63 protein-coding genes and 3 pseudogenes (1 of these 66 cut by a window edge) are annotated in these 57,211 nt (G+C 40.6%); 22 read left to right on the top strand and 44 right to left on the bottom strand.

Features of this window, described 5'->3' with window-relative positions; all coding sequences use genetic code 11:
- The 5 genes from AB5Z52_RS01465 to AB5Z52_RS01445 form a co-directional block, all read right to left on the bottom strand.
- On the bottom strand, positions 1–108 hold the beginning of the coding sequence (locus AB5Z52_RS01465; protein WP_021149327.1) for a DUF1292 domain-containing protein. It extends 216 nt beyond the left edge of the window; only the first 108 of its 324 coding nucleotides appear in the window; it begins with the start codon at positions 106–108; the stop codon falls past the left edge of the window.
- Between the two features lie 22 nt (positions 109–130).
- Positions 131–562 carry a Holliday junction resolvase RuvX gene (ruvX, locus tag AB5Z52_RS01460; protein WP_005471772.1) on the bottom strand — a complete coding sequence of 144 codons (432 nt, stop codon included), beginning with the start codon at positions 560–562 and terminating at the stop codon, positions 131–133.
- Entirely contained in the window at positions 562–828 is a 267-nt protein-coding gene (locus tag AB5Z52_RS01455) for an IreB family regulatory phosphoprotein (protein ID WP_003127496.1), read from the bottom strand. Before AB5Z52_RS01455 ends, ruvX begins: the two co-directional genes overlap by 1 nt.
- Before the next feature lie 165 nt (positions 829–993).
- Positions 994–1,821: a TIGR03943 family protein gene (locus AB5Z52_RS01450; RefSeq protein ID WP_005471770.1), complete on the bottom strand. Its 828-nt coding sequence runs from the start codon at positions 1,819–1,821 to the stop codon at positions 994–996.
- A 3-nt stretch (positions 1,822–1,824) separates the two neighbouring features.
- A complete protein-coding gene (locus AB5Z52_RS01445) occupies positions 1,825–2,751 on the bottom strand; it encodes a permease (protein ID WP_086269476.1) in 927 nt (308 codons plus the stop codon).
- A gap of 195 nt (positions 2,752–2,946) precedes the next feature.
- Here AB5Z52_RS01445 and AB5Z52_RS01440 point away from each other — a divergent pair, with 195 nt between their 5' ends.
- A complete protein-coding gene (locus AB5Z52_RS01440; RefSeq protein WP_003127493.1) occupies positions 2,947–3,315 on the top strand; it encodes a thioredoxin family protein in 369 nt (122 codons plus the stop codon).
- Between the two features lie 65 nt (positions 3,316–3,380).
- Here the strand turns inward: AB5Z52_RS01440 and AB5Z52_RS01435 are convergent, their stop codons facing one another.
- Positions 3,381–4,058 (bottom strand): redox-sensing transcriptional repressor Rex, encoded by a 678-nt coding sequence (locus tag AB5Z52_RS01435; protein ID WP_003127492.1) that lies wholly within the window; start codon positions 4,056–4,058, stop codon positions 3,381–3,383.
- 215 nt (positions 4,059–4,273) lie between these two features.
- Here AB5Z52_RS01435 and AB5Z52_RS01430 point away from each other — a divergent pair, with 215 nt between their 5' ends.
- The 4 genes from AB5Z52_RS01430 (at position 4,274) to add (ending at position 9,615) form a co-directional block, all read left to right on the top strand.
- A complete protein-coding gene (locus tag AB5Z52_RS01430) occupies positions 4,274–6,232 on the top strand; it encodes an ABC-F family ATP-binding cassette domain-containing protein (RefSeq protein WP_005471765.1) in 1,959 nt (652 codons plus the stop codon).
- 67 nt (positions 6,233–6,299) lie between these two features.
- Entirely contained in the window at positions 6,300–7,016 is a 717-nt protein-coding gene (locus AB5Z52_RS01425; protein WP_368243465.1) for a C39 family peptidase, read from the top strand.
- Between the two features lie 207 nt (positions 7,017–7,223).
- Entirely contained in the window at positions 7,224–8,333 is a 1,110-nt protein-coding gene (ald, locus tag AB5Z52_RS01420; protein WP_113850129.1) for an alanine dehydrogenase, read from the top strand.
- Between the two features lie 265 nt (positions 8,334–8,598).
- A complete protein-coding gene (gene add, locus AB5Z52_RS01415; RefSeq protein ID WP_021149323.1) occupies positions 8,599–9,615 on the top strand; it encodes an adenosine deaminase in 1,017 nt (338 codons plus the stop codon).
- Between the two features lie 263 nt (positions 9,616–9,878).
- Here add and AB5Z52_RS01410 read toward each other — a convergent pair whose 3' ends face one another.
- The 9 genes and pseudogenes from AB5Z52_RS01410 to AB5Z52_RS01370 all read right to left on the bottom strand — a co-directional run bounded on the left by AB5Z52_RS01410 (position 9,879) and on the right by AB5Z52_RS01370 (position 16,570).
- Positions 9,879–10,709 carry a sugar phosphate isomerase/epimerase gene (locus tag AB5Z52_RS01410; protein WP_103300615.1) on the bottom strand — a complete coding sequence of 277 codons (831 nt, stop codon included), beginning with the start codon at positions 10,707–10,709 and terminating at the stop codon, positions 9,879–9,881.
- Positions 10,710–10,779: 70 nt separating this feature from the next.
- Complete coding sequence (locus AB5Z52_RS01405) at positions 10,780–11,589, bottom strand: restriction endonuclease (protein ID WP_368243463.1); 810 nt, start codon at positions 11,587–11,589, stop codon at positions 10,780–10,782.
- 334 nt (positions 11,590–11,923) lie between these two features.
- Complete coding sequence (locus AB5Z52_RS01400) at positions 11,924–12,217, bottom strand: hypothetical protein (RefSeq protein ID WP_005471757.1); 294 nt, start codon at positions 12,215–12,217, stop codon at positions 11,924–11,926.
- Between the two features lie 505 nt (positions 12,218–12,722).
- Positions 12,723–12,962, bottom strand: a complete 240-nt coding sequence (locus AB5Z52_RS01395; protein WP_008788617.1) for a helix-turn-helix domain-containing protein — start codon at positions 12,960–12,962, stop codon at positions 12,723–12,725.
- Between the two features lie 4 nt (positions 12,963–12,966).
- The gene (locus AB5Z52_RS01390; protein ID WP_022278534.1) at positions 12,967–13,386 is read right to left on the bottom strand and encodes a sigma factor-like helix-turn-helix DNA-binding protein; all 420 of its coding nucleotides are present in this window, start codon (positions 13,384–13,386) and stop codon (positions 12,967–12,969) included.
- A gap of 226 nt (positions 13,387–13,612) precedes the next feature.
- The gene (mef(H), locus tag AB5Z52_RS01385; protein ID WP_070509550.1) at positions 13,613–14,851 is read right to left on the bottom strand and encodes a macrolide efflux MFS transporter Mef(H); all 1,239 of its coding nucleotides are present in this window, start codon (positions 14,849–14,851) and stop codon (positions 13,613–13,615) included.
- Positions 14,852–14,957: 106 nt separating this feature from the next.
- Positions 14,958–15,593 (bottom strand): TetR/AcrR family transcriptional regulator, encoded by a 636-nt coding sequence (locus AB5Z52_RS01380; RefSeq protein WP_022278536.1) that lies wholly within the window; start codon positions 15,591–15,593, stop codon positions 14,958–14,960.
- A gap of 113 nt (positions 15,594–15,706) precedes the next feature.
- Positions 15,707–15,799: pseudogene (locus AB5Z52_RS01375) on the bottom strand (conjugal transfer protein); the annotation flags it as partial.
- Positions 15,800–15,934: 135 nt separating this feature from the next.
- Positions 15,935–16,570 (bottom strand): helix-turn-helix domain-containing protein, encoded by a 636-nt coding sequence (locus AB5Z52_RS01370; protein ID WP_008788621.1) that lies wholly within the window; start codon positions 16,568–16,570, stop codon positions 15,935–15,937.
- 511 nt (positions 16,571–17,081) lie between these two features.
- Here AB5Z52_RS01370 and AB5Z52_RS01365 point away from each other — a divergent pair.
- From AB5Z52_RS01365 to AB5Z52_RS01350, 4 genes and pseudogenes are all read left to right on the top strand, one after another.
- Positions 17,082–18,224, top strand: a complete 1,143-nt coding sequence (locus AB5Z52_RS01365) for an XRE family transcriptional regulator (protein ID WP_070509552.1) — start codon at positions 17,082–17,084, stop codon at positions 18,222–18,224.
- Entirely contained in the window at positions 18,217–18,423 is a 207-nt protein-coding gene (locus AB5Z52_RS01360; protein ID WP_070509556.1) for an excisionase, read from the top strand. The genes AB5Z52_RS01365 and AB5Z52_RS01360 overlap by 8 nt, the downstream gene beginning before the upstream one ends.
- Positions 18,424–18,501: 78 nt before the next feature.
- Entirely contained in the window at positions 18,502–19,695 is a 1,194-nt protein-coding gene (locus AB5Z52_RS01355) for a site-specific integrase (RefSeq protein WP_070509558.1), read from the top strand.
- A gap of 414 nt (positions 19,696–20,109) precedes the next feature.
- A pseudogene (locus AB5Z52_RS01350) lies at positions 20,110–20,400 on the top strand (hypothetical protein); the annotation flags it as partial.
- Between the two features lie 284 nt (positions 20,401–20,684).
- Here AB5Z52_RS01350 and AB5Z52_RS01345 read toward each other — a convergent pair.
- The 10 genes and pseudogenes from AB5Z52_RS01345 to AB5Z52_RS01300 form a co-directional block, all read right to left on the bottom strand.
- Positions 20,685–20,921 (bottom strand): thioredoxin family protein, encoded by a 237-nt coding sequence (locus AB5Z52_RS01345; RefSeq protein ID WP_021149317.1) that lies wholly within the window; start codon positions 20,919–20,921, stop codon positions 20,685–20,687.
- A gap of 23 nt (positions 20,922–20,944) precedes the next feature.
- Positions 20,945–21,930, bottom strand: a pseudogene (locus AB5Z52_RS01340) (permease).
- 24 nt (positions 21,931–21,954) lie between these two features.
- Positions 21,955–22,371 (bottom strand): arsenate reductase (thioredoxin), encoded by a 417-nt coding sequence (gene arsC, locus AB5Z52_RS01335; RefSeq protein ID WP_368243456.1) that lies wholly within the window; start codon positions 22,369–22,371, stop codon positions 21,955–21,957.
- Positions 22,368–23,444, bottom strand: coding sequence for an ACR3 family arsenite efflux transporter (gene arsB / locus AB5Z52_RS01330; RefSeq protein WP_029487212.1), 1,077 nt, complete (start codon positions 23,442–23,444; stop codon positions 22,368–22,370). Before arsB ends, arsC begins: the two co-directional genes overlap by 4 nt.
- A gap of 21 nt (positions 23,445–23,465) precedes the next feature.
- Entirely contained in the window at positions 23,466–23,759 is a 294-nt protein-coding gene (locus AB5Z52_RS01325) for a helix-turn-helix transcriptional regulator (RefSeq protein ID WP_005471753.1), read from the bottom strand.
- A 299-nt stretch (positions 23,760–24,058) separates the two neighbouring features.
- Positions 24,059–25,132, bottom strand: a complete 1,074-nt coding sequence (locus AB5Z52_RS01320; protein WP_005471751.1) for a PotD/PotF family extracellular solute-binding protein — start codon at positions 25,130–25,132, stop codon at positions 24,059–24,061.
- The gene (locus AB5Z52_RS01315; protein ID WP_003127479.1) at positions 25,129–25,965 is read right to left on the bottom strand and encodes an ABC transporter permease; all 837 of its coding nucleotides are present in this window, start codon (positions 25,963–25,965) and stop codon (positions 25,129–25,131) included. The genes AB5Z52_RS01320 and AB5Z52_RS01315 overlap by 4 nt, the downstream gene beginning before the upstream one ends.
- The gene (locus AB5Z52_RS01310) at positions 25,962–26,771 is read right to left on the bottom strand and encodes an ABC transporter permease (protein WP_029487213.1); all 810 of its coding nucleotides are present in this window, start codon (positions 26,769–26,771) and stop codon (positions 25,962–25,964) included. Before AB5Z52_RS01310 ends, AB5Z52_RS01315 begins: the two co-directional genes overlap by 4 nt.
- A gap of 10 nt (positions 26,772–26,781) precedes the next feature.
- Positions 26,782–27,870: an ABC transporter ATP-binding protein gene (locus AB5Z52_RS01305; protein ID WP_003127477.1), complete on the bottom strand. Its 1,089-nt coding sequence runs from the start codon at positions 27,868–27,870 to the stop codon at positions 26,782–26,784.
- 16 nt (positions 27,871–27,886) lie between these two features.
- Complete coding sequence (locus tag AB5Z52_RS01300) at positions 27,887–28,429, bottom strand: helix-turn-helix domain-containing protein (protein WP_003127476.1); 543 nt, start codon at positions 28,427–28,429, stop codon at positions 27,887–27,889.
- Positions 28,430–28,790: 361 nt separating this feature from the next.
- On the opposite strand from AB5Z52_RS01300, the gene AB5Z52_RS01295 reads away from it, so the two are divergent.
- From AB5Z52_RS01295 to AB5Z52_RS01280, 4 genes are read left to right on the top strand one after another with little or no spacing between them, the layout of a single operon-like run.
- Positions 28,791–29,780 carry an acryloyl-CoA reductase gene (locus AB5Z52_RS01295; protein ID WP_029487214.1) on the top strand — a complete coding sequence of 330 codons (990 nt, stop codon included), beginning with the start codon at positions 28,791–28,793 and terminating at the stop codon, positions 29,778–29,780.
- Positions 29,777–30,529: a phosphopantothenate--cysteine ligase gene (locus tag AB5Z52_RS01290; protein WP_029487215.1), complete on the top strand. Its 753-nt coding sequence runs from the start codon at positions 29,777–29,779 to the stop codon at positions 30,527–30,529. Before AB5Z52_RS01295 ends, AB5Z52_RS01290 begins: the two co-directional genes overlap by 4 nt.
- A gap of 12 nt (positions 30,530–30,541) precedes the next feature.
- On the top strand, positions 30,542–31,099 hold the full coding sequence (gene coaC / locus AB5Z52_RS01285) for a phosphopantothenoylcysteine decarboxylase (RefSeq protein ID WP_003127471.1): 558 nt from the start codon (positions 30,542–30,544) through the stop codon (positions 31,097–31,099).
- Between the two features lies 1 nt (position 31,100).
- Entirely contained in the window at positions 31,101–31,736 is a 636-nt protein-coding gene (locus tag AB5Z52_RS01280; protein WP_003127470.1) for an ECF transporter S component, read from the top strand.
- A gap of 92 nt (positions 31,737–31,828) precedes the next feature.
- Here AB5Z52_RS01280 and AB5Z52_RS01275 read toward each other — a convergent pair whose 3' ends face one another.
- From AB5Z52_RS01275 to AB5Z52_RS01265, 3 genes are all read right to left on the bottom strand, one after another.
- Positions 31,829–32,974 (bottom strand): hypothetical protein, encoded by a 1,146-nt coding sequence (locus tag AB5Z52_RS01275; protein ID WP_034706938.1) that lies wholly within the window; start codon positions 32,972–32,974, stop codon positions 31,829–31,831.
- Positions 32,975–33,225: 251 nt separating this feature from the next.
- Positions 33,226–34,131: a UDP-N-acetylmuramate dehydrogenase gene (gene murB, locus AB5Z52_RS01270; protein ID WP_003127468.1), complete on the bottom strand. Its 906-nt coding sequence runs from the start codon at positions 34,129–34,131 to the stop codon at positions 33,226–33,228.
- A 60-nt stretch (positions 34,132–34,191) separates the two neighbouring features.
- A complete protein-coding gene (locus AB5Z52_RS01265; protein ID WP_003127467.1) occupies positions 34,192–35,121 on the bottom strand; it encodes a Gfo/Idh/MocA family protein in 930 nt (309 codons plus the stop codon).
- A 90-nt stretch (positions 35,122–35,211) separates the two neighbouring features.
- On the opposite strand from AB5Z52_RS01265, the gene AB5Z52_RS01260 reads away from it, so the two are divergent.
- Positions 35,212–35,964 carry an exodeoxyribonuclease III gene (locus tag AB5Z52_RS01260; RefSeq protein ID WP_005471734.1) on the top strand — a complete coding sequence of 251 codons (753 nt, stop codon included), beginning with the start codon at positions 35,212–35,214 and terminating at the stop codon, positions 35,962–35,964.
- Between the two features lie 106 nt (positions 35,965–36,070).
- Positions 36,071–36,604, top strand: coding sequence for a 3'-5' exonuclease (locus AB5Z52_RS01255; RefSeq protein WP_005471732.1), 534 nt, complete (start codon positions 36,071–36,073; stop codon positions 36,602–36,604).
- A gap of 46 nt (positions 36,605–36,650) precedes the next feature.
- Here AB5Z52_RS01255 and AB5Z52_RS01250 read toward each other — a convergent pair whose 3' ends face one another.
- The 5 genes from AB5Z52_RS01250 to AB5Z52_RS01230 form a co-directional block, all read right to left on the bottom strand.
- Positions 36,651–37,172, bottom strand: coding sequence for a GNAT family N-acetyltransferase (locus tag AB5Z52_RS01250; protein ID WP_005471730.1), 522 nt, complete (start codon positions 37,170–37,172; stop codon positions 36,651–36,653).
- Between the two features lie 5 nt (positions 37,173–37,177).
- On the bottom strand, positions 37,178–37,705 hold the full coding sequence (locus AB5Z52_RS01245; protein ID WP_161667426.1) for a GNAT family N-acetyltransferase: 528 nt from the start codon (positions 37,703–37,705) through the stop codon (positions 37,178–37,180).
- Positions 37,698–38,171 (bottom strand): tRNA (adenosine(37)-N6)-threonylcarbamoyltransferase complex ATPase subunit type 1 TsaE, encoded by a 474-nt coding sequence (tsaE, locus tag AB5Z52_RS01240; protein WP_003127460.1) that lies wholly within the window; start codon positions 38,169–38,171, stop codon positions 37,698–37,700. Before tsaE ends, AB5Z52_RS01245 begins: the two co-directional genes overlap by 8 nt.
- Positions 38,172–38,626: 455 nt before the next feature.
- Positions 38,627–39,610 carry a phosphate acetyltransferase gene (gene pta / locus AB5Z52_RS01235; RefSeq protein WP_003127459.1) on the bottom strand — a complete coding sequence of 328 codons (984 nt, stop codon included), beginning with the start codon at positions 39,608–39,610 and terminating at the stop codon, positions 38,627–38,629.
- A 141-nt stretch (positions 39,611–39,751) separates the two neighbouring features.
- Positions 39,752–40,441 carry a uracil-DNA glycosylase gene (locus AB5Z52_RS01230; protein WP_003127458.1) on the bottom strand — a complete coding sequence of 230 codons (690 nt, stop codon included), beginning with the start codon at positions 40,439–40,441 and terminating at the stop codon, positions 39,752–39,754.
- A 128-nt stretch (positions 40,442–40,569) separates the two neighbouring features.
- Between AB5Z52_RS01230 and AB5Z52_RS01225 the strand changes: the two genes are divergently transcribed.
- Positions 40,570–41,439 (top strand): Cof-type HAD-IIB family hydrolase, encoded by an 870-nt coding sequence (locus AB5Z52_RS01225; protein ID WP_005471720.1) that lies wholly within the window; start codon positions 40,570–40,572, stop codon positions 41,437–41,439.
- Positions 41,440–41,477: 38 nt separating this feature from the next.
- Positions 41,478–41,999, top strand: a complete 522-nt coding sequence (locus tag AB5Z52_RS01220; RefSeq protein ID WP_287040849.1) for an LURP-one-related/scramblase family protein — start codon at positions 41,478–41,480, stop codon at positions 41,997–41,999.
- Between the two features lie 5 nt (positions 42,000–42,004).
- On the opposite strand, the gene AB5Z52_RS01215 is transcribed toward AB5Z52_RS01220, so the two are convergent.
- Both AB5Z52_RS01215 and AB5Z52_RS01210 read right to left on the bottom strand, forming a co-directional pair.
- Positions 42,005–42,571: an N-acetyltransferase gene (locus AB5Z52_RS01215; RefSeq protein ID WP_005471718.1), complete on the bottom strand. Its 567-nt coding sequence runs from the start codon at positions 42,569–42,571 to the stop codon at positions 42,005–42,007.
- Between the two features lie 93 nt (positions 42,572–42,664).
- On the bottom strand, positions 42,665–43,042 hold the full coding sequence (locus AB5Z52_RS01210; RefSeq protein WP_003127453.1) for a VOC family protein: 378 nt from the start codon (positions 43,040–43,042) through the stop codon (positions 42,665–42,667).
- A 112-nt stretch (positions 43,043–43,154) separates the two neighbouring features.
- Here AB5Z52_RS01210 and nrdI point away from each other — a divergent pair, with 112 nt between their 5' ends.
- Positions 43,155–43,592 (top strand): class Ib ribonucleoside-diphosphate reductase assembly flavoprotein NrdI, encoded by a 438-nt coding sequence (nrdI, locus tag AB5Z52_RS01205; RefSeq protein WP_005471716.1) that lies wholly within the window; start codon positions 43,155–43,157, stop codon positions 43,590–43,592.
- Between the two features lie 54 nt (positions 43,593–43,646).
- Positions 43,647–45,293: a DNA mismatch repair protein MutS gene (locus tag AB5Z52_RS01200; RefSeq protein WP_124018645.1), complete on the top strand. Its 1,647-nt coding sequence runs from the start codon at positions 43,647–43,649 to the stop codon at positions 45,291–45,293.
- Between the two features lie 192 nt (positions 45,294–45,485).
- Here AB5Z52_RS01200 and AB5Z52_RS01195 read toward each other — a convergent pair whose 3' ends face one another.
- The 5 genes from AB5Z52_RS01195 to AB5Z52_RS01175 form a co-directional block, all read right to left on the bottom strand.
- Entirely contained in the window at positions 45,486–47,306 is a 1,821-nt protein-coding gene (locus AB5Z52_RS01195) for an LTA synthase family protein (RefSeq protein ID WP_287040850.1), read from the bottom strand.
- A gap of 284 nt (positions 47,307–47,590) precedes the next feature.
- Positions 47,591–48,415, bottom strand: coding sequence for an ammonia-dependent NAD(+) synthetase (gene nadE / locus AB5Z52_RS01190; RefSeq protein ID WP_003127449.1), 825 nt, complete (start codon positions 48,413–48,415; stop codon positions 47,591–47,593).
- Positions 48,416–48,466: 51 nt separating this feature from the next.
- Positions 48,467–49,933: a nicotinate phosphoribosyltransferase gene (locus tag AB5Z52_RS01185; protein ID WP_003127448.1), complete on the bottom strand. Its 1,467-nt coding sequence runs from the start codon at positions 49,931–49,933 to the stop codon at positions 48,467–48,469.
- Between the two features lie 200 nt (positions 49,934–50,133).
- Positions 50,134–50,484: a DUF1827 family protein gene (locus tag AB5Z52_RS01180; protein ID WP_005471710.1), complete on the bottom strand. Its 351-nt coding sequence runs from the start codon at positions 50,482–50,484 to the stop codon at positions 50,134–50,136.
- A complete protein-coding gene (locus AB5Z52_RS01175) occupies positions 50,471–51,349 on the bottom strand; it encodes an HAD-IIB family hydrolase (RefSeq protein WP_368243443.1) in 879 nt (292 codons plus the stop codon). The genes AB5Z52_RS01180 and AB5Z52_RS01175 overlap by 14 nt, the downstream gene beginning before the upstream one ends.
- Before the next feature lie 112 nt (positions 51,350–51,461).
- Here AB5Z52_RS01175 and AB5Z52_RS01170 point away from each other — a divergent pair, with 112 nt between their 5' ends.
- On the top strand, positions 51,462–52,223 hold the full coding sequence (locus AB5Z52_RS01170; RefSeq protein WP_003127445.1) for a MerR family transcriptional regulator: 762 nt from the start codon (positions 51,462–51,464) through the stop codon (positions 52,221–52,223).
- Between the two features lie 27 nt (positions 52,224–52,250).
- Here AB5Z52_RS01170 and AB5Z52_RS01165 read toward each other — a convergent pair whose 3' ends face one another.
- The gene (locus tag AB5Z52_RS01165; protein WP_287040853.1) at positions 52,251–53,186 is read right to left on the bottom strand and encodes a LacI family DNA-binding transcriptional regulator; all 936 of its coding nucleotides are present in this window, start codon (positions 53,184–53,186) and stop codon (positions 52,251–52,253) included.
- Between the two features lie 10 nt (positions 53,187–53,196).
- Complete coding sequence (locus AB5Z52_RS01160) at positions 53,197–53,469, bottom strand: hypothetical protein (RefSeq protein WP_003127443.1); 273 nt, start codon at positions 53,467–53,469, stop codon at positions 53,197–53,199.
- 187 nt (positions 53,470–53,656) lie between these two features.
- Between AB5Z52_RS01160 and AB5Z52_RS01155 the strand changes: the two genes are divergently transcribed.
- On the top strand, positions 53,657–53,908 hold the full coding sequence (locus AB5Z52_RS01155; RefSeq protein ID WP_287040855.1) for a helix-turn-helix domain-containing protein: 252 nt from the start codon (positions 53,657–53,659) through the stop codon (positions 53,906–53,908).
- 394 nt (positions 53,909–54,302) lie between these two features.
- Here AB5Z52_RS01155 and groL read toward each other — a convergent pair whose 3' ends face one another.
- Positions 54,303–55,931 (bottom strand): chaperonin GroEL, encoded by a 1,629-nt coding sequence (gene groL / locus AB5Z52_RS01150; RefSeq protein WP_003127441.1) that lies wholly within the window; start codon positions 55,929–55,931, stop codon positions 54,303–54,305.
- 29 nt (positions 55,932–55,960) lie between these two features.
- On the bottom strand, positions 55,961–56,245 hold the full coding sequence (gene groES / locus AB5Z52_RS01145; protein WP_003127440.1) for a co-chaperone GroES: 285 nt from the start codon (positions 56,243–56,245) through the stop codon (positions 55,961–55,963).
- Positions 56,246–56,477: 232 nt separating this feature from the next.
- On the opposite strand from groES, the gene AB5Z52_RS01140 reads away from it, so the two are divergent.
- The gene (locus tag AB5Z52_RS01140; RefSeq protein ID WP_287040863.1) at positions 56,478–57,122 is read left to right on the top strand and encodes a CPBP family intramembrane glutamic endopeptidase; all 645 of its coding nucleotides are present in this window, start codon (positions 56,478–56,480) and stop codon (positions 57,120–57,122) included.
- Positions 57,123–57,211: the final 89 nt, after the last annotated feature.

Below are 57,211 nucleotides of genomic sequence, written 5' to 3'. Positions count from 1 at the left end.
AATTTCGTATAATGTTTCATTGCCTTGATCATCGACCAATGTAATGTGTTCGTGACCTTCATGGTCGTGGTTGTGATCATGATTGTGATCATGCGTATGTTCTGACATTTTTTTTCCTCTTTTCTGTAAACTAAAACAGTTGTTTTCCAGCACCATCTAAATAATTCTGCAAAATCATTACTGCTGCTAATTTGTCAATGACTTTCTTACGTTTGGCACGAGATGTGTTGGCTTGTTCAACTAGCATTCGTTCTGCTTGAACAGTCGTCAAGCGTTCGTCTTGGTAGTCAACAGGCAAATCAAAACGTTCTTCGATGGCCTTGCCGTAAGCTAGTGAAGCCTCTGCTCTTGGACCAATGGTGTTATTCATATTCTTGGGCAGTCCCACCACAAAACGAGTCACTTCATACTCTTTGACTAATTCTCCAAGACGATCATAGCCAAAGTCATTTTCATCTTCGTTGATTCGAATGATCTCGATCCCTTGCGCAGTCCATCCCATAGGATCACTAACAGCTACACCAACTGTTCGTGAACCGACATCTAAACCCATGACTCTCATTATAGGTTGATCCCGTGATTTCCTAAGTAATAACGAATCAAAACTTCCAAAATCTCATCGCGTTCATGACGACGAATCAAGTTCCGGGCATCCCGATAACGAGGAATGTAAGCCGGGTCGCCAGAAAGGAGATAACCGACGATTTGATTGATTGGATTATAACCTTTTTCTTCTAATGCACGATACACGATAGCCAGTGTTTCACTGATTTCTTTCTTGCGGCTATCATCAAAATCAAACCGTACTGTTTCATCTGTAAAACCCATTTCACGACACCTCTCTTTATATTGTTTTTTAGCACATTGTACGTTTCTATTGTACTCGACGTTTTGTAAAACTACAAACATCTGCACTAGTTTATCTTTATTATAACAAAGCTTTATGATATTTTTGTGAACTTTTTCAAAAAAACCGATATTTCTCTCATTTCGCTAGAATGATCGATAAACATATTGGTTAGCCGGTGCCTCGATGGTTTGTTCTTGGTCAACGACTACCATTGGCAAATCTCGTTTAAAGGGTTGATAGTATTGCGACTGGATGGTTCCTTCAATGTGCAGCCATTGGTCATTCTCGGTAACCGTTTGTTCAGGTAACTCAACACGTAATCCAAAAACACCTGAATCCGCTACACAGTGAATGATCCCAAAACGAAACAGAAAGATTTCATTACGATCATCTTGCGCTGCATGATAAACAAAACCGTCATAGCTGATTTTTTTCCCGATAAATTCACTTGGATACGTATAGATCAATTCCATGAGTTCCAAATAATTCTCGTCGGTGACAGCAATCGTTTGTTTATCGGCATACTTCGCTAACGAAGTCGTCATTTGCTCGTCATAATCATCTTTATTGTAATAAAGACTAGTATCTGGTTTAAGGTATTGGGTATTCATTTCGGGATCGCCGACAGACTCTTCACTCAGCGGGAAATTAAACCCTTTTGCTTCAACAATGGTCGTATCCAGACTGACTGTTGGGAAAAACAAACCAACAATGATTGGCAATGCTAATAAGAAATACGCAATGAGGCGCTGAGATTTTTTTTCGAGTCCATGGTGATGCTCATCTTCATGTTCATCAGGCGTTTGTTTGACCCAAAAATACAACTGGACTAATGCCAAAAATAAAGCGACAATCATCGAAAGAATCGCTAGATAACGATAGTGGACATTGATGAACTGATTCAGTTTTCCTGATACCTGCAAGTACATCATCAACTCAAAATATCCAGATAAAATCAAAAAACGGATCATTGTTTACACCACCCATGCATAAATTGAGACTACAACAGCAATTAATCCCACCATTGTTGCAATAAAACGACCGGTAAAATATCGTTTCATCATCAGAAGATTCTTGATGTCCACCATAGGACCAAAGACCAGAAAACCCACGACTGGACCGGCGCCGAACAGACTAAGCAGCGAAGAACCGATAAACGCATCTGCTTCAGAGCACAGCGACATCGTCAATGCCAAAACAAGCATGACCAATACCGCCAAGAATTTCGTAGAACCCAAAGTCAACATCATTCCCGTTGGCAAATACGTCTGCATCGCTGCTGCAATCAATCCGCCAATGATCAAATACCGACCAGTATCGAAGAATTCATCAATACTGTGTTGCAACAAATGCCGTATTTGATGGGACCATTTTCGTTTCTCAGAACCTGTATCATGAGCATGCCCATGGTGATGTCCTTGATGGGTATCCTCTGAAGCTGTGATCAATTGGGTTTTCAAAATCTCTCGCTTACTGAAATAAGCCAGCCAAACACCTACCGCCATTGCCACCAACAAGCTGCCAAGTACTCGCAAAAAGGCAAACTTCGCTGAATTGCCAAATGCGATGAATGTCGAAAAAATTACAATGGGATTCACAATAGGGGCTGTCAGCATAAAAGCAAAAGCCGTGTAGACTGGTACGTCTTTTTTGACGAATTGATTGACGATCGGAACGATTCCACATTCACAAGACGGGAAGAAAACGCCTAAACCACACCCCATTGCAATGGAGGCCAATTTATTCTTTGGCAGGATTTTTGTCACTCGTTCTGGCGTCAGAAAAACTTGCAGCGCCCCTGAAATCAAGCAGCCTAATAAGACAAAAGGCAAGGCTTCAATGACGATGGAGAGAAAGATCACGCTCATCTGCAAAACAGAATTAGGTAAGCTTTGTAACATATATTCAACCTTCTTTATAAAAAAATAATTGCGCTGGAACTACTATACGTTTTTTTGCCTCAATGCACAATGTTTTTTACAGTCTTTGCTGGCACCTTAAAGCTTGCTTTAGTTTTTATTCTTTTCCAGCAGTTTCTTTGACAAGTTGTCCCTCAAAACGTACATTAGACAGAGAATCTGCTTGGAGGAATTTGCATGATACAAATGAATACATTAGATGAACTGCTGACGAAGATAAAAGAAACCCCATTGGCACTTATTTATCTCTCACAGCCGGCTTGCAGTGTCTGCTTAGCAGACAAACCTCGTCTTAATAAATTAGCTTTAGAAAAGCATGTTCCACTTTATGCTGTCAATGTAGCGGAAGTCCCAGAGGCGGCTGGCCAATTTTCAGCATTGACTGCTCCTGTCGTCCTTCTTTATTTTCAAGGAGATGAACGCCACAGAGAAGCACGAATCATTGATTTTAATAGGCTGGCTGCTATTATTGATCGCTATAGGACTGCCTTGACCAAAACCGAGACCATCTCTTATGACGATCTTTTTGATCAACTGATGAAATAAAAAAACACTGTCTTTCCATCACCTACTAGACGCGAAGGTTGATGGAAAGACAGTGTTTTTGGGTTTTATTCTGATTCAGTCGTTTCGTGGTTTTCCGGTTGATCTGTCGTTAAGACGTTGCCAGAATGCAAGAAATAAATCAGTGTTTGTAATTCATTGGTCAAATCAACATTTTGGATCAGCACACCTTTTGGTGCAGTGATGCGCGCAGGCGTAAAGTTCAAGATTCCTTTGATCCCTGCTTTCACAAGCTCATTGACTAAGTCTTGCGAATGTTGTGCGGGAACCGTCAAGATCGCGACATCGATCTGTTGGATCTTCACTTGTTCTTTCATATCGCTCATTGGATAGACAGGAACGCCATCCACGATTCGTCCTACGATATCTTCATTCACATCAAATGCAGCACTGATCCGAATGCTATTGCTCTGATGGAATTTATATTTTAACAGTGCGCTACCTAGATTACCAACACCTACTAGCGCGACATTTGTCATATGGTCTTCATTCAACGTTTTAGCAAAAAACTGCATCAGGCTTTCCACGTCATAGCCATAGCCGCGTTTTCCCAATTCCCCAAAATAAGAGAAGTCGCGACGAATCGTTGCGCTATCCACTTGGACAGCTTCGCTTAATTCAGTAGATGAAACCTTCAACTTTCCAGCATTGTGCAAGATGCGTAAATAGCGGTAATACAAAGGCAAACGTTTCGCTGTTGCCTTTGGAATTTGATGATCTTTCAAGAAATACTCCCCCATTGTGAAAAATTCACGTGTGATGTAGCTATCATATCAAATAGTTTGCTCAAAAATCAATTTGATTGCTCACAATTTGAAATTTTTTTTATTTAATGATACAATCATTCTTTTTTCATAATCGCTGTTTATCACAAAATGTGATAGACTGATAGTATTGCAACCAAGGAGACAAGTGACTTCAAGAATAGGAATGAATACATATGATACTATTACAAGCAAATCAAATCGCCAGACTATTTGGCGCTGAAGTTTTATTTGAGAATATCAACCTAGAGATTGCTAGCCATTCCCGGATCGCGCTTGTGGGAAGAAATGGCGCCGGAAAATCGACCCTGTTAAAAATCATTGCCGGGATCGAAAGCCCCGATAAAGGAACGATCGCCAAAAATAAAACTGCGACACTAGGTTATCTTGCCCAAGACACTGGTTTAAACAGTACTGCTACAGTCTGGGAAGAAATGTTGACGGCTTTTGCCGGCATTCGACAGATGGAACAGCGGATGCGCTCATTAGAAGTCGCCATTTCAGAAACAGACCCGACAGCAGTCAATTATGATGGTCTATTAAAAGAATATGACCAGCTACAACATGAATTTGCCGAAAAAAACGGCTACGGATATGAAAATGAGATCCGTTCTGTTCTACACGGCTTTAAGTTCGACGGCACTTTTTATGAGCAATCCATTGAAACATTGTCTGGTGGTCAAAAAACTCGTCTAGCACTAGCAAAGATGCTGTTGCAAAAGCCAGATATTTTGATTTTGGATGAACCGACTAACCACCTGGATATTGAGACATTGTCTTGGCTTGAAAACTATCTTCAAGGGTATGCCGGTGCTCTTTTGATTGTATCTCATGACCGTTATTTCTTAGATAAAGTCGTCAATGAGGTCTATGAGCTTAGCCGACGGAAAATGCACCATTACAAAGGGAATTACAGTCGTTATCTGGTTTTGAAAGCCGAGCAGCTGCAAAGTGAATGGAAAGCTTTCGAAAAACAACAAGAAGAAATCAATAAATTAGAAGACTTTGTAGCGCGTAATTTAGTTCGTGCCTCCACAACTAAACGGGCGCAAAGCCGGCGCAAACAATTAGAAAAAATGGAGCGGCTCGATCGGCCTCAAGGAGATGAAAAATCCGCAAATTTCCTTTTTTCAATCAGTAAACCTTCTGGCAATGTGGTAATGCAAGTAGCCAACGCAGCCATCGGTTATCAAGAGACTGTTCTATCCGAGCCGATCGATTTGGATGTTCGCCGGAAAGATGCCATTGCATTAGTCGGCCCTAATGGAATTGGCAAATCGACATTATTAAAATCACTGATCCACAAGATTCCTTTGATTCGCGGTGACGTTCATCTAGGTGCCAATGTCTCAATTGGGTATTATGATCAAACCCAATCAGATCTCCATTCAACAAAAACAATCTTGAAAGAATTATGGGATGAGCACCCCACTACGCCAGAAGTAGAGATCCGCACAATTTTAGGAAGTTTCCTTTTTTCTGGTGAAGATGTTGAAAAACCAATCACATTGCTCAGTGGCGGCGAAAAGGCACGGGTCGCTTTAGCAAAACTTGCGATGGATCATGACAACTTCCTGATCTTAGATGAACCGACTAACCACTTGGACATCGACAGCAAAGAAGTACTCGAAAATGCCTTGATTGATTATGAAGGCACATTGCTTTTTGTTTCTCATGACCGCTACTTTATCAATCGAATCGCGACCAAAGTCATTGAATTATCTGAAACCGGCAGCAAATTGTATTTAGGGGACTATGATTATTACGTGGAGAAAAAACTGGAAGAAACAGAACTAGCTGCGATGCAGCAATCTGATGTTCAAGAGAAAGCCATCTCACAAGGCAAACAATCTTTCTTCCAGAGCAAAGAACAACAAAAAGCCATTCGCTCATTGCAGCGTAAAGTCACTCAAATTGAAGCAGACCTAGCCAAAACCGAAGCAGAGCTTGAAGAAATCGAACAAGCGATGACTCGTCCTGACGCATTGAACGACCACGTCCGTTTGTCTTCGCTGAATCAAGCAATGGAGACTGTCCAAGCCACCCAAGAACAGCTGATGGAAGCTTGGGAAAACACGAGTCTGGAATTGGAAGAACTAGAAACAACTGACACGAATCAGTCCACAGGCGGATGACAACCTTCATTCCCTCTGCTTTACTTGAAGTAAGGCAAAAAAGGCACGCTACTTCAGGAGGGAAGCTATGAAGAAAAAAGGGAAACAAAGAAAGCGTTATGTTTTTCTTGTTTTGTTGGGTTTATTATTGATTTTTGCTGCATTTATCCGACTTTCTCATGTGAGCTATTCCAGCCAAGATTATGAAGAATATCCCATGATGGATGACATGGATTTTGATCAAGCAGCTTACAATGAACAAGCGAACGAGTATTTACAAGAAAATGGAGTGACTACGCCTCTTTACCTACAAACAAATGAAGAATGGGCTGATTATTCCTATGGTTCAGATGGTACGCAAACTTTAAGCGATAATGGCTGTGCCCTGCTCTCTCTTTCAATGGTACTCGCTTATTTGCGAGAGGATAATGTTTCGCCGCTTGAAGTTTTGGATTGGGCACAAGATAGCTACTATGTCGATGGGCAAGGAACCGATTGGCGGATTTTCTCTGATTTTGCGGATTCCTTTGGTTACTCGTATCACGATTTGGGCACAGACACAGCGCAAGTAGCCAATTATCTGGCAGTTGGACAGCCAGTGATCGGCTCTGTGACCAGTGGAGATTTCACAGATACTGGTCATATCATGGTGTTGGCTGCTACGCAAGACGAAAATGTGGTTGTTTTAGATCCAAACGATACGCCGAAAAAAAAACATTATTTAACGTCCTATTCATTGGAAGAAATCGCTGCTCAAAGTTTACATTTTTGGACATTTACAGAGGACGAAAGTACTAATTTATAAAAAAGAAACTACCTATAAGTTGTCAGGAAGGATCAAGTACGATTACCTCTTTCTTGACACTCTATAGGTAGTTTTTTTATAAATAGTCCTCATCAATGCATGTTGATAATGACCGCGCCTCTTGACGGCTACCTTGAGAAATCTTCGCTTTCTCCTTACAATGGATCCGCTTTCCTTTATAATAGAAGAAAGAAAGGTGTGACGCATATGAAAATCGGAATTCCTAAAGAAATCAAGAACAATGAAAATCGTGTAGCTTTGCCGCCAGCTGGCGTCTATGAATTGGTTCAAGAAGGGCACGAGGTCTTGGTTGAAGCAAATGCAGGTATCGGATCAACTTTTTCAGACGAAGCCTATCGAGCAGTCGGCGCAACGATCGTTGCTAACGCTGCAGACGTCTGGGCGGCTGACATGGTGATGAAAGTCAAAGAACCGCTGCCAGAAGAGTATTCCTACTTAAGAGCGGGATTGCTGTTATTTACTTACCTACATGTTGCTGCCAATCCAGAATTAGCAAAAGCGCTCATGTTCTCCAAGGTTCGAGCGATTGGCTATGAGAATGTCCAACTGGCTAATGGGACGCTGCCTCTCCTCTCTCCAATGAGTGAAATTGCTGGTCGAATGGCAGTTCAGATCGGCGCACAATTCTTAGAAAAAATCTATGGCGGCAAAGGAGTCCTCCTGTCCGGTGTCCCGGGTGTTCGAAAAGGTCAGGTCACGATTATTGGTGGTGGCGTTGCCGGAACCAATGCCGCGAAAATGGCGTTAGGGCTTGGGGCGCAAGTCACGATTCTCGATGTATCCATCCCACGCTTACAAGAATTAGACCAGCTATTTGACGGACAAGTTCAGACACTCTTCTCTAATCGTTTCAACATTGAAGCCGCTATTCAACAAGCAGACTTGGTGATTGGCGCCGTCTTGCTGCCAGGCAAAAAAGCGCCAAATCTAGTAACTCGTGAGATGGTGAAAACCATGGCAGAAAAATCAGTGATTGTAGATATTGCGATTGATCAAGGAGGCATTTTTGAGACAGAAGATCGTGTCACTACTCATGACGATCCTACCTACATCCAAGAAAATGTGATCCATTATGCTGTTGCCAATATGCCTGGCGCAGTTCCACAGACTGCTACATTGGCATTGAGTATCGCCACATTACCCTACGCTAAACAATTGGCTGCCGATCCTGAAAAGGCATTAAGAACAAACGCTGCACTGGCGCGTGGTGTCATCGCATTTGACGGTCACTTCACGTTGAAGGAAGCCGCACAAGATCTGGCGATCGATGCCGTCGAACTCTCAGAGCTGATTTAGTTTTCTCAGCAAAAAAGTGCCAACTCAACAAAATCGTACGCTGCCATGGGACAATCCTCCCATGGCAGCGGCTTTTTTGATACGAGCTTTTTTGACCGGAGCTTTTTTATAGAGGCTTTTTATAGAGGCTTTTTATAGAAGCTTTTTTGAGAGGGAGAGTGTTTATCATGAGAATTTCCTTTTTTCACTAGCACATAACCCGTATCTATGCTATATTCATACATAAAAAAATTCAGCGTACCCTGCGTATGCGAGGAGGAATGACGTGTTAACGAAAAGCCAAATCCAAGCCTTCCCTAAAGTAGAATTGCACTGCCATTTGGATGGATCGATTCGTCCAGAAACATTACTTAAGATCGCCAATCAGCAAAATCTGCCTATCCCACAAGAACTGTCGATCCTTGAAGAACGGATGCAAGCCCCCCAAGACTGTTCTGATCTTAATGAGTACTTGGAACGCTTTGATTTCGTTCTTCCTTATCTCCAAAGTGAATTTGCATTAGAAGCCGCAGCGTTTGATGTCATGGAACAAGCGTTTGAAGATGGTGTCGCGTATATCGAAATCCGCTTTGCTCCTAGTCAGTCAATGGAACAGGGTCTTTCCTGCCCACAAACGATTCAAGCAGTAGCTAGAGGAATCGCTCGTGCGGAGTCCATCTATCCGCTAAAAGGGAATATCTTGATCATCGGGATGCGGCAAGAGTCTGCTGCTGCAATCTCCCAGATTTTTTCGGAGTCTGTTTCTGAAGAGAAAGTCGTTGGCATCGATTTAGCTGGTCCTGAAGAAGATGACTATGTTCCCAAATTAGCGCAAACTTACCAACTTTTCATAGACGGTCAAAACGTGCAATTGACATTGCATGCCGGTGAATGCGGCTGTATCCGTAATGTTTATCAAGCAATCGAAAGCGGTGCAAAACGCATTGGCCACGGTATCATTTTGAAAGGGGATAAGAAAGCCCAAGATTTTGTCTCCCGCAATCAAATCTGTATTGAAGGTTGTCCTACTAGTAATGTGCATACCAAAGCCATCACGGATTATCACCAATATCCTTTCAGGGAATGGCTGACAGCTGGGGTCCCTTTTTGCTTAAACACAGATAATCGCACCGTTTCTAAAACAACATTAACTGATGAATACATACACATGACCCGTCACTGCCAAATGTCGGAAAGTGAGCTGCGCTTATTGAATGAGACCGCCGCCCGCCATTCCTTTGCCAGTGAAAAAGAGAAAGAACAGCTGATCCATAGGATTCGTCATTGGCAGATCAACGAATAAAACAGCCTCAATTAGAACGTATCATTCCCAACAAAAAAAGAAGCGACAGATTAACGTTTAACGGGACAGAACACAAACATCCTCATCGCATATTTTGAGCGTTAATTCAGAATATTGGCAGGATTATGCGCTAGTGTCTGTTTGTCCCATTCTAACTTATGCTGTCGCTTCTTTTAATAAGCGTGCTCTCTAAATGTGTTCGCGATTAGAGGCAATCACTTCTTTGACGTCAAATGATTTTTTTGCCAATGGGTTCATTCGATTCAGCTTAGCCCCTCTATCATAGCAACCGCCCGTTTGATTCCTTCATCTTTTGTTCCCTCCAATACGACATAGCAATAAGGTTTGTATTGGTCAACGATTTGTAAAATGGCTTGATAAGGAATGATTCCTTCTCCTAAAGGGACAGAAACAATGCGGTCCTCTTCAATCACGTAGTCTTTCAAGTGGAGACAGACAATTCGTTCACCAAACTTCTCAAAGGCCTCTGCAACGATTTCTACTTGTTTACTTGCCGTTTCTGGAGTGATGAGATTGGTAGGGTCATAGACGATGCCCAGAAAATCAGAAGGAACTCTTGCGATCAATTCCTGAATTCGGTCATTGGAAAATAGGGGGTGATTTAATCCCGCTTCGATCCCAACCATTGTTTGATAACGTTCCCCGGTTTTTACCAACCGCTGGACAACAGTTACAAGCTCATCAAAAACTTCATCTGTGAAATTTTCTTCACTGTAACCAAGTGTGGGAATAACGGAACCCGTTTCCGAAGCAACCATTGACGCCCCAAAATAGCGTGCATGAAAAAGATAGCGTTCAAATTTCTGCAGAATCTTTTCTCGTTCATGAGGATCTGGATGAATCAAATTACTATAGCAGCTCAACAATGCCACTTGAACATTCTGTTGCCCAAATTCATTTTTAAAAAAAGTCCCCATTCCCGGATTGATCTGGGCAGCAGCACTAAGTTCCGGAAATGAAGCATTTAGTGCAAATTGAACATTTTTGATGCCTTTTTCAGCGATTTGACAAGCGAGATCTTGTGGATCACAAACCTTGGTTAAGTCGTGGCCACGAACAGCGAGATTAAACATCTTTTCATTCCTTTCTTCTACTAAGTGTCTGATTCGTTCAACAAATGAGCATTTTAGAGTACCAGTTATCCTAAGAAGAAATGCTATTATCTAGTTCTTTTGAGGACGTAGTAAAACTTTTACGTGTGTGCCTGAATGAAACACTTTCCGTATGTGCACACTCTGGAAACATCGTACATCCTTTGAAATAGCTATGTTTTTGCTTATTCCATTTTTGGACAATAAACCCTGATTCACATTCCGGACATTTGACTACTTGTTCTGGCAAACTATTTAAAAACATGTGCTTTTCCATTGTTTCTGGGATCAATGTGTTCAACAACTGCAATAATCCGTACCTGTCATACCATTCAATGTTTTGTGCTTTTTCATTCTTCTCGATCTCTAAATAAACATGGGGATTAAATAAAGATGTTGTGATAAAAAGTTTATTTGTCCAATTTTCATCTGAGATTCCTGAATATTTATTGACAAACTCTTTCGTGATCAAGTTGGGTGCTTTCGTGTTCAAGCGGTAATGTTTGGCTTGAACAGCAATCCGTTCCGCATCTTTGCTTAAAATCAAGTCTACATTGTCATCACCAGTGTAGACCTGTTTGCCTTGCAGATAGCTTTTTCTGGTGATCTCAACATCGTAGTTTGCTAGCCGAAAGACCGCTGCAAAAAAATGCTCAAAGGCATCTCCTTGCTGTTTCCGTCCTGCAGGTGTTGTGTCATACTCTCTGTCCATATGATTCAAAAAGTCCATAACGATCGATTCATCTTCGTTTTGTTCAAAAGAAAGCCCTTTTATTTCTCTGTGTTCTTTAGATACTACTTCAAATGATTGTTCTACTTTCCAAGTTTTTCGTGTAAATTTTTGCAAAAATTGTTGAATCATGCTTCCTCCTCCAGATTGTTTATCCACTTTGTTACTATATTTATAATACCCCTAAACAAACTAGATTCATAGATTTTTATGAAATCCTGTCTTTGATAAGCAGCATTGCATATCTAGCTAGACTCTTTAAAAATTCTACTGTTACACTACTATTACCAGTAGAAGCGCAGAGACGATGTTCCATCAAAAAAAGAGTCCCTTTTTATTCACCTATTTATTTTGTTTGCTCAAAAAAATAGAGCCCTCCTCACAAAATTGCAAAGAAGGATCTATTTTTAGCCATATCTATGTTTGATGTTACTTATCAGAAAAATAAGTGACCTTAAAATTTCTTTTATAGCAAGTTTCTTTTTTCCATTTCATCTCGATACAACTTGTACACTTCATTACTTTGTTTTTCATGACTTTTGTAAAAAATTCCATAAGAAAATATGGCTTGCATCGTATTATATTGATTTGACTTTGCAACAGAATGATACAAGTTTACAAGTTGTTGATCTGTCATCTTATTACTCTTCAGTCGTTTTTTAACGGCTTTTTGCGACAAGCTAAATAAAACAGAAGTAACCAATTGATAAATAACCCAAATAACTAAGATAACCAATACAAACTTTACTAAATCTGGCACAACATTCCACTCCTTAGGCAAACGGTTCAGCAAAGCGAATGATAGCTGTCATCAAACATTCGCTTTCCCATTCATTTGTTTTCTAATTCAGGAGTTGTTTCGTATCTACTTAACAAGTCACTAAATTAGCTATAAAAATTAGTATAAATTTAATCTCCCAAAAAAACAAACTATTTTGCCCTTTAAGCCAAAGAAAATCAGATTCCAAAATCATCCAGTCTTCTTTGGAAAGAAGAGACAGCTTTCGCTTATATACACAACTGCATTTCTCCCACCTTTCATGGCGTTCTCAATCAAGGGTCATTTCATGCGATAATTTCTCCCAAATTTTATATCTAATTTTCAATTATCCGCATAAACACTATACATTCAAGCATTTTGAAGTATAGAAAAACACTCATCTTACCACGAATTTACCACGATTGAATGAGCCTTGATATGACCGTAAAACTACTAAGGGAGATAGCACGAAACTGTGTATCTCCCGATTTTTTTATACAGTTGATTACTTCACTCCGATTTCAAATTTCAATATTGCTTTCATCATGTCTGTATGAATTTCTCCTTTTAGTTCTTCATCAACCTGCATAATGATTTTACCACTTTCAGAGTGGTAAAAAGGACGCAAGCATAATTTAGAAATATAACCGTCATAAAACTTCAAAATCTCTTTAACTGCCATTTCATCTCCGCTTGACGCTTTGCAAATCAATTCAAAAGAGGGATAGCCATAATCTTTACTCATTTCTTTACTTCCTTTCGCTCAAAAGCATTTTTAACTTCCTTAGTCCTCTAGTTCTTCTACTGCAAATAGCAGAACGTGATACATGGTACAGTTCTGAAATTTCTCTGTCGTTCATTCCTTGAAAATAACGTAATAAAATCGCACTACGCTGTTTTTCTGACAGTCTATGTAAAACTGTACCAAGTGTTTCATCAGATACATAAATTGTAAAGTGCAAGACTTTAAATGATACACAATCATAAAAACAGGTATCAATCGTTCCACGTTCAACTTGTTTCGTTTCGGCTATTTCACAAAACAATACTTCACGTTTAGAATGTCTTGCAAGCTGTCTGTTTCGACTTTTCACTTTGTTCTTAATGACAATCAGCATTAAAGAATTGAACTGTAATCTGACGATATGCTCGAAAGAAGATGTCCTCATAATCTCACCCCCTTTCTGCTAATGCTGAAATATATAAACGGAATACCGTTTATACCCTTTAGAAATACAGAAAAATGGTAAGAAAAAAGCCCACACAAAACATATATTTGTGCGAGCCTTAAATACTGCAATATTACTCTTTCTTTTATAACACTATCCTTTTAGCAGATTTCAAATTTTCTTTTATATATTGTTTTTAGCCTAACATACTATTTAACCCCTTGTATTATATCTCTAACTTTTGAAAAATTCTTTTTGAATATATTGAAATCATGATTGAAGCAATAGAAGCTACAAACATAACAACCCATGTTTCTTGTATAAATACATCGAATAAAATACCGTAAACCATTTGTCCAATAGGTTGACCGCACATAGCAACTGCTACCAGCGTAGCCATTATCTTTCCTACTAATTGCGGTGGTGTTTGTGTCTGAACAAGAGTGTAAATTTGAACAACAAACATAGTAGATACACCCATAGCCACAAAGCACATCACTGTAACTACCCAGTAGGAAACTATTGCAGGCAATTCTAAAAATAGCGAAATTCCCATAAGTAAAACAGAAACAGAACAAATAAGTAACAAGGTATAAAGGTTTTTTAGTTTTAACTTTGAAGCAACAAGAGCTGTTAAAATACCACCACATAAACCACCTAATGATAATGCTGATTGTGAAAAACCATATAGTGTATCTGGCATTTTTAAAACTTCAGAAATTAAGATAGGCAGACCAACAATTAAAACAGCACTTAAAACCAAATTGAAAATGCAAACCAAAAAGATTACGGATATAAAAATGGGTTTCTCCTTTTTCAAAAAGGTATAACTATCTTTTAAATCGTTTTTAGCAACTGCAATTACACCTACTTCACGAGGTCTTTTTTGGTGTGGAATATGGATAAAAATTTCCATAATGGCTGAAAAAGTAAAACATATAATACTAACAATTAAAATGGGATTGATACCATAAAATTGAAAAACTACTCCGCTTATAGCTGGTCCGATAAAGTTTGCTAAAGTATTTACTTGATTTATTATAGCATTACCGACGGTAAGTTTATCTGATGATACCAATAGAGGAATACTTGCTTGTACCGCTGGTTGATATGCACCAGAAATACCATAAAGTAACATCAAAGCAACAATAAACAAAGGTATGATAGGAATTTTTCCCAATGACAAATAAAATACTAAAATTATGATTGCTGTTACAAAATCTAGTATGACCATAATGTTTCTTTTATTTGTCCTGTCAGCAATAATACCACCTACCAGCGACAAAATAACCATAGGTAAAAAAGAGCAGGCTGTAACAATACCAAACAAAGCTGATGAACCAGTTTCTTTTAACAAATAGTACGGTAATGCAAATCGTAGGATAGCGTTTCCAAATAAAGAAATTATCTGTCCTATAACAACAAGTATAAAATCACGATTAAAAAGTTTTTTTTCTGCTTGCATAAAATCTCTCCTTTTTATTTAATCAAACAGACCGTCGGTTTATATAATGGTTTAAATAAACTGCTCTTTTATAGAGCAGTCTATCGTATAGGGATAACAAATACAGTTATTTACAAAACTGTATAAATGCAGAAATTGTTTCTTCGTCTAATAATGTGTCTATGCCTATTCCATTTAAAAGGGCATTGAATGTATTGCAACGTTTTTCCATACCCTCTTTATCCGTCATTTCAACTAATGGGTTGAGCCATACATTACTTAATACCATGATAACTTCTGCAATTTCATGTGAATTTTCAATCTCCAAAGACTTATCCTTGATACCTTGTTCTAAAACGGGTTCAACAAATTCAGGTACTACAATTTCATACATTTGTTCTATTTGCATAGCAAGAAAACGAGGATTGTTTAATAGTTGAGGAGAAACTGTCAATAAAACGCTTTGGTTAGAATTGAATACCGCTGTCTTAAATATTTCTCTTAACTTTTCTAAACCGTTTAAACTATCGTTATCTCTAATTTTAGCAAATATTACTGCATTTTCATTTCCAATTCTTTGAAAAATTGCTTTTAAAATATCTTCCTTTGAATCGAAATGATGATAAATAGCACCTTTAGAAAGTTTTGTTTCATTGATAATATCTTGCAATGATGTGTTATCATATCCTTTTTCACAAAACATTTTTGTAGAAACATCTAAAATGAGTTTTACTGTTTCTTCTGGATATTTATTTCGTGCCATAACTTACCTCCAATACAAACCGTTGGTCTGATTAAAGTATATCTTAGTATTTTATGCTTGTCAATATAAAGACTTGCAATTTTATAAAAATGCAGAATGCAAGCCTTTTTCATTTATTCTACAATCTTCCAGTTGCTTTCCTTATGCGGTGTCAATTCATACTGTGATACCTGCGTTGCCTTTGCCTGATTTACCACAAATCAGATTTTATCCCTTTCTTCCTCTTGATTGCCCACAACAGAAAAGAAAAAGCCCTGTCAAGAGCTTTGCCACCATTGGTGGTGCTTTGCACTCTTGATCGGGCTTTTTGTTTGCTGTATCTTCTCGCAAGAGGAAAAAAGTTACTCGTCCTCATCATCAAAATTGTTATTCCTTAATACTTCTCGTAACAGTTCCATATCTTCTTTTGAGTTCGGGTTTATCATTTTCACGACTTGATAAGGTGTCTTATACTTATGTCCCTCTATGCTTTCCCCAAACATATCCATACTGTATAAATCATCATAGCGGTCTAATAATTTTTGAAACTTCAAATGCTGGATAAATTCTTTGATTGGGTAAAGGTCGGACGCTTCAATGCTTTTCCCGTTGATATAGTCTGTAATATATTCCCGTAACTTTTCTAACTCATATTCCAGCCATTCTTCCTCGCTGTCAAAGAAGTTATCATAGTGTCCATGTTTCAGTTCTGCATTTAGACGTTCTTCGGCTCTTAAAAACTGACAGACTTCCTTTTCAGATTGATTGACATACTTCCATTCTCCCGACAACAATTCATTGGGCGTAACGTCCAGCACTTCCATTATCTTTTCCAGCGTTTCATAGGCAGGATAGTTCAACCCTCTTTCAATCTTGGAAAGGCTCTGCATATTGATACCAATTTTGTCCGCAAGTTCCTGTTGTTTCATTCCCCTAAATTTTCTTATGGTCTGTATATTATTTCCTAAATGGCTTATTTTCATTGCATAACCCTCCATATCTCGTTATATCTTCGCTATTATAAGTCTATCATGCTTAATATGATTTGTAAAGGCAAAAAAAGATATTGACAAATAAGCATATAAGAATTACTATGTTCTTGTAATCGAATAAGCACAATAGAATGAAATATAAAAACATTCAAAAAGAAATACCTATCTGATTAAATCCGTAGATATGAATATCGGTTGAAATGGAACTTGTTAGAAAAGGCAAAACAGAACTTGCTGACAAAGTATTTCTGACACGGTGGCGGAAGCCTCTCAGGCTTACCGCCATGACACCTTGTGTCAAGGGGAAGAAATGCTTTGTCGGCTGGCGAGCCTGCGAGCCTTGTCTGTGCCCCCGTTATCTAACAGGGGGGCACTATTTCACAAAAGACAAGTCAAAAACCATACAACCCCAAAGCTGTAAGGAGTAATGAGGAGTTTTAAGAAGATAGTAACTTCACATTCTTTTGAATGGTGGTTTACAGGTATTTCAAGGCTATTGTGGGATTGGAGGAATACAATGAACAATTTAGAATTTGCACTTGAAATGAAGAACAAACGTCTTGCAAGCGGTCTTTCACAAGAAGAACTTGCAAGTCTTACCCATGTATCAAGATATAGTATCAACCGCTTTGAGAACGGAAAAGCCAACGCCAGTAAGGAAACACAAAATATTATCCTGCGTTGTCTGAATTACTATATCTGCGATAAGCCTTTTTATCTGCTCGTTGATTATCTGTCTGTCCGTTTTCCAACGACTGACGCATTGGAAATTATCCGAAAGGTGCTTGGCATGAAAGCAGATTATTTTATCCATTATGACTATGGATATTATGGCTATAAAGAGCATTACGCCTACGGGGAAATCAAGGTTATGGCTTCTGATGATGAACACATGGGCGTATTCTTGGAATTAAAAGGAGCAGGCTCACGCAACATGGAATATGTTTTACAGACACAGAACAGAGATTGGTATTCATTCTTAAACCGCTGTCTTGACTGTGGCGGTGTTATCCGACGTTTTGACTTGGCAATCAATGATATGTGCGGTCTGCTGGATATTCCCGTTTTGTCTGAAAAATACAAAAATGGCGGTGCGGAATGTCGCTGTAAAAACTATGAAAATGTGCAAGGTGGAAAACTAAGCGGAAAAAACCGTAATTTAGCAAGTACCCTTTATATCGGCTCAAAGGCAAGCACAAAATATTTCTGCCTGTATGAAAAACAAAAGGAACAGGCAACCAAAAAGAAACATACGGATATTATCAACCGTTTTGAAATTCGTCTGCGTGATAAAAAGGCAGTACAGGCAGTTGAGGAATTGTTATTGACATATAACCCTCATGGGCTGGTGTTTCACCTTATTACTGATTTTGTGCAATTTCCCGACTATCCGCTGTGGGAGATATTCATTTCCCATGACAGTTTACCTTTTGAAATGAACCCCGTACCTGTCAATATGGAACGCACTCTGCAATGGCTGAAAAGACAGGTCATGCCGTCAATCGTGATGATAGAGGAAATCGACAGGCTGACAGGCTCAAACTACATGAAAATGATTGATGAATGTACCCACCTTTCCGAAAAACAGGAAATGCTTGTGGAACAGATGTGTACGGATATAGCAGATGTAATCGAAAGTGAGGGGGTGTTTTATGAGTAATGCACAGGATATTCCCGTATGGGAAAAATACACCCTTACCATTGAGGAAGCGTCAAAGTATTTCCGTATCGGAGAAAACAAGTTAAGACGATTGGCAGAGGAAAACAAGGACGCTGGCTGGCTCATTATAAATGGCAACCGCATACAGATTAAACGCCGACAGTTTGAACAGGTTATTGACAAATTGGACGCAATCTAATGCAAATGAGCCTTGTATGTGCTATGATGAATACAAATCATATCAAGGCTCTTTCCAACAAGGAAAGGAGCAGACACCATGAAAGAAAAAAGACGGGATAACAAAGGTCGTATCCTGCATACTGGAGAGAGCCAACGAACAGACGGAAAATACTTATATAAATATGTGGACGCATTTGGAAACACAAAATATGTGTATGCTTGGAGATTGACACCCATAGACCCGACACCAAAGGGAAAACGGGAAAAACCCTCACTTCGAGAACTGGAACAGCAGATAAGACGGGATATTGAGGACGGTATCGACAGCACAGGCAAGAAAATGACGCTTTGCCAACTCTATGCCAAACAGAACGCACAGAGGGCAAATGTGAAGAAAAGCACAATGAAACAACGGGAACAACTCATGCGGTTATTGAAAGAGGATAAGTTAGGTGCTAGGAGCATTGATACGATAAAACCCTCTGACGCTAAAGAATGGGCGTTACGCATGAAAGACAAAGGCTTTTCCTACAATACCATTAACAACCATAAACGCTCGTTAAAAGCGTCATTCTATATCGCCATACAAGACGATTGCGTAAGGAAGAACCCTTTTGATTTCAAGTTAAATGAAGTCCTAGAAAATGATACCAAAGAGAAAGTCGCATTGACAGAGGAACAGGAACAAGCCTTATTGTCATTTATTAAGACGGACAATGTGTATCACAAGCATTATGATGATGTGCTGATACTGTTAAAGACAGGACTTCGTATCTCGGAACTGTGCGGACTGACAGTAGCCGATATTGATTTCAAGAATGAAGTTGTGATTATCGACCACCAGTTACTAAAGAGCAAGGAACAAGGCTATTATATTGAAACGCCTAAGACGAAAAGCGGAATAAGGCAAGTACCATTAAGCAGAGAAACGATACAGGCATTTCAACGGGTTATGAAGAAACGCCCAAAGGCAGAACCATTTGTGATAGACGGACGGGGCAATTTCCTATTTGTCAATCATAAGGGCAAGCCAAAAGTTGCGATTGATTACAACGCCTTATTTGTCCGTATGGTAAAGAAATACAACAAGCACCACAAAGACAATCCCTTGCCACATATCACACCGCATACGCTACGTCATACGTTCTGCACAAGACTGGCAAGCAAGAACATGAACCCAAAAGATTTACAGTATATCATGGGACATTCAAATATCAGTATCACAATGAACTGGTACGCTCATGCGTCCATAGATACCGCAAAATCAGAGGTTCAGCGTCTAATCGCATAGAAGTATTTACCACGATTTTAACCACGCTTGATAGCGAAAATATAAGAAGATAGACCTAGATATGTGAGGTTTACCACAAAAGCAAAATGCCCGTAGAGCCTATAAAATAAGGCTTTGCGGACATTTAAGGAGATATAAAAAGATAGTCAAAAAGACATATATAATTTCTAGAAAATTCCATATTATTATCTTCGAATTAGCTGATTCATTCTAAAAACTACGGCTATAAACCCATGACCCTTTTCAAAAAAAGTTACTGTAACTGACGCGTTGTATATTTAGTTTTTATAGGATAGCGCTTTGTTTGGGACTATTTCTTGTTTCGACCTAGTACTGCTTAGTATTTCTTCTGCAGGGCAGCTGCTTCCAATTGTCTCAGCGACTCTTTTCTAAGACAAAAAAACCTGTAGACAAAGACTTTTGCTGTCTCTCTACAGGTCGCTAGGAAGCTGTAACTATTTTAAAACACAATGGGGAAAGATATTTTTGAAACTTGCTTCCTTCCCTTGTATCAGTCAATACTCGATCAATCAATCAACCGGAGATGTGCGAATTGCCCCGTTGGTCTATTCAAAAGAAACAGCTTCTTATCAGTACACAGAGGACAATCAATATCTACTAGAACAACAATATCTTTATCTGCCATTCGTGATGGAAGTCGAGAAAGAACGTCTGTTAAACGCAGCGTATCCATCATCAAAATAAGGTGACAAGATTGATAAGCACGTGACAAAGAAAATACTGCTAGGACACTCCCCAATGGGTAGTTGTCACAGTTTCCTGTTCTTTGTTAGCCCCCTGTTAGCCCCCTGTTAGAACCGGTGGCTTTATTCATGCAGTCCGGCTACGCCTTCCTGCAATAGACAAAACTCCAGATCGGGTGATTCGCTTGTGGCGAAACCCGACCTGGAGTTTGTCTTTACAGTATTATTTTGTACTTCTTTCGAATATCTCGAAACATCCAGTGATTTTTATATAAATGATATCTTTCAAACTTCTTGCAATAGCTGTTTAATTTCCTTTGGTTTTGCAACCCGGCCACTAACAACTAATTTATCATCAATAATCAACCCTGGAGTCTTCATCACACCAGCTTTCACGATTTCAGCCATATCTTCGACTTTTGTAATTGTTGGTGTCATACCTAACTCTGATACTGCTGTTTCCACGTTTTCTTTTAATTTTTGACAGTTTTTACACCCTGAACCTACAATTTTAATTTCCATAATTTTCTAATCCCCTTATCTTTTTATAAAGCTACACTATTGAAAATAAAGCCAATCAATAGAATACCTACAATGCAAATTGTGATAAAGATCCCTAACAGTTTAGGTTTAACCACTCTACTTAACATGATTAGTGATGGCAAAGACAACGTTGTGACAGACATCATGAAAGCCATTAAAGTTCCCACTGGCACCCCTTTTGAGAATAGCGCTTCTGCTATCGGGAGAACACCAAAAATATCTGCATAAATAGGTACCCCAATTAAGGTCGCAATAATCAGGCCAAATGGATTATTATTACCTAGAATGCTTTGAATAAAACTGGTTGGAATCCAATTATGAATGAGCGCACCAATCCCAACTCCAATTAATACATAAAGCCAGACTTTACTGGCAACCTCTTTCACTTGCCCCCAACCATAAGCCATTCTTTTCTTAATGGTATAGGTTTCAACTTGGCTAAGACCTTCCTCCATTTCGCGAATATAATCTTGAATTTCATTCTCTAGGTGTAATTTATCAATGAGTGTACCTCCAATTACAGCTAGCAGTAATCCTAAAAGAACATAAGCTACCGCAAATTTCCAGCCAAAAAAAGACATTAACATGATAATTGACGCAATATCAACCATGGGTGAGGAAATAAGGAAGGAGAAGGTTACTCCTAACGGTAATCCAGCGGTTGTAAACCCAATAAAGATTGGAATGCTAGAACAACTACAAAAAGGCGTAACTGTTCCCAAAAGTGCCCCCAGTAAATTGCCTTTCCACCCCTTTAATCCACCCAACAATACCTTGGTTCTTTCAGGTGGAAAAAAGTCTGAACGTACCCCATAACAAAAATTAATATCGTTAATAAAATAAAAATCTTAATTGTATCAAACAGAAAGAACTGAAGACTTGCCCCTATCTTGCTGTCTAGCGAAAGCCCAAAACGCTCAATTAATTTCCCCATCAAATCATTTAGCCAAACCATTTTTAGTAATTGGTCGCTAATCCAAGTCCACATACCTTACCCCGCTCCCTTTTTGAATTACACATTTAACTGCTGCGATAATTCAATCATTCTCTTTTTGATTTCATCTCTTGTGTTTCGAAAGGCACTTCTAATTTCTGCCTCAGATCCTTTCGCTTTGGCAGGGTCTACTAAATCCCAATGAAGGTGTGTGCTTTCCTTTGGAATCATGGGACACTTATCTGCTGCGTCACCGCAAAGAGTAATAATCCTATCGGACTGATTAAAGTAGTCCAAATCAATCAAGTCAGATGTTTGATTCGAAATATCGATTCCAGATTCTTCCATTACAGACACCGCTCTAGGATTCAAGCCGTGAGTTTCAACGCCAGCACTTCGAATCTCCCAAGAATCATCTAAGTATTTTTTAGCAAATCCTTCCGCTATTTGGCTTCGACAGGAATTGCCCGTACATAAGAAATAGATTTTTTTCATTCATTTTCTCCTTTTGTCGGGAACCAATCTTTCGTTCCATTGATCAATTTTACTAATAACAACATAACAGGCACTTCTGTCAGAACACCAACTGTTGTCACTAGCACAACTGGTGAATTGACACCGAAAAGCGTAATTGCTACGGCAACCGATAACTCAAAAAAGTCTGAAGCACCAATCAAAGCTGCTGGAGCTGCCACATTATGAGGCTGTTTTGTCCATTTACAAGTAAAATAAGCAAAGTTTGCGGTAATAATATTTTGTAAGACTAAAGGCACGGCAATCATGAGAACGTGAAACGGATTGTTTAAAATAATATCCCCCTGATAAGTAAAAATGATTACCAATGTCAATAACAAGCCAATCGTTGTAATGGAGTCAAACTTTGGTAAGAAGCGATTGTTAAAGTAATCAATTCCCTTACGTTTTATCATGAAGTATCTCGTCAATGCCCCACCAACTAACGGTACTAGCACAAATAGTAGTACAGAAGCAAAGAGAATATTCCATGGTACAAACACATTATTTACTCCTAAAAGAAAAGAAACAATTGGTACAAATAGGACAATGATTAATAAATCGTTAATTGATACTTGAACCAAGGTATGTGCTGGATCACCTTTTGTAAGGTTTGACCAAACAAATACCATAGCGGTACATGGCGCTGCCCCTAACAAAACCGCTCCAGCCACATAGTCTTTTGCTAAGTCTGCTGGGATAAAATTGCTAAAAACAACATAAAAGAAGAAAGAGGCTAAGCCAAACATCAAGAACGGCTTAATTAGCCAGCTTGTAATGCTAGAGATCATAATCCCCTGATATGTTTTTCGGACGTTCAGTATTGATTTAAAATCGATTTTCATCATCATTGGGAAAATCATAACCCAAGTTAAAACGGCAATTGGAATATTTGTATTTAATACTTGATAGCTTTCTAATCGGTCTGCGACACTAGGTAAAAACTTTCCGATTAGCATGCCTGCTGCCATACATAACAATACCCAAACTGTTAGATACTTCTCGAAAAAATTTATTGCAGGTTTTTCAGTTACTTCCGTAGATACATTGTTCATTCATAAGACTCCTATCGTTTACTAGCTAATTGATTTTTCTTTGATAAGAAGTTCCTTCAAAATTACTAGGAAATCCTCAACAAAATCTTCCTGTAAAGCGTAATGATGCCATTGACTTTTTTTCGTTACTTTGACAATTCCTGCCTTCTCTAAAAGCTTCATGTGGTGTGATAATGTCGGTTGAGTAAAGTCAAAATGCTCCAACACTTCACATGCACAAAGAGAGTCAGCTGTAGAAAGTAAGTCAACAATTTTCAGCCTTTTTGGATCAGCTAAGGCTTTCATGATGGTAGCAATCTGTTCATAGTTTTCCATGGAGGACCTCCTATTGAATTGTATATAGATAATTATCTATATACAATATAGATGAACGCCTATATACGGTCAAGCGTTTCTGTCTTTTTATTTTCAACATCGTCTGGTAAAAATCTCTATCGCAAAGCTTTTCTAGCAAAGTATCTCTGGTAGAAAAACGTGGTAGAAAAAATAAAATAACACAAAAAAAGCGGCTTTTCAGCCGCTTTTGGTAGAAAATTGGAAAACTCAGATAGAAAAAGGACGATTTTTAGCTCTTTAGAACGTTGATAAATCCCCATTCTTACTGAGTTTTACCATTATCTCCTGTACATCTTCAACTCCAAAAATAGGTCATTATAAATGCCTAAATATTGGGCGCCTAGATTTTCATAGACTTCCAAATGCTTCATCAGCTCATCTGAAGGATAGAACTGTTTGTCTTGCGTGATTTCATCTGGCAATAACGCGAGTGCTTTTTTGTTTGGTGTGGAATAACCGATATACTCAGCATTTTGGGCAGCATTTTCTGGTTCAAGCATAAAGTTCAAAAATGCATAGGCCCCTTCTTCATTTTTTGACGTTTTGGGAATAACCATATTATCAAACCAAAGATTGGATCCTTCGGATGGGATCACATAATGGATATGTTCATTCTCATACATCATATCGGCTGCTTCTCCCGAGAAAGTCACAGCGACAGAGGCTTCTTCGTTTGCCATATACATTTTGATTTCGTCTGCTACGATTGCTTTGATGTTTGGCGTCATTTTGCGCAATTTGTTGAAGGCTGCTGTAAGCTGTTTGTCGTCTTTGCTGTTCAATGAATACCCCAAACTGTTTAACCCTAGACCGATGACTTCCCGCGCGCCATCGATCAGCATGATACTGTCTTTTAGTTCTGGTTTCCACAGATCATCCCATTCCTTGATTTCACCTTCAGCAAAAAATTTATCATTATAGACGATACCAAGAGTCCCCCAAAAATATGGGATCGAATAGCGGTTGTCAGGATCAAAACTTAAATCCAAAAAGCGGGGATCAATATTGTCTAGCCCTTTGATCTTGCTGTGATCAAGAGGTTTCAGCAAGTGCTCTTCCATCATTTTTTGGATCATATATTCACTTGGGATGGCAATGTCATAGGACGTTCCTCCTTGCTGAATTTTCGTAAACATCGCTTCATTGGAATCGAAGGTTTCATAATTGACCTTATAACCGGTCTCGTTCTCAAACTTCTTCAAAAGATCTGGATCGATATAATCACCCCAGTTATAGATATTCAAAACTTTGGCGCCCGCCATTCCTGAAGAATGTTCCAACTCCCGTACACCAAACAGCAGTACCAAAATGATGGCGACAATTCCTATGATCAAAGATTGTAATCTTTTCATCGCAGATTTGCCACCTCCGCTCGCCGATTTTTACGTAGTTTTTTCGACACATTTTCTTTGCTGATAAAGTAGTACCCTACGACTAGAATCATTGAGAATAAAAAGACCAATGTGCTCAAGGCATTGATTTCTAGGCTGATCCCCTGACGGGCACGAGAATAGATTTCTACAGAAAGTGTGCTAAAGCCATTCCCTGTTACAAAGAACGTCACAGCAAAATCATCCAGTGAATAAGTGAAAGCCATGAAATAGCCGGCAATGACTCCCGGTGTCAGAAACGGCAAAATAATGTTCTTGATGACTTGCAGATTATTGGCACCTAAGTCACGAGCGGCATCAATCATGGAATCATTCATTTCTTGTAGCTTTGGTAAAACCATCAAAACAACGATGGGAATACTAAAGGCCACATGAGACAGTAACACACTAAAAAAACCTAGGCTAAAGCCGCGGAACAAATTTCCGATCATCGTGAAGAAAATCAGAAAACTGGCACCAATGATGACATCTGGAGAAACCAGTAAGACATTGTTCAAACTTAACAACGCTGTTCGTGTTCGCCGTTTTTTCGTATAGTAGATCCCCATCGCACCGAACGTGCCGATCACTGTTGCTAAAAGGGCGGATAAAAATGCCAGCATAAAGGTATTCAATACAATGATCATCAGACGTGTATCTTGAAAGACGGACTGGTAATGTTCAAAGGTAAACCCAGTAAAGTCATTCATTGTACCGCCATCATTGAAGGAATAAAAAATCAAATAAAAAATTGGGACGTACAATAGGATAAAGACAACGACAAGATAAAGATTTGACCAGCGGAATTTTTTCATTTTCGTTGTCCTCCTTTTTTCTTCTCACCTGTCAGGAGCATCACTAAGAACATAGCAATAATCAAAATCACACCGATCGTCGAACCCATGCCCCAGTTTTGTGTCACAAGGAAATGCTGCTCAATCGCAGTTCCTAACGTGATTACACGGTTTCCTCCAATCAAACGTGTCAGCATGAAGAGTGAAAGAGAAGGAATGAAAACTGCTTGTACGCCGCTTTTGACGCCGTTCAATGACAAAGGCAGAATGACCCGGCGAAAAGTCTCATAGCTGTTCGCTCCTAAGTCACGGCTCGCACTAATCAATGAAGGATTCATCTCCTCTAGTGCATTGAAAATCGGCATGATCATAAAGGGCAGCTCAATATAGACCGCTACCGTTAAAAAGCTAAAATCGGTGAACAAAATCTGTTTTGGTCCGACACCCGTGATCTCCAAAAAATGATTGACGCTGCCATGAATTCCAAAAATACCAATAAAGGCATAGGCTTTTAACAGCAAATTGACCCATGTAGGTAAAATAATCAGCAGTAACCATAAGTCTTTATGACGTAGTTTTGTCAAAAAGTAAGCCGTAGGATAACTGATGACCAACGTGATCAATGTGATCAAAAAGGCATACCACACGGAGTTCAATGTCATGATCAAATACTTGCCGGAACCTAAATAACTTTGATAATTGACCAGTGAAAAATTCCCATCCATATCGAAAAAGGACTGATAGACGATCAATAATACTGGTGCGATAACAAATAGCAATAACCAAAAGACATAGGGTATTGCATAGAAACGACGCATTTTCGTCATGTGCTCCCTCCTAATCTTCGTAGCTCTCTAAACGAGCATCAAAATCTTCTTCTGATTCATTGAAACGCATGACATGAATGTCTTCAGGCTCAAAAAACAAACCGATCTTGCTGCCTTCTTTGGCTTTTCTAGTCGAATGGACCATCCATTCATTGCCTTGTTCATCGTAACAAATGATTTCATAATGTACGCCGCGGAACAATTGCGTGTCTACCTCAACGATCAATTTCCCTTTCTCAGCGGTGGTCAAACTTAGATCTTCTGGGCGGATCACGATTTCAACGGGTTCATTCGCCCGCATACCGCCATCCACGCACTCGAAGCGTTTGCCGACAAACTCGACTAAATTATCATCGATCATCGTGCCATTCACGATATTACTTTCGCCGACAAAGTCCGCCACAAAATGATTGATCGGCTCGTCATAAATGTCTACCGGTGTCCCACTTTGAATGATCTTTCCTTTATTCATGACGAAGATCTCATCACTCATCGCTAATGCTTCTTCTTGATCGTGGGTCACAAAGATAAAGGTAATTCCTAATCGCTGCTGCAGTTCCCGCAATTCGTACTGCATGTCTGTTCGTAATTTCAAGTCTAAAGCTGACAAAGGCTCATCTAAGAGTAAAACTTTCGGCTCATTGACGATCGCTCGCGCAATCGCCACCCGTTGACGCTGTCCACCGGACATTTCACTGATCTCACGATTTTCGTAACCTGGAAGTTGGACCAATCGCAATGCTTCTTTGACTTTCTTTGTGACTTCGTCTTTCGGCAGCTTCTTGATCCGTAAGCCAAAAGCCACATTCTCGAACACGTTCATATGTGGAAACAACGCATAGTCCTGAAAGACAGTATTAACTTGTCGCTGATTTGCCGGAACATCGTTGATACGCTGGCCATCAAAGTAAACATCGCCTTCTGTTGCTTCGGAAAATCCGGCAATGATCCGTAAGATCGTGGTTTTCCCACATCCTGAAGGACCTAAAAGCGTATAAAAACGCCCTTCTTCAATATCAAAACTAACATTTTTCAAGACGGTTTCATCGTCATCAAATCGCTTGACCACGTTATTGAACGAAATAATTGTTTTTCCCACACTTTTTCCCCCTAAATCATAAATAAGAATCAGTTACAACGATCAAGGCGCGACTTTTTTGCCGGCCGATATTTCTCAATTGATGCGGTTCTGTTGCTTGGTAATAAATGGACTGTCCCTTACGTGCTTTGTATTCTGATTCCCCGAGGCTCAGTGCAATCGTTCCTTCCAAAACATAAATAAATGTTTCCGCTAAAGAAGGTTCAAATGTCTTATACTCGCCGGCTTTCTCAAAAGTCAACACGACTGGCTCCATCTCTTTTTCATTCGAGTCTGGAATCAGCCACCGCAGTTCATAGCCATTTTCTTCATCATAATAACTCGTACTGTCTTCTTCTCGATAGACCACTTGATGGTCTGCATTTTCTTGACGGAAAAATTCTTCCGGGGTCACTCCAAGGACTTCTAAAATCGTAAAAAAAGTTTCCATTGAAGGTGAACTTAAATCCCTTTCTAATTGGGAGATGTACCCTTTGGATAAATCGGTTCGTTCCCCTAATTCTTCTTGTGTCAGATTTTTTTGGACCCGCAAATTGCGGAGCTTCTCGCCAATCTCCATCTACATTCCCCCTCGATCAAAAATATAGTAAAAAATTCCCACAAAAAAGTTTGCTAATAGTAAACTTCAAGTTTAATTTCACTTTTTCCAGTATACAAACTTTTCTAAAAAAAACAAGTCTTTTTTTACCTTTTTTGAAGAGAATTTTTCGAAGCTTTCTTATTGACTAAATGAGCTGCAGCCAATGGGCAGCTGTCACATAATGCCTTTATTTAGCCGTTTTCATTCAGTAGCTCTCAATGCTCTTCTCTCATTCTAACGAAGAAATTGTCTCATGAATAATCATCTGTTTCGCAACAATGATTAAAAATCAACCAGATTATGGTATCATGAGTTCAAACCATTAAAGGAGTTGCCTTGAATGACAGAATTTTCGTCTTATATCGTAACAAATGAACCAACATTTACTGCCACTTTAAAGACCTGCAAACTGACAGATTTACCTGAGGGAGACGTTCTTGTCAAAGTCGCTTATTCCGATGTCAATTATAAAGATGCTTTAGCAGCTAAAGAAAATGGCGGTGTTATCCGTACTTATCCGATGACACCAGGCATCGACTTGGCTGGTGAAGTCATTGAAAGTCAAAGTCCGGATTTTTCAACCGGCGACCAAGTACTGCTGACAGGTTACGGCCTAGGTGTTTCTCATCCCGGTGGCTTCAGCCAATACCAACGGGTACCGGCTGATTGGCTGATCAAACGACCAGAAACCTTATCGGCTAAAGATAGTATGCGTTATGGTACTGCTGGCTTTACTGCGGCACTGGCTGTCACCGAACTTGAAAAACTTGCCCTTGAAAAAGAAGCGCCGATCGTCATTACCGGAGCTTCCGGAGGTGTCGGAAGTATCAGCATCGCATTGTTGCATAAGTTAGGCTATACAAACATCGTCGCACTTTCTCGTAAAAAAGAGGCAGACTGGTTATTGGCACTAGGAGCAACCAAAATCACTGATCCAGCTGATTGGCAACCAGAAAAAATCAAACCGCTGGCGAAGCAGACAGTAGCGGCAGTTATTGATACCGTCGGTGGTTCCCTTCTTTCCGCATTATTGCCGCAAATCCGTTACGGCGGCGGTGCCTTTTTATGCGGAAATGCTGGGGGTATCAACATCGAAACGACGGTTTTACCCTTTATTCTTCGCGGCATCCGCGTGATCGGTATTGACTCGGTCAATGTTGACACTGCCACTCGTAACGAACTTTGGCAACGTCTAGCAACAGGCTGGTATGTCGCAGATCAGCTGCATAGTCATGAGATTACCTTTGAAACATTGCCGGAAACACTCGCATCCTTATTAGCCGGTACCCATCAAGGTCGGACAATCGTCAAGGTGGCATCAGAAACATGAGAATATTGATCACTGCCGGCGGAACTTCCGAAAAAATTGATTCAGTACGGTCGATCACGAATCATTCAACAGGTTCATTAGGCAAAGCCATCGCTGAAGCGTTATTAGAAAAAGGGATTGAAATTGATTATGTCACAACTCGTCAAGCAAAACAGCCAGCTAACGATTCACGATTGACGGTCCACTCTATCGAAGGCACTCTTGGATTACTGAATTGTCTTGAGTCCTTATTATCGGCACATACTTACTTTGCAGTGATCCACAGCATGGCGGTCAGTGATTTCACACCTGATAACAGTTGGTCACAAGAAGCATTCTTGACAGCGATCAATCAGCTGCTTCCACAATTTGACAACCAAGTATCTCCTGAGTTGTTAGAGACATTAGTAGCACAGTCAATGGAACAGTCAGGCAAACTCTCTTCGAATACTGATCATCTAGTGATGGTCTTAAAGAAAACACCTAAAGTGATCCAGCGAATCAAAGCAAAACAACCTCAGACAAAGTTGGTGGGTTTCAAATTATTAGTCGATGTTTCGGAAGAAACACTTTTTCAAGTAGCCCGTGATAGTCTAGCTAAAAATCAAGCAGATTATGTCTTGGCCAATGACTTGACTACGATCAAAGAAGATCAGCATATTGGTCACTTACTAACTGCCGATAAAAAAATCGGTACCGGCCATACTAAGCTAGAAATTGCCGCATTGATCGTAGATACATTATTGAAAAATGAAGAGCCCCTTGGATAAGGAGGAATTAAAATGAAACAAAAACATGTATTATTAGGTATTAGCGGAAGTATCTCCGCTTATAAAGCAGCGGATATCGCGAATGAGTTGACAAAACGAGGGTATGCAGTCGACGTGATGATGACTGCTAATAGTACGCAATTCATCACACCATTGACTCTCCAGTCATTATCTAAGCGACCAATCCATGTGGATGTGATGCAAGAACGCCAACCTGACCGGATCAACCATATCGAATTAGCGAAGCAAGCGGACCTTTTCTTGATCGCGCCAGCCAGTGCCAACTTAATTGGTAAATTGGCTCATGGTTTAGCAGATGATCTGATCTCAACGGTCGCTTTGGCATTGACTGCGGAGGTACCAAAACTGATTGCACCAGCGATGAATACCAATATGTATCAAAATCCAATCGTGCAACGAAATCTAGCCATTTTGAAAGAGGTCGGTTATCAAGAGATCGCTCCTCGCGAAGCCTTGTTGGCTTGCGGGGATTTCGGCCGCGGCGCGCTGGCGACCGTGGAAGCGATCGTTGAACAAGCTGTTGCAGCATTGGAAGTACGAGGAGTCTAACATGAAAAAAATAGCCACTTTTGATTTAGTTTTAACTGCATTTTTCCTGGGGATCTTGATTCTTTTAGCATCCGTTCCTTTTCTAGGGTTCATTCCTTTAGGTCCGATCAATGCTACTACGATGCACATTCCCGTGATCATTGCTTCCATCATTTTAGGACCACGGATCGGCGGCTTTCTGGGAGGGGCTTTTGGCATCATTAGTATGGTCCGTTCAACGTGGATCATCTCGCCGCTTTCTTTTGTGTTCTCGCCATTTGTCCCAGTCTATGGCATGGATCATGGAAGTTGGAAAGCGATCTTGGTTGCTCTGATTCCTCGCATTCTGATCGGAATCGTCCCTTATTTTGTCTTTAAAGCCTGCCAGAAAATGTGGCAAAACAAGCGGCAAAGCACTTCGTTGCTGATTGCTGGAATCGCTGGAGGATTGACGAATACGATTCTCGTGATGAACCTCATCTACTTTTTATTCCAACAAGAATATGCCGCTGCGATCGGTAATGCCGGAACTGCCGTCTATACCGCCATCCTTGGCGTTATTTTGACACAAGGTATCCCAGAGGCGATCGTTGCAGGAATTGCGACCATGGCTGTTGCTTCTGTATTACTGAGATTGACGAAAAAGCCACGTTTTTGATTCATTTGAAAGAACTTCAAATAAAAAGAGCCATTGAAGCAGCTTGATAAGCTTGCTTCAATGGCTCTTTTTTTAGTGTTCCTTTATGCTGCTCATAAATTTTGGCTTACTTGCAATGCCTCAGCCAAACGCTGGTACTGTTCTTCGGTCAGTAAGTCTTCATAAATCAACAAAAAATCAGCGATTTCTTCATCCGTCATGCCCTGTAGATCAGTGGCAACCATCTCTAATAATTGGTCAAACTCCTCGTCTGTTAGCGTATAATTTGTCCAATCTTCATCAGAGAGGGGATCATCGCCGTAATAACTGTCATCCCAAAAAGAGTCTTCTTGGTAGGAATCAAAAAACTCTTGCTGATCAACGACATTTTCTGAAGCAGGTAACTGGACTTTTTCATCACTTTGTTTGCCGCTGATAGTAAACGTGATCCCAATAGCCAAAGGCAGCTCGCCAGATTGGGTCATGTTCATCACAACTTTTTGGTTTTGTTTCTTTGCATTGACAGATACAGTCAAATCAATACGCTCACTGTCTTTCAGCAGATCTTCCCACTGCGTAATCTCACTAGTGTCTGCCTTTTGTTTTTTGGCATAGTCAACAAAGTCCAACAGCTCTTGTTTTGTGAATGTATGCGTGATGGTGTCACCATCTCTTTTAAAAGATTCACGATCCAACGTTTTGACATACTCTGCCAATGTCTCAGAAGAAAATAAGCTATTGTTCAATAGCTGGTCCGTGTCAAGATCTGACATCTCATCTGGTGACAGACGAATATATTTATCTTTCCCCGTCGTATCTGGCGTTTCGCTACTATCAAATGTATCCGATGTACCGAATGTATCAAATGCAAACAGATTGCTCATTGCCTCAACGATTTCTGCTGAAAGGTAGGTGTCATGGCTCTTGCCATCGATCAAAAGATTCAGTGGAACATCGATTTCTCCAGAAGACAGTGAGGCATCCAAACGAATATTTTTGCTTTTTGGATCTTCAACAAAATTTCCTGTGATCTTGGTTCCCGCCAACTGGGAGAAAATCATCCCTGCGATCATGCTTTCTTGTGAATTTTGGCTGTCCTCGCCAGCAAATTCAAATGTATCGATCGTCACGCTAAAGTCACCAGCATTCATATCTTTTTGTACTGTTAACCCATCAGCAAACTGATCCTGCGGTAATTTCGTACAACCGGTTAAAAAGAATAGCCCAACCAACAAGCCAATACCCAACCACTTTTTCATACTATCCCTCCATTTTCCCCTTTTCTTTATTGTAGCCAAGACGGAATGGGTAGACAAATAGTACAGCCTTCCCATTGCCTTTTTTAATAAAAAATGTGACAACTGTCCAAATAAACAACCGTTCTGAAAGATTCAAGTAATGCTATAGGTTCTCGATACATCGCAACGATGCCTTACGAAGCCTTGCAATACATTCATTCTTCAGATATCGATTTGTCATCAGACGTTGTCACAATTACGAACATGTTGAATTATTTTGCTTCTTCTCCGATAATACGCACTTCTGTCTCTAACTGGACATCAAATCGCTCCTTGATCACTTGTTGGATATGAGCGATCAGTTCCACATAGTCCGTCGCTGTAGCATGATCGACATTGACGATGAAGCCAGCATGCTTTTCAGAAATTTGCGCGCCGCCCCATTTCAATCCTTGTAAACCGGCGTCTTGAATCAACTTGCCAGTGAAATGACCAACAGGCCGCTTGAAGACACTGCCGCAAGAAGGATATTCTAATGGTTGTTTCAGCTGACGGAGTTCCGTCAACTCATCCATTCGTTTCTTGATTTGATCTTGATCCCCTTGCGCCAAATCAAAACGAGCCGACAGAATGATCGCATGTTGGTCTTGAAGCGTACTGTGGCGATAAGAAAACGCCATCTCTTCTTTCATCATAGTCACGACGCGTCCATCTGCGAGCAAGACATCACAGGACGCAAAAATATCTTGAATCTCACCATCATAAGCACCGGCATTCATAAATACCGCTCCCCCGACGCTTCCTGGAATCCCGCAAGCAAACTCAAATCCTGTCAACGATTCATGGAGTGCCACATACGTTGTATCGATCAGCTTCGCGCCTGCTTCGACGATCAAAGTGGTATCTTCTACCGTTATCTGATTCATTTCTGATAGCATGATCACAACACCGCGAATCCCACCATCACGAACGATCAAGTTGCTAGCATTGCCTAAGACCAACCAAGGAGTATCAGTTTCTCGACAATAGGCGACAATTTGTTCTACTTCTTTTGCTGATTTGGGAAAAGCCAGGATATCTGCAGGCCCTCCTGTTTTCGTATACGTATAATTCAATAAAGCTTCATCTTTTAGTAACGCAATTTCTGGAAATTGCTTGATCATTAATTCTTTATTCACAAGAAAGAGTCCTTTCACATTAAACATCTTCCTTATTTTAGCATGTTCATTGAAAAGTTGCTACTTCTCTAAAGAATCACTTTTTGCCCGATGATTGGCAGCGATCATTTCTTGGCAAAGCTGGTGACTGTCTATCACTTGCGCTTGGCGCAGATCGATAGCTGTTGGATCGGCGACTGCTGCAATAAATGCCGAAACTAATGGATAGAACCCTCGTTTGTTCAACGTTGTTTCCCAATCGCCAAACTCATGTTCCACCGTTTTCCCCTCCACATACTCCGTAAGAGCAGTCAAATTCCTCACATCATAGGTTCCGCTTTTGGCGGTGATCCGGTAATCTTCCGTATTGGCACCACTCTTGAGATCCATCGTCAAAATCGCCGTTGTATGTGCTGTTTCCAAGATCAGTGTGGCCGTCTCCAATCCATCCGCTGATTCTTTGATCTGACTAGTATGCGCGATGATCGGTTCATCCAATAAATAGACACCAGTATCCACCAAATGTAAGAAGAGATCATAGATCACATACTTGGTATCATGACTAGCAGCTTGCCGGTGTTTTGACAGATAAATCATCCGCTTATCCGGAATTTGTTTTAATTGATCGACCATCGGGGCAAAGCGGCGATTGAAGCCGACCATCAACAACTTTTGTTTTGCTTTAGCTAGAGCAAACAATTCTTCTACTTCAGCAAAATTCTCGCTGACCGGTTTATCGACAAAGACATGGATTCCTTCTGTCAGACATTTTTTGATCAACTCATAGTGGCTGCCAGTAGCTGTATGAATGAAACAAGCCTCGATTCCCTGATCGATCAGCTCGTCTAAATTGGTGTACATATGCGCCAACCGATAACGTTGCTGCAATTCTTTCTGAACGGATTCACGCCGGGTGGCAAAATAAAAATCCGCTTGATCCTGCAATGCAATATAACTTGGCAAGTATGCTTTTTGTGCAATATTTCCTAACCCGATAACACCGATCTTCATGACTGATTCCTCCTAAACGTTACGTCTTGCTTTAATCTTACACTTTTTTTCGGTAGAATGGAAAATATAGTTGAACCGAGGAGGACAAATATGAAATTTATTTCTTGGAACGTGAATGGCTTACGAGCAATCGTCAAAAAGAACTTTTTAGAAGCCTTTGAGACCTTCGATGCAGACTTCTTTTGTTTGCAAGAAACGAAGCTGCAAGCAGGGCAGATCGAGTTGGATCTGCCAGGATACACGCAATACTGGAATTATGCAGAAAAGAAAGGATACTCTGGTACAGCGATCTTTGCTAAAGAACCGGCACTTGCTGCCCATTATGGGATTGGCATCGAGGAACATGATGCCGAAGGCCGGGTGATCACCCTGGAATACCCCGAATTCTTTTTAGTCACTTGCTATACACCAAACGCCCAAAATGAATTGCGTCGTCTCGATTATCGCATGACATGGGAAGATGCTTTTCGTGCCTATCTGACCGATCTGAAACAGCAAAAACCAGTTATCCTATGCGGTGACTTGAACGTCGCTCATCAAAACATTGATCTTAAAAACTGGAAAACCAACCAAAAAAACGCCGGCTTCACTCCTGAAGAACGGGAAAAATTTTCAACCTTACTTTCAGCAGGCTTTACGGATACTTTCCGCTACTTTTATCCCGATGCTGAAGGGATTTATTCTTGGTGGAGTTACCGGTTTAATGCGCGCAAAAATAATGCTGGATGGCGCATCGATTACTTCGTTGTTTCAGACGATTTAAATGACCGCCTGGTTGATGCAAAAATCCATACAGAAATCTTAGGCAGTGATCATTGCCCCGTCGAATTGCAGTTAAACTAATTGCTTACCATATTCTTTCGCTGTGTCCTATCGGCCATCCTGCCAAAAAAATCTTGTATCTTTTCATTTCAAAGATTTGTGCTAGAATAGCTTTGAGGTGAAGGCAATGAATTTTATCGCAATGGACTTTGAAACAGCCAATTATCAAAAGCACAGTGCTTGTTCATTGGCATTAGTCATGGTTCGGGACAGTAAAATTGTTGGAGAATACTACACGTTGATCCAGCCGGAGACAGATTTCTTTTGGAAAAATATCCAAATCCATGGCATTCATCCGGAAGACGTCGTCAATGCTCCTAAATTTCCTGACATTTGGAAACAAATCCAGCAATATTATAATCTCAACAGTCTGATCGTTGCCCACAATGCTGGTTTCGATACTGGCGTTTTAGCTGGATGTCTTGATTACTATGGGATAGAACAGCCAAATTATCTTTCACTCTGTACAGTACGTACAAGCCGCAAACTCTATCCTGAATTCGAGAATCACAAGCTGAATACTGTCTGCCAACAGCTGCAGATTCCTTTGCTGAATCACCACGACGCCCTTGAAGATAGTCGTGCCTGTGCTCAGATCTTATTACGTCAAGAAAACGATTTCGGGATCGACCCATTAAAAAAACTGGTACTCGTAAAATGAGTATCAGTTTTTTACTTTTCTTCTTACTTTCTTACTCTTTTGTCTTTCAGTTATTTGTTGAAAGCCAATAACGACGAGTACTATTCCCATTTACCGGATCGATCCATATATCTTCTAATTGACCACCATTTTTTTCAATGACCTTAGCAGATGCTTGATTGTGAGCATCGCATGTCACCAGTACTTTTTCTATTCCGAAGCTTTTGGCAATCGACAAGGATTGAGCAAGCATTGCTGTCCCATATCCTTTTTGGCGATACGTTTTTTTCACAGAATAACCGATATGACCGCCTTGCTGCAGCAAATAGTCGTTGAGCTCTAGCCGCAGATTCAAGATTCCGATGACTGTATCTGCTTGTTTTGCAAGATAAACCCGACTAATGACATGACTAGCAGGAACAGTTGCCGGTGATTTGTAGGCTTCTTGCAGTTCAAGCCATTTTTCGATTGTCTCCGCTGTTTCTAGCCCAGAACCTCCGTGGATAGTTTCATTGTCTTCTAAAAATGATGCGCGATAAGCTGTTAACTGTTCTTTGTCTGCTAGGGCCGGTTCAACAAGCAGGATCATCCTTCTCACTCCTCATCAACTAGTTTTGCCATCATTAGAACATCAATTCGTTGCCCATCTTTTGTTTGGGCGGCTTGTTTCATACAACCTTCAATTTCAAATCCGTACTTTTGATATAAATGGATAGCTCGTTCATTGCGCGCTTGGACCGTCAACTCCAAGCGTGTCAACAACCCTACTTCACTGACCCATTCAAGCAATTCTTCTAAAAGAAGTGACCCTAGTCCCATTCCCCAATAGTCTTTTAAAATCGATAGACCTATTTCTCCTACATGGGCCATGCGCCATTCCGAATAACCTTTGATAGAAGCCATACCAATAATTCGTTCTCCATCAAGAGCTAACAATAGGAGGTGATTGTCTTGTTCATACAAGCTTTCTAGTTGCTGTGCCAACATTGCTTCAGGCAGGGCGAGGCCTGTTTCATCCATGACCAAAAAGTCAGTTTCTTGACCAATCTTTTGACTGACTGCCAAGAGTTCTGCCGCATCTTCGCCCCGAGCCTCACGCAACGTCAAGTGAATTTCACTCATTATCTGCCTCCCATTGCGCCAAAATACGCTGTTGGAAAGCCTCAGCTTTCGGACCAAATGTAAGCAATTTCACAAAGCGTTTTTGCTCTTCTGTATTATCTTTTTCCAAAATCAGTTCCAAATAATCTTCCGGTAAAGACTCTTCCAGAAGATTTCCCCACTCGATCACAGAAAGACCATCACCTTCAAAATAATCATCTAATCCCAAGTCTGATGCGCCAAATTCTACCCGGTAAATATCCATATGATAGAGTGGCAACCGACCTTCAGTATATTCACGAATAATCGTATAGGTTGGGCTTTTGATCAGTTGACTGATCCCCAGACCTCGAGCGATCCCTTTGGTCAACGTCGTTTTACCGGCTCCCAGTTCCCCAGTTAACACCAAATTGTCTCCAGGCAGGGCCACTCTGCCAATCACTTCGGCAAATTTTTCTGTTGCATCTAAATCAGCGATCGTTATCATGTTTGATCCGTCCTTTATCTTTTCACTTGCTGTTAGTAGTTAGTATAGCTTGTTTTAGAATCAAAAGTAAAGAGCGTACCGTCGCAAGGAGTTTGAAAGAAAAGCCATTTTTATCCTGCTGTGGGCAGTATTTTTGGAAGCGACGCCCCTCATCTTGCTTTGCCTGCAATTGTTTCTAAGCTTGTTGCGCTAACTAGACTTCCATGCCACTCTAAGGGCAATCGTTGTGATTCATACTGAGGTTACTACGCTTTCTTTGGTCCCCGCTGCTCATCATCTGCTCTCTGCTTCGCAAGCCAATCGCAGTGATTCAGGCTGAAGGTTACTACGCTCCCTTTAGTCGCCTAGTACTGCTCATCATCTGCTCTGTCTTGCTATGCAAGCCAATCGTTGTGATTCGCAGCAAAAAGCCGTTCCTTGACAAAAGGAACGGCTTGGTTGTTTGATTAGTTATCTTATTTATCCATCAATGTTTGTGCTGCTGTGATGATGGATAGTTTGTAGACGTCTTCTTCGTTTGATCCGCGAGAAAGGTCTGAGATTGGTTTGTTCAATCCTTGCAGGATTGGTCCAATTGCTTCGAAGTTACCGAAGCGTTGTGCGATTTTGTAGCCAATGTTTCCAGATTGTAAATCTGGGAAGACAAAGACCGTTGCTTTACCAGCTACTTCTGATTCTGGTGCTTTTAATTGAGCGACAGCTGAAATGTAAGCAGCATCGAATTGCAATTCACCATCGATTTCGTACTCAGGCGCCAATTCTTGGGCAATTTTTGTTGCTTCAACCACTTTATCGACTTCTGGTGCTTTAGCTGAACCTTTTGTCGAGAAGCTAAGCATGGCAACTTTTGGATCGATATCAAATAATTCCGCTGTTTTTGCTGAATCAACAGCGATCTCTGCTAATTCTTGGGCAGAAGGGTTCACATTGATGGCACAGTCAGAAAATAGGTATTTTTCTTGATCACGACCACGAACCATCAAAAAGGCACCACTTGTGCGGCTCACGCCTGGTTTTGTTTTAATGATCTGCAATGCAGGTCTAACCGTATCGCCCGTTGAATGGATCGCACCTGAAACCATTCCTTCAGTGATCCCCATGTAAGTTAACATCGTACCAAAATAATTAACATCTTTTAAGATTTCTTCGGCTTGCTCTTTTGTTGCTTTGCCGTTTCGGCGCTCAACAAAAGCTTCGACCATTTCATCCCACCGGTCATAGTTTTCAGGATCTAGGATCTCAAAATTAGCGATGTTGATTCCTCGAGCTTCCGCTGCTTTCTCAATCTCAGCAGGGTTACCAATCAAAACTGGTTCTACCAATTCTTCTGAACGTAGACGGCTTGCTGCACCAAGGATACGAGGATCTGTTGCTTCTGGGAAAACGATTTTGATATGACGACGCACGATTTTAAATTTTAAACTTTCGAATAGTTCCACGGGTAAAGACCTCCAGTTTTTTTATACTCTTACATTGTACAATAGTTGCAAAAAAAAGAACAGATAAAAATGCTGTACTAATCGAAAAAGATAGTTTTTGTTACACAATTCACAGTCCGTCTCTTCTGCACTACTACAGTTTCACACCTGTACTATTTTTTCTGGTAATTGCCAGTCAATTGGTGTTTCATCCAATGCGATCAATGCTTGATTGATTTTTGAAAATGGTTTCGATCCAAAGAAACCACGACTGGCAGATAACGGACTTGGATGGGGAGATTCTATGATGATATGCTTTTTCGTATCGATCAACGCTTTCTTTTGCTGGGCTGGTTTTCCCCATAATACAAAGATCACTGGTTTATCCCGTTGATTCAGCTTTTCGATGATAGTATCTGTCAATCGTTCCCATCCTTTGCCTCGATGCGAATAAGCCTGTCCTTCACGAACTGTCAACACCGTATTTAGTAGTAAAATTCCTTGTTGCGCCCAAGGAACCAAATAACCGTGAGAGACTGGCGCGATGCCTAGATCACTTTGCAATTCCTTATAGATATTGCGTAAAGAAGGCGGAATCCGTACTCCGGGTTGGACTGAAAAAGATAACCCATGGGCTTGATGCGGACCATGATATGGATCTTGTCCTAAGATCACTACTTTCACTTCATGATACGGAGTCAGCTTCAGTGCTTCATAAATATGGTCCATTGCCGGGTGGATCTTCTGTGTTGCATATTCTACTTTCAAAAATTCCCGTAACTGTTGGTAATAGGTTTGATCGAAGGAAGCTTGCAAAACTTCTTGCCAATCATTTTCTAAAATCTTTCTCATCGTCTCGCTCCTTTGCTTTTAGTTAAGGATAACAAAAGATCTGCCTAAGAAACAAGGAGACATTCTCAAAAATAATTGCTGATTTGTGGTACACTATTCTATAGAAACCATAAGAAAGGACGCTGACAATGATAAAATTAATCGCTTCTGATATGGATGGTACTTTACTAAACGCCAACATGCAGATTTCAGAAGAAAATATCCAAGCGATCAAATATGCCCAATCCCAAGGAGTCGAATTCATGGTGGCCACTGGGCGCAACCGGAAAGAAGCTCTGCCGCCTTTGCAAGAAGCCGGTATTGATTGTGCTATGATCACACTTAATGGTGCACAAGTGTTTGACAAATCAGGAACTTCTTTATTCACCGTTCCTATTTCTAAAGAAAAAACCCGTTCATTGATGGACTTATTAAGAGAAAAAGACATTTATTTTGAGATTTCCACGAGCAATGGCATTTATTCAGAAAGCCAGACGCGCCGAATCGAGAATTTTGCGATCCATACAGCAGAAGCAATGCCCCATCTGACCCACAAAATGGCCATTGCCATGACTGCTGCACGACTAGCTTTTCTTCCCATCAATTATGTCAAAGACTTCAATGAACTGTTTGCGATTGAAGATCTGGAAATCTTAAAAATCATTTGCTTCCATCAAGATGGCGCGCGTGTTTTAGGACCGATCACACAAGAAATCGATGGTTATGGCGACTTAGTGGTTACTTCTTCCGGACAAAACAATATTGAAATCAATCATCGCAATGCCCAAAAAGGGATCGCGGTGGCACACGTTGCTAAAGAGCGAGCGATTCAACTGTCGGATGTCATGACGATTGGTGACAACTTGAATGATGTCAGCATGATACAGCTTGCTGGTGTCAGCTTTGCTATGGGTAACGGGGAAATCGAAGTCAAAGAATATGCGAAGTATCTGACGGATACTAACATTGAATCAGGAGTCGGCAAAGCAATTATTCGGGCAATCGATGAGAATTTATAATTGACGCAGCTTTTCGGGATACAAGAGGAGGCGTAGATATGTCGGAATTTTTTATTCAAGACAGACAACTCAGCAGTATCACGCGAACGATCGTTAAAGACGAAAAGGGCAAATCGTTATTCTTGATGGTCGGGCGCTGGGGAACTAAAGGCGATGCACTTTCCCTCTATCGTTTGGACGGCACACTGGTCGCCAGTATTAAGCAAATCAGTTTTACCTTTGGCACACGATTTGAGATCTACAAGGACTTTGAAAAAGTAGGTACGTTACAAAAAATTTTCAACTGGCCTGGGGATTTTTATTATATCCAACAGCTCCATTGGGCTGTCCATGGGGATATCTACAATCATCGGTATGCGATCCATCATTTCAACAAGAAGATCATGGAAATGGATAAAGCAACACTATTGACTGGCGATTATTATGTGATCGATGTGGTCAACGATGAGGATGCGGCAGTTTGCATTTGTATTGCTGCGATTATGGATTATTGGCTCTACAATCGCAAACGCAAGACCCAGCAACATTTGGAGTTACGATTAACGAACGAAACCAGCTGAGATACTCAACTGGTTTCTTTTTGCATATGATCATATAGATGACCACTGATCTTTCGTTCAGCAACCACTTGAAAACCGTGACGTTCATAGAGACGTTTGGCGTGTGGATTGGCTTTATCGACACTTAAACCAATTGTGGTATAGCCATCTCGTTGGGCAATTTTTGGCAGTGCAGCCAATAAAGCTGAGCCAACCCCTTTTCCACGGAATTTTTCATCGACACAAATGGTATCTAAGTACCATTCGTTCTGCAACGTTTCTTGATCAACGAACAGTTTCATTTCTTTATCCAAACCGTAGGACTCCAGAATCTTCGTTAACGGTTCATCAATGGTAGGTTCATCTTTATCTGGGTAACCAAAAGCAACCCCAGCCACTTGTCCATCGATTTCATTGACCAATCCTCTGGTATAACCATAACGATAATCAGGCTCTAACATCGCTTCAGCCAAGATCTCGAGCGTTTTTTCTTCTCCTATTTCTGCCACAAACGGTAATTCCATATCTTTTAAAATGACTAAAACAAGTTTCGCCATAGCAAAACGATCTTCTTTTTGTGCAAATCGAATCACGATTTCTCCTCCTTGTGTTTTCTTCAGAATAACAGCATTTTTTTGTCATCCCAAGTAAAAAAGTGTCGTTGCGCTTCGAATGAATCCTCGATACTATTCGTGTAGTTCCAGTGGCAACCCATCTGGGTCTTGGAAGAATGTCATTTTTTTATTCGTAAAGCTGTCAAAGCGAATCGGCTCACACGTAATTCCTTTTGTTTTAAGTTCTGCTACCACTTTCTCAATGTTTGTTACTCGAAAAGCCAAGTGTCGTAAGCCGGTTGCTTCCGGATAACTTGCTCGTTTAGGTGGTTGATCCACGATAAACAACTCAATCTCAGATGAGCCAAAAGCCAAATCAATTTTGGTATCGTTTTTTTCGGGACGATGGTGCTCACGGATCACCTTAAATCCTAATTTGTCGACATAAAATGATTTTGCTCGTTGGTAATCACTGGCAATAATGGCCACATGATGCATCTCAGAAAACATATGCTCACTCCTTTTCTATCTACTTAGTTTACCTATTTTTCCTTCCTTTGGCTACAAAAGACCTGCTCTATTTTATTTTGATTCTGTTATACTGGATACGGAAGGTGATGACATGAAACTACTTTATATTTCAATCTCAGGAAATACCCGGGCATTTGTCAAACGACTAATGGACTATGCCGCCCAGCAACCAACAGCGCATCCTCTAGAATGGTCCGTCAAAGAAATTGATGACAATTCCATTTTCGAAGAAGAAAGCGAACCTTTTGTCGTGTTTGTGCCGACCTATCTTGAAGGCGGCAACGGCGTAGATAATGGGGATCAGGAAATTTTGACAGAAACCATGCGGGAGTATATTGATTATGCGGATAATGCCCGCTATTGTCGCGGTGTGATCGGCAGCGGCAACAAAAATTTCAATTATCAATACTGCCTGACTGCCAAACAATATGCTGAACAGTTCCAGATTCCATTTCTAGCTGATTTTGAACTGCGAGGAACAACGCAGGACATCGCACGCATTTACGATGTCTTGCGTAAAATCAATTAACTTGGAAGGATCAGGAGCTAGATCCTGCTTTTGCTCCTAGAAACGGAGAAAAACATGGACGCAAAATATATGGTTATCTTGATTATCTTGTTCGTTAGTGCACTTATTATTGGCTTAGATACTTGGAACCGAATAAAATTAAGACGTCGCGTCAAACAAGAATGGGGAAAATTCCCCCGTCAGCCTCGCTTTGACAAAGAAGAAAGCCTCAAAAAGGCCTGGATGGTAGAGAAAGATTTTTATCCCCATGATAGTGAGATCGATGACATTACTTGGTATGACTTAGACTTATTCGAGGTTTTTGAAATGATCAACAGTACTTACTCCAGTGTAGGTTCTGAAGCTCTCTATCAGCAGTTGCGCAACTTTCAATTTAAGCCGGATCGACAGCTGACCGCGTTAATTGATTTTTTCGCAGCCAATCCAAAAATTCGCGAAGATACCCAATATACCTTTGCCCAACTTGGGAAACTGGATAATAACTTTTCCAAAAACTATCTGGCATCAGGGAAGAAAGAAAGTATTGGCAACTTGCCTGTCTTTATTTTATTGGGCTGTTTGCCGATTGTTGGGCTGATTTTGATAGCTTTTGGCTTTTTGCCAGGAATTGCAGTGATTTTGATAAGCGTCCTCTTTAATACGGTTTACTATTCGATCAAAAAAGCCACACTAGAAACAGAACTCAACAGTATGCGCTATCTAGTTCAGACAGTGGCCTGCGGCAACAAGATTGCCAAACTTGCCACACCATTACAAGAGCAAATCAAAAAAGAACTGCTGCCTCTGAAAAAAATCCCCCGATTCGGCGTTTCTTTTCGTTCAAAAAATGGCAGTGAAGGCGATATGCTTTTTGAATACATCAATATCATCTTTATGCTGCCTTTTATCTCGTACCATTACGTCGTTACCTTATTGGCTCGATACAATCAACAAGCGATCGCATTATGGGAATTGTTAGGCAAGTTGGAAATTGCTTGCGCGATCCTTAATTTCCGTACCTATATGCCGATCACTTGTATCCCTGAATTCAAAAAAGGAACGGTCAGCGCAAAAGGGACCTATCATCCCCTTCTGACTGAAGCTGTCATGAATGATGTCGACTGGCAAACCAATACACTGGTAACCGGGTCAAACGCTTCTGGCAAATCGACCTATGTCAAAAGCATCGCTATCAATTGTCTATTGGCGCAAACTATCCAAACAGCTGTTGCTGAATCCTTTACGATGGAACCTGGTCATGTGTTGACCTCAATGGCGGTCGAAGACGATTTGTTTGAGGGCGATAGCTATTTTGTTGCAGAAATCAAGTCGATCAAACGATTGTTGAAACAAGTTCAGCAAAAAGAACGCTGCTATTGCTTTGTCGATGAGATACTGAAGGGAACCAATACGATTGAGCGGATCGCTGCTTCTGCTAGTATCATTCATTGGTTGAGCCGTTATCCAAGTTTGGCTTTTATTGCGACTCATGATATTGAACTGACTGAAATATTGAAAAATGACTGCAGCAATATCCATTTTTCTGAACAAGTCACAGCCGATGACGGTATCTCTTTTGACTATAAGGTCAAACAAGGTCCTTCAACAAGCCGTAATGCAATTGCCCTACTGCGGGTGCTTGGTTATCCAAAATCAATCGTTGAACAGGCTGAAAATGAAGCAGCTTACTTCAATCAGCAACGGACTTGGCAAGATCTATAATGACCTACAAGAAATCTGTGATCCTTAGCAGAGACATGCTGCTTAAAACACATCGCTAGGATTGCTCAATAAATAAAGGCTATGACAAAAGAAAGACTTTTAGCGAAGAAACCAGCCTACTCTGAATAAGAGCAACGTGTTTCTTCCTTGATCCTTCTTTTGTCACAGCCTTTTTATGTTAGACAATTTTTCTTAGCCAAATAAATCTGTCTGTAAACTATATTGTTTTCCTTGTAAAATGTCATATTGAATCATCTGATAGTCTTCATAGAGCTGCCGTGATTTCGCATCTAAACTTAGCTCACTCCGCCACTGTTCGCCTTGGTAATATTGCCCGTGTTCAAAAGCCGGCAATTTTTCTTGCAGTGCTAGCAGCAACGCATAAAATCCATTGATTGGTTGCTGACTTTCATTCAACACGTTAGGTGCAAAGTAAAAGGGACTCGTTACCGGAACAGTGTCAGTTGAAAGGGTTCCATCAGAATCTACCATCAAGAATTCCGTTTCATGCAGCGCATCAGTATCATTTTGATCTTTAATCGCATCCGAGTAGATGCCTGGCAGGTGATCCCCCCAGAAAACGACTACTGTTCTTCGATTCAGCTGCTTCAATTGTTCAATAAAGTCTTTTAGTGCGGTACTACTGTAAGAAACATCTTGCAGATAATTTTCAAGAGCAGTCCTATTTCCATCGCCTGCGGCTTGATAATTTAATGTCTGATACTTTCCTTCATAAGGCATATGGGTCTGCATCGTCACCAAGTGAACGAATTGCGGCTTTTTCTCATCTGACAAAAGAGACAGAACTTCTTTATAAGCAGAAGCATCCGAGATATAAGGATTGTTCTCGATCTTGTCCGTGTAAGTCATCGTGTCTTGATCCAAAAAGGTTTGGAAACCCATCACATCATAGACATCTTTACGTTTGTACATCGATGTATCATAGGGGTGGATCGCAGTCGCATCATATCCTTGTTTTTGCAAGAATGAGACCACTGAAGGCAATTGTGTCAATTTAGGCACTAACATCGTGTAGGGCGTGGTCATTTGCGGATTCAACAGCCCCATTGAAAAACTGGTCAATGCTTCAAATTCAATGTTTGCAGTCCCACCGCCATAATTTTGCGACAACATTTTCCCACTGATCGTTTGATCGGCTACCGCATAATAATCCTTTAACGGATCTCCCGTGATCGTCAGTCCTTTTAGATGACTTGGATCAGAAAAACTTTCACTCATGACATAAACGATATTTGGCGCTTCTTGGTCACGCGTTTTGTTTGTTTCGGCAGCTTCCGCGGTATATTTTTTGGCAATTTCTTTTATCGCAGCTTCAGAATAACCCGCTGGTTGTTCCATTGCATCGACCCGCAGATTGAATAGAAACCCACCAATAAAACCGGTATTGTAGTAATTCATTTTTTGTGAATAAGGGATCCATAATGCGGTCCGGTTATACGCTTTTCTAAGCAAATTATTGCTGTCATTAAAATGCGAAACATAAACTAAACCAACTGTACAAACGAGCATTGTCAGCCCTCTGAGGATCTGTTTCTTTTTTGACAATTTACGGCTGCGATAAATACTCCAGATAATTGCCCCCACTGCGAGTATCACACATAGCATCGCCAAGACGAAGGGGCCTGTTCCGATCATCGTATGCAGCAAATCAAACTGAGTGATCATTTTCAAATCATCTGGATAGATTGGTTCTTGCCGATAAGCCATCTTGAGGTAATTTGCATAACCCAAGATCCCGATCACAATGCTATAAAACAGCGCCCCGACTCCTAGCGAGCCAGCCAGACTTGTCAATAACCCATAGAAAAGCAGCAGCACCAGACAAGCTAAGAAAAACTTTTCTGTGTGCCAAGAAAAAGCAAATTTTAATGCTAGCTCAACAGAAAGGTTGTTTTGACACCATTGTAGATAAAGGTTGCTAAAGAGAATCAAAATAAAACTACCGATTAGTTTTAGCCCCATCTGCAACTTGGGATGAATCTTTCTTTTCACGAAGGACATTCCTCCTTTTCTAACCATAACCTGTATTTTATGCTTTGCGATTTAGAATGTAAAGAGCCGTTTGCTTGTTTTGTTTTTTTATTCTTGCCATTCTTCCTTGAAGAGAGTTATGATTAAGATAAAAAAACAAAAAATCCCGAACAATCTATGAAATCCAGAAGACCTCGTTGAGCGATACAGCGAGGCCTCTCGGAAAAAATTCATTCATAAATCGTTCGGATATTTATTTTCTCCTAGATGCGATGGACCAAAAACTATCACAGAGTAAAAAAGATTTATTTCCAGAAGTCGTCAAAGATTGATATTGGCAGATGCCGTTTATGCTGTGTTTTGTGCCACCAATTTTCAATCGTTTGTTGCGCATTTGGTGAAACGGTCTTTCCTTCCAAGTAATCATCGATCTCATCATAAGTCACACCAAGTGCTACTTCGTCAGCGATCATTGGTTTGCCATCTTCCAAATCAGCAGTAGGAACCTTTTTGTACAGTGCTTCCGGCGCTCCTAATTCTTGCAACAATTGACGTCCTTGACGTTTATTCAAACGAAATAGCGGCAAGAGGTCAGCTCCGCCATCACCAAATTTTGTAAAGAAACCGGTGATGTTTTCGGCCGCGTGATCTGTTCCTAAAACAGCGCCAGCTTTTTCGCCTGCAACGGCATATTGAGTAATCATCCGCTGACGTGCCTTGATGTTGCCTTTATTAAAATCAGAAACAGGTAAGCCAGCTTCTTCGACGGCTGCCACTTGCGCATCGACGGCTGCTTTGATATTCACTCGTAATGTAATGTCCGGTTTGATAAATTCGATGGCTTTTTTGGCATCTTCTTCGTCAGCCTGTTCTCCATAAGGTAAGCGGATCGCAATGAACTGATAATTGGGATCATTCGTCTCACTGCGCATTTCTTCCATTGTCAACTGAGCCAATCGACCAGCCAGTGTTGAATCTTGTCCACCGCTGATCCCTAAAACAAGAGTTTTCAAAAAGGGATTTTTTTGAAGATATGCTTTTAAAAATTCAATGCTATTACGAATCTCTGCTTTCGCATCAATTGTTGGAACTACGCCTAACTCGCGAATGATTTCTTGTTGCAATGTCATAGAAACGCCTCCTATTTTTTTTGAAGATTGGTCCTAGCTTTCTAGGACCAATTAAATAATTTCTGTTTTGGTTTGCGTACGCACTTTTTCAATGGTCCGCATCTTGTGATTCCAGCACTCTTGAGAGAGATCGACTGGGTATTTTTGCGGATTCAAATCTCGTTTGTACTCATCCCATAATGAATCCAAACAATTTGTAGCATAGGCTTTGATGTGTTCAAGATCCGGCAATTGATAGACTTGCTGTCCTTCTACAAAAATGTCTTGCAGCAAAGGCCGAGCATCAAAATCTGTCACTGTTTTATTGATAAAGGTGTGAACCGGATGGAACATGAACAACTCTTTTTCTTCCTGGGGGTTTTCGTCCCAAAGAGTCACATAATCCCCTTCAGACTTGCCGTCTTTTTTACGTGTGATACGCCAGACTTGTTTCTTGCCTGGTGTAGAAACTTTTTCAGCATTACCGGATAATTTGATCGTATCGATCATTTCGCCTTGTTCGTTTTCGATCGAAACCAGTTTATAAACGGCTCCCAATGCCGGTTGATCATAGGCGGTGATCAACTTTGTACCGACACCCCAAACATCGATTTTGGCTTTTTGCATTTTTAGACTTAGAATCGTGCTTTCATCCAAATCATTTGATGCGTAGATCTTAGCTTCTGTAAAGCCAGCTTCATCTAGTTGTTCTCGGACTTTTTTGGAGATATAAGCCATGTCTCCACTATCGATCCGTACTCCTAAAAAGTTGATTTGGTCCCCTAGTTCTTTTGCGACACGAATCGCATTTGGTACACCTAAGCGCAATGTATCATACGTATCGACTAAAAAGACACAGTCTTTGTGCGTCTTGGCATACGCCATAAAGGCATCATAATCATTGCCATAGGATTGCACAAGAGAATGAGCATGCGTCCCGCTTGCAGGGATGCCAAAGATCTTGCCTGCTCGAACATTACTTGTGGCACCCGCACCTCCGATATAAGCCGCACGAGTTCCCCAAATCGCTGCGTCCAGTTCTTGCGCACGACGAGACCCAAATTCTAATAAGGGATCATCTCCGATCACAGACTTGATCCGAGCAGCTTTTGTTGCAATCAATGTTTGGAAATTAACCATGTTCAATAAGGCTGTTTCGATCAATTGAGCTTGTGCCAAAGGTCCTTCAACTTGAATGATCGGCTCATTGTTGAAGACGAGATCGCCTTCTAAAGCTGAACGAACCGTGCAGGCAAATTTGAATTCTTTCAGATAATCCAAGAAGGCCTCCGGATATCCGCCGATTTCTCTTAAATAATCGATATCTGAATCTGAAAAGGTCAAATTGTTCAAATAATCGACTAAGCGTTCTAACCCTGCAAAGATAGCATAGCCATTCTCAAAGGGCATGTCACGGAAATAGCACTCGAAGACTGCATTCAAATCCGCACGTCCTAATTCCCAATAGGTTTGCATCATGTTGATCTGATAGAGATCAGTATGCAAAGTGAAACTATCATCTTTAAATAATTTTTGCATCGTTTTGCTCCCTCATACTTACTTCTCCCTATTATAGCAAAAAAATAAAAAAAGAAAGTATTTCTTGTTTTTTTCCTCAAAAAAAGTCTGTGCCATAAGTTAGAAAAAGACCGAAAAACTTCATGATACGATGGGGTATTCCACCAGTTTCACTCGAATCATTGGGTCTTGCTTCAACTTATAACACAGGCTGCTAATGGTTAATCAACTGCTAATTGAACTAGGATGATATCTTTGCGAGGTTTCGCAAACTTGACTCCCGCTGCTTCCATCTTTTTACGGATATTGACATCTACAGTGACATCCTTGCGGTCAACTTTTAGTAAGCGATGAATCGCTGTATCCACTTCTCCGCGGCTGATCTTCTTTTTATTGTTGATCAAAACCAATGTGATCTTGTCAAAAGTATCCACATACATGATCTGGGTTCGATCAAGAGAATAAAGTTTGTAGTATTTAATCGCGACTTTATCAAAAATAAATTTTGAGATGACCGGATAAAATGTCTCCAAATTCAAATTTTGGTTGACTGGTGTTTCAATCAATTTCATATACAACATCCTCTCGTATTAGTTCATCCATGATAAATTGGCCGACTCCGCCGTCAGCTGCACTAGGAATCATACGATCGCAAACGTTACGGATCGATTCACTCGCATTGGCTACTGCAACAGAGACATCTACCACTTCAAACATGGCTAAGTCATTCTCACCATCCCCGATCCCAAAACTCTTTGCATGAGGGAAAGCCTGCATAAAATTCGTGATCGCGGCTCCTTTTGTTGCTAAGGGATCAACGACTTCCAATGTCTGAACAAATGACTGAAACGCACTGACTGGTTCAGTCTGCAGCAATAGACGCAACTGTTCGATCTTTTCATCCGATGCTTCCATCAGTTCGATCTTTAGGACATTGATCGTCGGCCGTTCCTGAATGTAGGCTAAAAGATCCGGTGCATGAATGCAGTCATGCACAAAATAGGCTTGCTTGTATTCAGCAATCATCGCCCCTCTCTCACCGAGATCTGTAACTAATTTATTGGTCAATGCGGTCAATTGTTCTTGATAATCCGCAGGATCTTTGCAGATCACTCCTTGATCGGTGTGCAGAAAATAAAAAACATTTTCTTTCTCTAAAATAGCTGTCACCGCTTCTAAGGTAGCTAGCGTCAAACAATTGGCTAAAACAGGCGCCTGACCTTCCAACTTCAAGCCGGCGCCATTGCCAAAGATGACATCACAGGAGATTCCTTCTTCTATCATCAGTGCTTCTACCAGATCATACCCTCGACCAGTCACAAAAACAAAATGATCGCCTTGTGCTTTCAGATAGTTGATCGCTGTTTTATTGATTTCAGGGACAGGCTGACCCATTTCCTGAAATGTCCCGTCTATATCGGAAAAAACTATTTGCATCGAATCTTCCTTTCTTTGCTATAATTATAACATAATTTGACGAAGCAAAAAATTTTTTGTTGACATTGACGTTACGTAAACCTTTATGATGAGAGCATAAGGAGGGAGAAATTTGGAATATAGTATAACAGCACTGGCTAAAATTTCTGGCGTCAGCAGCCGTACATTGCGCTACTATGATCAAATCGGATTATTAAAACCACAAAGGATCAATTCAGCCGGCTATCGTATTTATGGGGGACAGCAAGTGGATCGTCTGCAACAGATTTTGTACTTTAAATCCTTTGGCCTCCCTCTAGAAGAAATCCGTCATTTGCTAGATGATCCCGAACAAGATGTTCAAACACTGTTGGTTGCTCATTACAACCGATTGTCTCAGGAACGAGCAGCGCTTGATCGCTTATTGACAACATTAGCCCAAACAATCAATTATTATGAAGGAGAACAGACTATGTCAGATAAAGAAAAATTCACTTATTTTAAACAACAAAAACTCGCAGCCAATGAAGAAACCTATGGCGAAGAGATCCGTGCCGCTTATGGGGAAGAAGTCGTTGAACAAAGCAATCAAAAATGGCAGAACATGTCATTTGAAACCTACCAAGAATTGGAACAAACCGAAAACGAACTAATTCAAACATTGAAACAAGTGGTACAAGAGCCATTTGACGTGACTTCTTCTTTGGCAAAAACAGCCTTCCAGTTGCACAAAAAATGGCTGCAGCTTGCAGCGCCATTTTATTCTGCCGATTATCATCGCAGTTTAGGTGAAATGTACATTCATGATGCACGTTTTACTGACTATTACGATCAAAAAGCAGGCCAAGGCGCAGCCAGCTGTTTACAGGCAGTCATCGCTCATTACGCAGATTAATGACCCATAAAAAGGACTTGAGCCGCATTATGTGTGCTCAAGTCCTCTTCGTTTGATAAACGTATAAGGAATCCGGATGGACCCTTGTTCTTCTTGGATTGCTAACTTCAACGCCATTTCTCCACATTCATGCAAATGATAGTCGATGGTTGACAATTGAAGAACTTCACTAATAAATAAATTGTCTCTGCCAATAAGTAGTCGTTCGGAGGAAGAAGCCAATTTGATACCAGCAGCTACCTGATCCCCATTGGTAAAAATCGCTTGGACATTTTTATCAGCAAAGAAAGCGGCTGCCTCTCGCCCATCTTCTTCCGTCAAACAATCCCAAAAAATCAATTCTTCGGTAAAAGCTGGGAAATATTCCTGACACAAACAAACTGTGATCTTCGAATTGCTGCTCAGCTTACGACTTCTTCCAAGTGTAATTCCAATACGCTCGATACCATTTTCTTTCAAATAAGCAAACACTTCCCGAATGGATTGTTCACGATCGATATAGGTGCATCCATCTTGGACAGAGTCGATCTTTTCACAAAAAACGATGCGGCCATAAGCACGATAGGGCAATAGTTTTTCGAGGGGATTTGCTCTTGATGTGATAATCAGAGCATCAAACCCTTTTGCCGCAAATTCTTGCAGGTACTTTTCTTCCATTTCTGGTTCATAGCGGGTAGGCAACAAAGTCACCTTATACCCACGGGAAAAAGCACTTGCAGTAATCCCGCTTAGAAGGATATCAAAATACGGATGATTGACAAATGGGAGAATCACTCCGATGTTCTTCGTTTTTCCCGAGCTTAGCACACGTGCCGTATGATTCGGGATATAGTTGACTTGTTCCATTACCCGCAAAATCTCCTGACGCTTCTGCTCATCCACATAAGGATTATTATTGATGACTCGTGAAATCGTTGAGACCGAATAACCGGTCAGCTTAGCAATATCCCGAATGTTCGCCATGCGCTTCTCCTTAGACAAATAATTGTTCTTTCATATAGTCTATCACACTTGCCCCACATTCATAGAATTGGTAATAATCATTCTGATGAATGAAACTGATTCGTTGCGCACCAAAATATTCATCCTGTACCAGGTGCCCAATTTCTGCAAGCGGTATTTGTGCGACCTTTTCTCTAAAAAATCCCTTGGGCTTCGTGAGAATCAAGTTCATCCCATCAAATTCAAGTGCAACATAGCAGCGTTGTATTCCATTGTTTCCCTTTACTTCCATATAAGTGTGCATCTTCATACGCCCCTTTCATGAATAGAATAATCTATGAAACGCGTACCAGAGCAAGCACTTTGTTTTCTTTTTTTCTCCTTGTTTATTTCTGATGTTGTGAATCATTTCGCTTATTTCTAGAATGTTGTTACAATAGAAATGGAGAAAGAAGTCATCAATCATTTTTCCATTCGAGGAGGAACGCAAATTGACATTAGAAGAAGCTTTTTTATTGGATACATTGCGTTGCCGATTCAAATTTTTGCGAGAAGGGCAAGCATTGACGCAAAAAGAGGTATCGCAGCAAATCGATGTATCGTTGGGAGACTATTTGGATTACGAAGCTGGTGATCGTCTACCAGACGTTATGACGATTTTGCATCTTGCTGCCTTTTATGATGTGTCAGTAGATTACATTTTAGGACAGACAGAAAATATGCAGCGCTATCCGCTGTCTTGATAAAAAAGTGCTACATGAAACTGCTCCTTGCTAGTTAGAATAAAAATCAAGCTAGTAAGGCGCACGTTCATTTTGAGTAAAAGGACTACTTTTTAAGCAAAAATACCCACTCTTGTAGGAAGAGTGGGTGTCTCAAAAAGAGAATGAAAATGAAATAGATTTGATAGATTGATCATAAACTTCTTCACTGAATCATTCAACATGAAGTTAATTCCTATTTGGTGTAAAAATATGGAGTATCTCTTTTGAGCTATGTTAGCGGTGAATGCCAAAATGATAAGGAATTCAATATACCAATGAGCAAGCAATGGACCATTGGTATTTGCTCCTTTCTATCATAGAAATAGAAGCATAAAGAAAAGAACCCCTTCGCTAAGGGGTTCTTTTAGTATAACTACATCATGCCGCCCATGCCCATGGATGGATCCATTGCTGGAGCTGCTGGTGCAGCAGGTTCTGGTTTGTCAGCAACGACTGCTTCAGTTGTTAACAATAATGCGGCTACAGAAGCGGCATTTTGCAACGCAGAGCGTGTTACTTTCGTTGGGTCAACGATTCCTGCTTCAAGCATGTTTACCCATTCGCCAGTTGCTGCATTGAAACCAACGCCAAGATCTGCGTGTTTCAATTTGTCGATGATCACGGATCCTTCGTAGCCAGCATTTTCAGCGATTTGACGTACTGGTTCTTCTAACGCACGCAAGACGATTTTCACACCGGTTGCTGCATCGCCGTCTGCTTCGATGGCTGCTACTTTGTTGATGACATTGACAAGGGCAGTTCCCCCACCAGATACCATTCCTTCTTCAACTGCTGCACGCGTAGCGTTCAATGCGTCTTCGATGCGTAGTTTCAATTCTTTTAATTCTGTTTCAGTTGGCGCACCCACTTTGATGACTGCCACACCGCCTGCTAATTTCGCTAGGCGTTCTTGTAATTTTTCGCGGTCAAAATCAGATGTTGTATCAGCAATTTGATTTTTGATCAATTGCACACGAGCATCGATTGCTGATTTGTCGCCAGCACCTTCAACGATTGTTGTGTTGTCTTTGTCCACAACAACTTTACTTGCTTGTCCTAGGTTGTCGATCGTTGCATCTTTCAATTCTAAACCTAAGTCTTCAGTGATAACAGTACCGCCAGTCAAGATCGCAATGTCTTCCAACATGGCTTTACGACGGTCACCAAAGCCTGGTGCTTTGACTGCCACGACATTGAATGTACCGCGGATTTTGTTCAATACAAGTGTTGGTAATGCTTCACCGTCGACATCATCAGCGATGATCAACAATGGTTTTGATTGTTGTAAGATTTGTTCTAACAATGGCAAGATGTCTTGGATGTTAGAGATTTTTTTGTCTGTGATCAAGATGTATGGATTTTCTAAAGCAGCTTCCATTTTATCATTGTCAGTGACCATGTATTGTGAAAGGTAACCGCGATCAAACTGCATGCCTTCCACTACATCTAATTCTGTTTCGATCCCTTTGGATTCTTCGATGGTAATTACGCCGTCATTGCCGACTTTTTCCATCGCGTCTGCAATGTATTTTCCGACTTGTTCGCTACCAGAAGACACAGCACCAACTTGTGCAATGGCTTCTTTTGAGTCAACGATGGAAGAAATGTTGTGTAGTTCTTCAACAGCAACTTTAGTTGCCATTTCGATCCCACGGCGAATACCTAATGGATTCGCACCAGCTGTCACGTTCTTTAGTCCTTCGCGAACGATCGCTTGTGTTAACAATGTTGCTGTCGTTGTTCCGTCACCAGCAATGTCATTTGTTTTAGAAGCAACTTCAGAAACAAGTTTTGCCCCCATATTTTCGAAATGATCATCTAGTTCGATTTCTTTTGCAATCGTTACGCCATCATTTGTGATCAATGGTGAACCATAAGATTTTTCTAAAACGACGTTACGACCTTTAGGGCCTAAGGTTACTTTTACTGTATCTGCTAATTTATCTACCCCACGCAACATTGCTGCACGTGCATCTTCTGCAAATTTGATTTCTTTTGCCATGATTACATTCACCTCAACTAAATTATTTTTTATTCAACTACTGCAATAATGTCTTTTGCAGCAACGATCAAATATTCGTTACCTTCAAATTTCACTTCTGTGCCAGCGTATTTTTCGAACATGACTTGTTCGCCCACGTTGACAGCAACAGGAGCTTTTTCACCGTTTTCTAGCGTGCGTCCTTCACCGACTGCAATGACGGTTCCTGTTTGAGGTTTTTCTTTAGCTGCTGAAGCAAGCACGATACCTCCCACAGTTTTTTCTTCTTCTTTTGCGACTTCGATAATCACGCGATCACCTAATGGTCTTAACACGATAAATCCCTCCAATTGTATTTGATAGAATTTCCGTTAGCACTCTCATACATAGAGTGCTAACTCACAAAATTAATATTACTCATTTTCTGTTTTTTTTGCAAGCCTTTTGATTAAATTTATTTTAGCTTTTTCTTTTTATTGCTCCATACCGTAAAAACCTAAGGAAAAATTTTGTTTCTAATGAGTCACTAGTCTATAATAGAAAAAAAGGAGTGTGATGATTTCACTTATGTCTCTAAAAAAGTACGCATTATCGACGATTTTGATTTATGGGGTCGCATTTTTTATTCCTGTCGCTTTTATATCTAGTGGTGCTACGATCCCTGCCACAACCGGTTCGTATATCGCCGGCGCAATCTTGATGATTTTTCTTTATTTTAAACAAAATGAACCGCTGTCGTTTGAACGCAAGCAGCCAAAAGTATCGGCTATTATTGTTTATGGCCTAACAGGAATCATCGCCGCCATTCTTTTGCAAAACTTCGCTGTCTTTATTGAGTCGCTCTTTGGCGAAGTGGCTGCATCGCAGAATACTGAGAATATTATCACTATTATTCTGCAAAACCCGATTTTTGCCCTTGCCGCTATGATTGGCGGACCTATCATGGAAGAATTTGTATTTCGCCGTGCCCTTGTGGGAATCATTGCAAACTATTCGAATATTTGGATAGGTGTCATTGTCAGTGCTGTCGCCTTTGCCTTTGCACACAGTGACAATCACTTGTTGGTGTATATTCTATTGGGACTCTTTTTCTCTGGACTTTATGCGTTGACAGGACGTATCTGGACATCGATGATTACCCACGTGGGAATGAATACACTAGTCATTATCATTCAACTATTGGTTCACGCCGGTTATATCAAGGTTCCATGACACAAAAAAAACGGCTCTATAATTTATGGGACTGATGAATCAGAATTGATTCTTCAGCCCCATTTTTATTTTAGGTATTAAAAAACATA

The sequence above is a fragment of the Enterococcus sp. RTP21361st1_A6_RTP21361_211029 genome (assembly GCF_040910045.1).
Classification (GTDB): domain Bacteria; phylum Bacillota; class Bacilli; order Lactobacillales; family Enterococcaceae; genus Enterococcus_D; species Enterococcus_D gallinarum.
This window is presented reverse-complemented; position numbering and strand designations above follow the sequence as displayed.

Coding starts and splice junctions, on each gene's coding strand:
- AB5Z52_RS01380 (WP_022278536.1), bottom strand. CDS start 15,593: ATGGCACGAAATAAATATCCAGAAGAAACAGTAAAACTCATTTTAGAT.
- AB5Z52_RS01140 (WP_287040863.1), top strand. CDS start 56,478: ATGTCTCTAAAAAAGTACGCATTATCGACGATTTTGATTTATGGGGTC.
- AB5Z52_RS01310 (WP_029487213.1), bottom strand. CDS start 26,771: ATGACGAAAATGCGTCGTTTCTATGCAATACCCTATGTCTTTTGGTTA.
- AB5Z52_RS01180 (WP_005471710.1), bottom strand. CDS start 50,484: ATGAAATTGATTGAAACACCAGTCAACCAAAATTTGAATTTGGAGACA.
- AB5Z52_RS01290 (WP_029487215.1), top strand. CDS start 29,777: ATGAGAATATTGATCACTGCCGGCGGAACTTCCGAAAAAATTGATTCA.
- AB5Z52_RS01360 (WP_070509556.1), top strand. CDS start 18,217: ATGAGTAATGCACAGGATATTCCCGTATGGGAAAAATACACCCTTACC.
- nadE (WP_003127449.1), bottom strand. CDS start 48,415: ATGACATTGCAACAAGAAATCATTCGCGAGTTAGGCGTAGTTCCAACA.
- AB5Z52_RS01200 (WP_124018645.1), top strand. CDS start 43,647: ATGGACGCAAAATATATGGTTATCTTGATTATCTTGTTCGTTAGTGCA.
- arsC (WP_368243456.1), bottom strand. CDS start 22,371: ATGAAAAAAATCTATTTCTTATGTACGGGCAATTCCTGTCGAAGCCAA.
- AB5Z52_RS01295 (WP_029487214.1), top strand. CDS start 28,791: ATGACAGAATTTTCGTCTTATATCGTAACAAATGAACCAACATTTACT.
- AB5Z52_RS01250 (WP_005471730.1), bottom strand. CDS start 37,172: ATGATCCTGCTTGTTGAACCGGCCCTAGCAGACAAAGAACAGTTAACA.
- AB5Z52_RS01210 (WP_003127453.1), bottom strand. CDS start 43,042: ATGTTTTCTGAGATGCATCATGTGGCCATTATTGCCAGTGATTACCAA.
- nrdI (WP_005471716.1), top strand. CDS start 43,155: ATGAAACTACTTTATATTTCAATCTCAGGAAATACCCGGGCATTTGTC.
- groL (WP_003127441.1), bottom strand. CDS start 55,931: ATGGCAAAAGAAATCAAATTTGCAGAAGATGCACGTGCAGCAATGTTG.
- AB5Z52_RS01280 (WP_003127470.1), top strand. CDS start 31,101: ATGAAAAAAATAGCCACTTTTGATTTAGTTTTAACTGCATTTTTCCTG.
- AB5Z52_RS01265 (WP_003127467.1), bottom strand. CDS start 35,121: ATGAAGATCGGTGTTATCGGGTTAGGAAATATTGCACAAAAAGCATAC.
- AB5Z52_RS01160 (WP_003127443.1), bottom strand. CDS start 53,469: ATGCACACTTATATGGAAGTAAAGGGAAACAATGGAATACAACGCTGC.
- AB5Z52_RS01430 (WP_005471765.1), top strand. CDS start 4,274: ATGATACTATTACAAGCAAATCAAATCGCCAGACTATTTGGCGCTGAA.
- AB5Z52_RS01455 (WP_003127496.1), bottom strand. CDS start 828: ATGGGTTTTACAGATGAAACAGTACGGTTTGATTTTGATGATAGCCGC.
- AB5Z52_RS01220 (WP_287040849.1), top strand. CDS start 41,478: ATGTCGGAATTTTTTATTCAAGACAGACAACTCAGCAGTATCACGCGA.
- AB5Z52_RS01245 (WP_161667426.1), bottom strand. CDS start 37,705: ATGAGTGAAATTCACTTGACGTTGCGTGAGGCTCGGGGCGAAGATGCG.
- AB5Z52_RS01175 (WP_368243443.1), bottom strand. CDS start 51,349: ATGCAAATAGTTTTTTCCGATATAGACGGGACATTTCAGGAAATGGGT.
- AB5Z52_RS01325 (WP_005471753.1), bottom strand. CDS start 23,759: ATGGAAAACTATGAACAGATTGCTACCATCATGAAAGCCTTAGCTGAT.
- AB5Z52_RS01425 (WP_368243465.1), top strand. CDS start 6,300: ATGAAGAAAAAAGGGAAACAAAGAAAGCGTTATGTTTTTCTTGTTTTG.
- AB5Z52_RS01185 (WP_003127448.1), bottom strand. CDS start 49,933: ATGCAAAAATTATTTAAAGATGATAGTTTCACTTTGCATACTGATCTC.
- coaC (WP_003127471.1), top strand. CDS start 30,542: ATGAAACAAAAACATGTATTATTAGGTATTAGCGGAAGTATCTCCGCT.
- arsB (WP_029487212.1), bottom strand. CDS start 23,444: ATGAACAATGTATCTACGGAAGTAACTGAAAAACCTGCAATAAATTTT.
- AB5Z52_RS01275 (WP_034706938.1), bottom strand. CDS start 32,974: ATGAAAAAGTGGTTGGGTATTGGCTTGTTGGTTGGGCTATTCTTTTTA.
- AB5Z52_RS01315 (WP_003127479.1), bottom strand. CDS start 25,965: ATGAAAAAATTCCGCTGGTCAAATCTTTATCTTGTCGTTGTCTTTATC.
- AB5Z52_RS01390 (WP_022278534.1), bottom strand. CDS start 13,386: ATGAGGACATCTTCTTTCGAGCATATCGTCAGATTACAGTTCAATTCT.
- tsaE (WP_003127460.1), bottom strand. CDS start 38,171: ATGATAACGATCGCTGATTTAGATGCAACAGAAAAATTTGCCGAAGTG.
- AB5Z52_RS01410 (WP_103300615.1), bottom strand. CDS start 10,709: ATGTTTAATCTCGCTGTTCGTGGCCACGACTTAACCAAGGTTTGTGAT.
- AB5Z52_RS01230 (WP_003127458.1), bottom strand. CDS start 40,441: ATGAGAAAGATTTTAGAAAATGATTGGCAAGAAGTTTTGCAAGCTTCC.
- AB5Z52_RS01260 (WP_005471734.1), top strand. CDS start 35,212: ATGAAATTTATTTCTTGGAACGTGAATGGCTTACGAGCAATCGTCAAA.
- AB5Z52_RS01345 (WP_021149317.1), bottom strand. CDS start 20,921: ATGGAAATTAAAATTGTAGGTTCAGGGTGTAAAAACTGTCAAAAATTA.
- ruvX (WP_005471772.1), bottom strand. CDS start 562: ATGAGAGTCATGGGTTTAGATGTCGGTTCACGAACAGTTGGTGTAGCT.
- AB5Z52_RS01165 (WP_287040853.1), bottom strand. CDS start 53,186: ATGGCGAACATTCGGGATATTGCTAAGCTGACCGGTTATTCGGTCTCA.
- AB5Z52_RS01365 (WP_070509552.1), top strand. CDS start 17,082: ATGAACAATTTAGAATTTGCACTTGAAATGAAGAACAAACGTCTTGCA.
- AB5Z52_RS01355 (WP_070509558.1), top strand. CDS start 18,502: ATGAAAGAAAAAAGACGGGATAACAAAGGTCGTATCCTGCATACTGGA.
- AB5Z52_RS01395 (WP_008788617.1), bottom strand. CDS start 12,962: ATGAGTAAAGATTATGGCTATCCCTCTTTTGAATTGATTTGCAAAGCG.
- AB5Z52_RS01255 (WP_005471732.1), top strand. CDS start 36,071: ATGAATTTTATCGCAATGGACTTTGAAACAGCCAATTATCAAAAGCAC.
- AB5Z52_RS01440 (WP_003127493.1), top strand. CDS start 2,947: ATGATACAAATGAATACATTAGATGAACTGCTGACGAAGATAAAAGAA.
- AB5Z52_RS01450 (WP_005471770.1), bottom strand. CDS start 1,821: ATGATCCGTTTTTTGATTTTATCTGGATATTTTGAGTTGATGATGTAC.
- ald (WP_113850129.1), top strand. CDS start 7,224: ATGAAAATCGGAATTCCTAAAGAAATCAAGAACAATGAAAATCGTGTA.
- AB5Z52_RS01300 (WP_003127476.1), bottom strand. CDS start 28,429: ATGGAGATTGGCGAGAAGCTCCGCAATTTGCGGGTCCAAAAAAATCTG.
- AB5Z52_RS01320 (WP_005471751.1), bottom strand. CDS start 25,132: ATGAAAAGATTACAATCTTTGATCATAGGAATTGTCGCCATCATTTTG.
- AB5Z52_RS01370 (WP_008788621.1), bottom strand. CDS start 16,570: ATGGAGGGTTATGCAATGAAAATAAGCCATTTAGGAAATAATATACAG.
- AB5Z52_RS01225 (WP_005471720.1), top strand. CDS start 40,570: ATGATAAAATTAATCGCTTCTGATATGGATGGTACTTTACTAAACGCC.
- AB5Z52_RS01445 (WP_086269476.1), bottom strand. CDS start 2,751: ATGTTACAAAGCTTACCTAATTCTGTTTTGCAGATGAGCGTGATCTTT.
- AB5Z52_RS01405 (WP_368243463.1), bottom strand. CDS start 11,589: ATGATTCAACAATTTTTGCAAAAATTTACACGAAAAACTTGGAAAGTA.